58 protein-coding genes (1 of these 58 running past the window's edge) are annotated in these 54,155 nt (G+C 72.5%); 41 read left to right on the top strand and 17 right to left on the bottom strand.

Features of this window, described 5'->3' with window-relative positions; translation table 11 throughout:
• The 3 genes in view from ACK8OX_RS20520 to ACK8OX_RS20510 are tightly spaced (each overlapping or abutting the next) and all read left to right on the top strand, a layout consistent with a single transcriptional unit that may run on beyond the window.
• A protein-coding gene (locus tag ACK8OX_RS20520) for a type IV secretory system conjugative DNA transfer family protein (protein ID WP_430666106.1) crosses the window boundary here: on the top strand, positions 1–973 show its 3' portion. 767 nt of this gene lie to the left of the window's left edge; the window shows 973 of its 1,740 coding nt (coding positions 768–1,740); the start codon falls outside the window, past its left edge; it ends in the stop codon at positions 971–973.
• Positions 970–1,242: a hypothetical protein gene (locus ACK8OX_RS20515; protein ID WP_430666105.1), complete on the top strand. Its 273-nt coding sequence runs from the start codon at positions 970–972 to the stop codon at positions 1,240–1,242. Before ACK8OX_RS20520 ends, ACK8OX_RS20515 begins: the two co-directional genes overlap by 4 nt.
• Positions 1,239–1,724: a CRISPR-associated protein Cas4 gene (locus ACK8OX_RS20510; RefSeq protein ID WP_430666104.1), complete on the top strand. Its 486-nt coding sequence runs from the start codon at positions 1,239–1,241 to the stop codon at positions 1,722–1,724. The genes ACK8OX_RS20515 and ACK8OX_RS20510 overlap by 4 nt, the downstream gene beginning before the upstream one ends.
• Before the next feature lie 29 nt (positions 1,725–1,753).
• Here the strand turns inward: ACK8OX_RS20510 and mobF are convergent, their stop codons facing one another.
• Both mobF and ACK8OX_RS20500 read right to left on the bottom strand, forming a co-directional pair.
• Positions 1,754–5,092 carry a MobF family relaxase gene (mobF, locus tag ACK8OX_RS20505; RefSeq protein WP_430666103.1) on the bottom strand — a complete coding sequence of 1,113 codons (3,339 nt, stop codon included), beginning with the start codon at positions 5,090–5,092 and terminating at the stop codon, positions 1,754–1,756.
• A gap of 6 nt (positions 5,093–5,098) precedes the next feature.
• Positions 5,099–5,392: a hypothetical protein gene (locus ACK8OX_RS20500; RefSeq protein ID WP_430666102.1), complete on the bottom strand. Its 294-nt coding sequence runs from the start codon at positions 5,390–5,392 to the stop codon at positions 5,099–5,101.
• Positions 5,393–5,575: 183 nt separating this feature from the next.
• Here ACK8OX_RS20500 and ACK8OX_RS20495 point away from each other — a divergent pair, with 183 nt between their 5' ends.
• From ACK8OX_RS20495 to ACK8OX_RS20475, 5 genes are all read left to right on the top strand, one after another.
• Positions 5,576–6,016: a hypothetical protein gene (locus ACK8OX_RS20495; protein ID WP_430666101.1), complete on the top strand. Its 441-nt coding sequence runs from the start codon at positions 5,576–5,578 to the stop codon at positions 6,014–6,016.
• Positions 6,009–6,794 carry a hypothetical protein gene (locus ACK8OX_RS20490; RefSeq protein WP_430666100.1) on the top strand — a complete coding sequence of 262 codons (786 nt, stop codon included), beginning with the start codon at positions 6,009–6,011 and terminating at the stop codon, positions 6,792–6,794. The genes ACK8OX_RS20495 and ACK8OX_RS20490 overlap by 8 nt, the downstream gene beginning before the upstream one ends.
• Entirely contained in the window at positions 6,791–7,303 is a 513-nt protein-coding gene (locus ACK8OX_RS20485) for a hypothetical protein (protein WP_430666099.1), read from the top strand. Before ACK8OX_RS20490 ends, ACK8OX_RS20485 begins: the two co-directional genes overlap by 4 nt.
• A gap of 809 nt (positions 7,304–8,112) precedes the next feature.
• Entirely contained in the window at positions 8,113–8,637 is a 525-nt protein-coding gene (locus ACK8OX_RS20480) for an N-acetyltransferase family protein (RefSeq protein WP_430666098.1), read from the top strand.
• Positions 8,638–9,543 carry an EamA family transporter gene (locus ACK8OX_RS20475; RefSeq protein ID WP_430666097.1) on the top strand — a complete coding sequence of 302 codons (906 nt, stop codon included), beginning with the start codon at positions 8,638–8,640 and terminating at the stop codon, positions 9,541–9,543. It abuts the gene before it with no gap.
• Between the two features lie 130 nt (positions 9,544–9,673).
• On the opposite strand, the gene ACK8OX_RS20470 is transcribed toward ACK8OX_RS20475, so the two are convergent.
• The 4 genes from ACK8OX_RS20470 to ACK8OX_RS20455 form a co-directional block, all read right to left on the bottom strand.
• Positions 9,674–10,621: a replication initiator protein A gene (locus ACK8OX_RS20470; RefSeq protein ID WP_430666096.1), complete on the bottom strand. Its 948-nt coding sequence runs from the start codon at positions 10,619–10,621 to the stop codon at positions 9,674–9,676.
• Position 10,622: 1 nt separating this feature from the next.
• Complete coding sequence (locus ACK8OX_RS20465) at positions 10,623–10,892, bottom strand: hypothetical protein (protein WP_314216916.1); 270 nt, start codon at positions 10,890–10,892, stop codon at positions 10,623–10,625.
• A 25-nt stretch (positions 10,893–10,917) separates the two neighbouring features.
• Positions 10,918–11,553 (bottom strand): AAA family ATPase, encoded by a 636-nt coding sequence (locus ACK8OX_RS20460; RefSeq protein ID WP_430666095.1) that lies wholly within the window; start codon positions 11,551–11,553, stop codon positions 10,918–10,920.
• A 141-nt stretch (positions 11,554–11,694) separates the two neighbouring features.
• Positions 11,695–12,630: an ArdC family protein gene (locus tag ACK8OX_RS20455; RefSeq protein WP_430666094.1), complete on the bottom strand. Its 936-nt coding sequence runs from the start codon at positions 12,628–12,630 to the stop codon at positions 11,695–11,697.
• A 517-nt stretch (positions 12,631–13,147) separates the two neighbouring features.
• On the opposite strand from ACK8OX_RS20455, the gene ACK8OX_RS20450 reads away from it, so the two are divergent.
• Positions 13,148–13,357: a hypothetical protein gene (locus ACK8OX_RS20450; protein ID WP_430666093.1), complete on the top strand. Its 210-nt coding sequence runs from the start codon at positions 13,148–13,150 to the stop codon at positions 13,355–13,357.
• A 13-nt stretch (positions 13,358–13,370) separates the two neighbouring features.
• Positions 13,371–13,787 (top strand): PIN domain-containing protein, encoded by a 417-nt coding sequence (locus ACK8OX_RS20445; protein WP_430666092.1) that lies wholly within the window; start codon positions 13,371–13,373, stop codon positions 13,785–13,787.
• Positions 13,788–13,992: 205 nt separating this feature from the next.
• Here ACK8OX_RS20445 and ACK8OX_RS20440 read toward each other — a convergent pair whose 3' ends face one another.
• The 7 genes from ACK8OX_RS20440 to ACK8OX_RS20410 all read right to left on the bottom strand — a co-directional run bounded on the left by ACK8OX_RS20440 (position 13,993) and on the right by ACK8OX_RS20410 (position 20,821).
• Positions 13,993–15,951, bottom strand: coding sequence for a ParB N-terminal domain-containing protein (locus ACK8OX_RS20440; RefSeq protein WP_430666091.1), 1,959 nt, complete (start codon positions 15,949–15,951; stop codon positions 13,993–13,995).
• A 333-nt stretch (positions 15,952–16,284) separates the two neighbouring features.
• Positions 16,285–17,061 (bottom strand): SMODS domain-containing nucleotidyltransferase, encoded by a 777-nt coding sequence (locus ACK8OX_RS20435; RefSeq protein ID WP_430666090.1) that lies wholly within the window; start codon positions 17,059–17,061, stop codon positions 16,285–16,287.
• Positions 17,061–17,576, bottom strand: coding sequence for an SLATT domain-containing protein (locus tag ACK8OX_RS20430; protein ID WP_430666089.1), 516 nt, complete (start codon positions 17,574–17,576; stop codon positions 17,061–17,063). The genes ACK8OX_RS20435 and ACK8OX_RS20430 overlap by 1 nt, the downstream gene beginning before the upstream one ends.
• Positions 17,573–18,307: a PaeR7I family type II restriction endonuclease gene (locus tag ACK8OX_RS20425; RefSeq protein WP_430666113.1), complete on the bottom strand. Its 735-nt coding sequence runs from the start codon at positions 18,305–18,307 to the stop codon at positions 17,573–17,575. Before ACK8OX_RS20425 ends, ACK8OX_RS20430 begins: the two co-directional genes overlap by 4 nt.
• A gap of 23 nt (positions 18,308–18,330) precedes the next feature.
• Positions 18,331–20,088, bottom strand: a complete 1,758-nt coding sequence (locus ACK8OX_RS20420) for an HsdM family class I SAM-dependent methyltransferase (protein ID WP_430666088.1) — start codon at positions 20,086–20,088, stop codon at positions 18,331–18,333.
• A gap of 14 nt (positions 20,089–20,102) precedes the next feature.
• Entirely contained in the window at positions 20,103–20,414 is a 312-nt protein-coding gene (locus ACK8OX_RS20415) for a HigA family addiction module antitoxin (protein ID WP_430666087.1), read from the bottom strand.
• Positions 20,415–20,557: 143 nt separating this feature from the next.
• On the bottom strand, positions 20,558–20,821 hold the full coding sequence (locus ACK8OX_RS20410; RefSeq protein WP_430666086.1) for a type II toxin-antitoxin system Phd/YefM family antitoxin: 264 nt from the start codon (positions 20,819–20,821) through the stop codon (positions 20,558–20,560).
• Positions 20,822–20,974: 153 nt separating this feature from the next.
• Here ACK8OX_RS20410 and ACK8OX_RS20405 point away from each other — a divergent pair, with 153 nt between their 5' ends.
• A complete protein-coding gene (locus ACK8OX_RS20405) occupies positions 20,975–21,709 on the top strand; it encodes a recombinase family protein (RefSeq protein WP_430666085.1) in 735 nt (244 codons plus the stop codon).
• Positions 21,710–21,712: 3 nt separating this feature from the next.
• Here the strand turns inward: ACK8OX_RS20405 and ACK8OX_RS20400 are convergent, their stop codons facing one another.
• Positions 21,713–22,165, bottom strand: coding sequence for a MerR family transcriptional regulator (locus tag ACK8OX_RS20400; RefSeq protein ID WP_430666084.1), 453 nt, complete (start codon positions 22,163–22,165; stop codon positions 21,713–21,715).
• On the bottom strand, positions 22,162–22,617 hold the full coding sequence (gene mntR / locus ACK8OX_RS20395) for a manganese-binding transcriptional regulator MntR (RefSeq protein ID WP_430666083.1): 456 nt from the start codon (positions 22,615–22,617) through the stop codon (positions 22,162–22,164). Before mntR ends, ACK8OX_RS20400 begins: the two co-directional genes overlap by 4 nt.
• 83 nt (positions 22,618–22,700) lie before the next feature.
• On the opposite strand from mntR, the gene ACK8OX_RS20390 reads away from it, so the two are divergent.
• From ACK8OX_RS20390 to petA, 3 genes are all read left to right on the top strand, one after another.
• A complete protein-coding gene (locus tag ACK8OX_RS20390) occupies positions 22,701–24,041 on the top strand; it encodes an Nramp family divalent metal transporter (RefSeq protein WP_430666082.1) in 1,341 nt (446 codons plus the stop codon).
• Between the two features lie 76 nt (positions 24,042–24,117).
• Positions 24,118–24,921 (top strand): zinc transporter ZupT, encoded by an 804-nt coding sequence (zupT, locus tag ACK8OX_RS20385; RefSeq protein WP_430666081.1) that lies wholly within the window; start codon positions 24,118–24,120, stop codon positions 24,919–24,921.
• A gap of 159 nt (positions 24,922–25,080) precedes the next feature.
• Positions 25,081–25,656 (top strand): ubiquinol-cytochrome c reductase iron-sulfur subunit, encoded by a 576-nt coding sequence (gene petA, locus ACK8OX_RS20380; protein WP_430666080.1) that lies wholly within the window; start codon positions 25,081–25,083, stop codon positions 25,654–25,656.
• 9 nt (positions 25,657–25,665) lie between these two features.
• Here petA and ACK8OX_RS20375 read toward each other — a convergent pair whose 3' ends face one another.
• Positions 25,666–26,691, bottom strand: a complete 1,026-nt coding sequence (locus tag ACK8OX_RS20375; protein WP_430666079.1) for an extracellular solute-binding protein — start codon at positions 26,689–26,691, stop codon at positions 25,666–25,668.
• A 253-nt stretch (positions 26,692–26,944) separates the two neighbouring features.
• Here ACK8OX_RS20375 and ACK8OX_RS20370 point away from each other — a divergent pair, with 253 nt between their 5' ends.
• The 19 genes from ACK8OX_RS20370 (at position 26,945) to ACK8OX_RS20280 (ending at position 46,566) form a co-directional block, all read left to right on the top strand.
• A complete protein-coding gene (locus tag ACK8OX_RS20370; RefSeq protein WP_430666078.1) occupies positions 26,945–27,724 on the top strand; it encodes a methyltransferase domain-containing protein in 780 nt (259 codons plus the stop codon).
• 140 nt (positions 27,725–27,864) lie between these two features.
• Entirely contained in the window at positions 27,865–30,147 is a 2,283-nt protein-coding gene (locus ACK8OX_RS20365; protein WP_430666077.1) for a heavy metal translocating P-type ATPase, read from the top strand.
• Entirely contained in the window at positions 30,144–31,049 is a 906-nt protein-coding gene (locus tag ACK8OX_RS20360; protein WP_430666076.1) for a cation diffusion facilitator family transporter, read from the top strand. The genes ACK8OX_RS20365 and ACK8OX_RS20360 overlap by 4 nt, the downstream gene beginning before the upstream one ends.
• Positions 31,050–31,059: 10 nt before the next feature.
• Entirely contained in the window at positions 31,060–31,362 is a 303-nt protein-coding gene (locus ACK8OX_RS20355) for a zf-TFIIB domain-containing protein (protein WP_430666075.1), read from the top strand.
• Complete coding sequence (locus ACK8OX_RS20350) at positions 31,359–31,823, top strand: copper chaperone PCu(A)C (RefSeq protein WP_430666074.1); 465 nt, start codon at positions 31,359–31,361, stop codon at positions 31,821–31,823. Before ACK8OX_RS20355 ends, ACK8OX_RS20350 begins: the two co-directional genes overlap by 4 nt.
• The gene (locus tag ACK8OX_RS20345; protein WP_430666073.1) at positions 31,820–31,990 is read left to right on the top strand and encodes a hypothetical protein; all 171 of its coding nucleotides are present in this window, start codon (positions 31,820–31,822) and stop codon (positions 31,988–31,990) included. Before ACK8OX_RS20350 ends, ACK8OX_RS20345 begins: the two co-directional genes overlap by 4 nt.
• Positions 31,987–33,561, top strand: a complete 1,575-nt coding sequence (lnt, locus tag ACK8OX_RS20340) for an apolipoprotein N-acyltransferase (RefSeq protein ID WP_430666072.1) — start codon at positions 31,987–31,989, stop codon at positions 33,559–33,561. Before ACK8OX_RS20345 ends, lnt begins: the two co-directional genes overlap by 4 nt.
• Positions 33,558–34,280, top strand: coding sequence for a cytochrome c biogenesis CcdA family protein (locus ACK8OX_RS20335; RefSeq protein ID WP_430666071.1), 723 nt, complete (start codon positions 33,558–33,560; stop codon positions 34,278–34,280). The genes lnt and ACK8OX_RS20335 overlap by 4 nt, the downstream gene beginning before the upstream one ends.
• Entirely contained in the window at positions 34,280–34,852 is a 573-nt protein-coding gene (locus ACK8OX_RS20330; protein ID WP_430666070.1) for a DedA family protein, read from the top strand. Before ACK8OX_RS20335 ends, ACK8OX_RS20330 begins: the two co-directional genes overlap by 1 nt.
• The gene (gene lspA / locus ACK8OX_RS20325) at positions 34,849–35,349 is read left to right on the top strand and encodes a signal peptidase II (protein WP_430666069.1); all 501 of its coding nucleotides are present in this window, start codon (positions 34,849–34,851) and stop codon (positions 35,347–35,349) included. Before ACK8OX_RS20330 ends, lspA begins: the two co-directional genes overlap by 4 nt.
• Entirely contained in the window at positions 35,346–36,008 is a 663-nt protein-coding gene (locus ACK8OX_RS20320) for a thioredoxin domain-containing protein (protein ID WP_430666068.1), read from the top strand. The genes lspA and ACK8OX_RS20320 overlap by 4 nt, the downstream gene beginning before the upstream one ends.
• A gap of 58 nt (positions 36,009–36,066) precedes the next feature.
• A complete protein-coding gene (locus ACK8OX_RS20315; protein ID WP_430666112.1) occupies positions 36,067–37,035 on the top strand; it encodes an acyltransferase family protein in 969 nt (322 codons plus the stop codon).
• A gap of 282 nt (positions 37,036–37,317) precedes the next feature.
• Positions 37,318–37,674 (top strand): hypothetical protein, encoded by a 357-nt coding sequence (locus tag ACK8OX_RS20310; RefSeq protein WP_430666067.1) that lies wholly within the window; start codon positions 37,318–37,320, stop codon positions 37,672–37,674.
• A gap of 502 nt (positions 37,675–38,176) precedes the next feature.
• Positions 38,177–39,469 carry a TolC family protein gene (locus ACK8OX_RS20305; protein ID WP_430666066.1) on the top strand — a complete coding sequence of 431 codons (1,293 nt, stop codon included), beginning with the start codon at positions 38,177–38,179 and terminating at the stop codon, positions 39,467–39,469.
• Entirely contained in the window at positions 39,466–40,707 is a 1,242-nt protein-coding gene (locus ACK8OX_RS20300; RefSeq protein ID WP_430666065.1) for an efflux RND transporter periplasmic adaptor subunit, read from the top strand. The genes ACK8OX_RS20305 and ACK8OX_RS20300 overlap by 4 nt, the downstream gene beginning before the upstream one ends.
• A 30-nt stretch (positions 40,708–40,737) precedes the next feature.
• Entirely contained in the window at positions 40,738–44,016 is a 3,279-nt protein-coding gene (locus ACK8OX_RS20295) for an efflux RND transporter permease subunit (protein ID WP_430666064.1), read from the top strand.
• 595 nt (positions 44,017–44,611) lie between these two features.
• Entirely contained in the window at positions 44,612–45,022 is a 411-nt protein-coding gene (locus tag ACK8OX_RS20290; protein ID WP_430666063.1) for a M23 family metallopeptidase, read from the top strand.
• 438 nt (positions 45,023–45,460) lie between these two features.
• On the top strand, positions 45,461–45,937 hold the full coding sequence (locus tag ACK8OX_RS20285) for a copper chaperone PCu(A)C (protein ID WP_430666062.1): 477 nt from the start codon (positions 45,461–45,463) through the stop codon (positions 45,935–45,937).
• A gap of 2 nt (positions 45,938–45,939) precedes the next feature.
• Positions 45,940–46,566, top strand: a complete 627-nt coding sequence (locus tag ACK8OX_RS20280; RefSeq protein ID WP_430666061.1) for an SCO family protein — start codon at positions 45,940–45,942, stop codon at positions 46,564–46,566.
• A gap of 106 nt (positions 46,567–46,672) precedes the next feature.
• Here the strand turns inward: ACK8OX_RS20280 and ACK8OX_RS20275 are convergent, their stop codons facing one another.
• Entirely contained in the window at positions 46,673–47,539 is an 867-nt protein-coding gene (locus ACK8OX_RS20275) for a DUF932 domain-containing protein (protein ID WP_430666060.1), read from the bottom strand.
• Between the two features lie 348 nt (positions 47,540–47,887).
• Here ACK8OX_RS20275 and ACK8OX_RS20270 point away from each other — a divergent pair, with 348 nt between their 5' ends.
• The 8 genes from ACK8OX_RS20270 to ACK8OX_RS20235 form a co-directional block, all read left to right on the top strand.
• On the top strand, positions 47,888–48,562 hold the full coding sequence (locus tag ACK8OX_RS20270; protein ID WP_430666059.1) for a hypothetical protein: 675 nt from the start codon (positions 47,888–47,890) through the stop codon (positions 48,560–48,562).
• Between the two features lie 450 nt (positions 48,563–49,012).
• Positions 49,013–49,432: a hypothetical protein gene (locus ACK8OX_RS20265; RefSeq protein WP_430666058.1), complete on the top strand. Its 420-nt coding sequence runs from the start codon at positions 49,013–49,015 to the stop codon at positions 49,430–49,432.
• A 33-nt stretch (positions 49,433–49,465) separates the two neighbouring features.
• Entirely contained in the window at positions 49,466–50,116 is a 651-nt protein-coding gene (locus ACK8OX_RS20260; protein WP_430666057.1) for a hypothetical protein, read from the top strand.
• Complete coding sequence (locus ACK8OX_RS20255; protein ID WP_430666056.1) at positions 50,113–50,409, top strand: hypothetical protein; 297 nt, start codon at positions 50,113–50,115, stop codon at positions 50,407–50,409. The genes ACK8OX_RS20260 and ACK8OX_RS20255 overlap by 4 nt, the downstream gene beginning before the upstream one ends.
• Before the next feature lie 2 nt (positions 50,410–50,411).
• Positions 50,412–50,777, top strand: a complete 366-nt coding sequence (locus tag ACK8OX_RS20250) for a VirB3 family type IV secretion system protein (protein ID WP_430666055.1) — start codon at positions 50,412–50,414, stop codon at positions 50,775–50,777.
• Positions 50,770–53,151 (top strand): type IV secretion system protein VirB4, encoded by a 2,382-nt coding sequence (locus ACK8OX_RS20245; RefSeq protein ID WP_430666054.1) that lies wholly within the window; start codon positions 50,770–50,772, stop codon positions 53,149–53,151. The genes ACK8OX_RS20250 and ACK8OX_RS20245 overlap by 8 nt, the downstream gene beginning before the upstream one ends.
• Positions 53,148–53,849, top strand: a complete 702-nt coding sequence (locus ACK8OX_RS20240) for a type IV secretion system protein (RefSeq protein ID WP_430666053.1) — start codon at positions 53,148–53,150, stop codon at positions 53,847–53,849. The genes ACK8OX_RS20245 and ACK8OX_RS20240 overlap by 4 nt, the downstream gene beginning before the upstream one ends.
• The coding region (locus tag ACK8OX_RS20235; RefSeq protein ID WP_430666052.1) for an EexN family lipoprotein at positions 53,846–54,155 on the top strand (310 nt) is incomplete at its 3' end. The genes ACK8OX_RS20240 and ACK8OX_RS20235, both read left to right, overlap by 4 nt.

Here is a 54,155-nt window from a genome sequence, read left to right as displayed (position 1 = left end):
CCAGTCCGAGACGCCCGGCGCGCCGCTGACGGTGGCCGCCGTGGCTGGCCTCGCCCGGCGGGGCGACTGCGTCGCGCACCTTCGCACCCTGGTGGCGGACGCCAGGCGGGAGGGGCGCCCCTACCCACGCGCGGCGGTCGAGACGGCCCTTGGCTGGGCGGACGGCCTCGAGAAGGGGAGCGAGGAGGCGCGCGGGGTGCGGCAGACGATCCTCACAGCCCTTTCGCTCTGGGAGGTGCCGCGGATCGCGGCGGCGACGGCGGCGAGCGACTTCGACGTGCGCGAGCTGCGGTCGCGCCGGATGTCGGTCTACCTCTGCGCCCAGCCCTCCGACCTGCGCCGGATGCGCCCGATCTACGCGATCTTCTTCCAGCAGCTGATCGACGCCATGGCGCGGGAGGAGTTCGGGGAGCGGCGCGAGCACCGGCACCGGGTGCTGGCGCTCCTCGACGAGTTCTGGGCGCTCGGCGAGCACCGGGTGCTGGCCGACGCCACCGCCTTCATCCGCTCCTCCGGGCTGCGGATGGCGATCGTGGTGCAGTCGAAGGACCAGACCCGGCTCGCCTTCGGCGAGGACGGGTCGCGGAACATCTACGCCAACGCCGGCGCCGAGATCGCGCTCGGCGGCCTCGATCAGCGCCAGGCGGAGGAGGTGAGTCAGCGGGGCGGCGTGGACACCGTGGTGGAGACCACGCGCAGCCGGCCGCGCTTCTTCGGGTGGCTGCACCCGCAGAAGCAGAGCGAGAGCGAGACGGTGCGCCGCCGGGCGCTGATGCTGGCGCAGGAGGTGCAGCGCCTGCCGGCCGACAAGCTCCTCGTGCTGCGGCGGCGGCTCGCGCTGCTGATGCTCGACCGCCTCGTCTGGTACCGCGACCCCTGGTTCCGGCGCCGGGCTGGCGATCCACCGGCCGTGCCGACCCTGGGCGTGGACGTCGAGCGGGACGCGGCGCCCGCGACGCCGGCAGCCGCATGAACGCGCGAGAGATCCCCAAGCCCGGCCGCGGCGCCGGTTATCGAAAGGCAAGCGAGGTGGGCACCTTCCTCTTCTGTCGGCGCGCTTGGTGGTTCGAACGGCAAGGCGCACCGTCCGACCGCGAACCGGAGCGCGTGCTGGGAACGGCCTATCACCAGCGCCACGGCGAGCGCGTGGCCGCGACCCCGCGCGTCCAGGTCCTGGCCCGCTTGGTCCTGGCGCTCGCCGTCACCCTTTTCCTCCTCGGCCTTTGGCTCTCGGTGCCATGAGCAGCGTCCTGCTCGCCCTTGCCGCGCTCGCCTTCCTCCTCTGGCTGTTCCTGCGGGGCCGCGTGGAGGCGCTGCCCGGCGAGGTGGTTTATCAGGACGAGCCGGGCGCGGAGACGCTGGTCTCGCACCGCTACGGGCTTGTCGGCCGGCCGGACTACGTCACGCGCGGCAAGCGCGGTCTCGTACCGGTCGAGGTCAAGTCGCGGGCCTGCGGCGCGCATGGCCCCTACCCCGGCGAGCGCGCCCAGCTCCTGACCTACTGCCTTCTGGCGGAGGAGGCGCTCAGCGAGCGGGTAATCGCCGGGGAGCTGCGCTACCGGAACCGGGTCGTGCGCGTGTCTTTCGGAGACCGGGAGCGGCGCGAGATCACGGCGCTGCTGGAGGCGATGGACGCCGCCTGCGACGCGCACCGGAGCCACGACCAGGCGGCGCGATGCCGCCGCTGCGGGTTCCGCGAGCGCTGCGCCGAGGCGCTCGTGTAGATGAGGCCCGTTCCGTCTGACCGGGCCGCCTACAGCCGGAGGCCCTGGGACGGCCTCTCGCGCCCCTGCTCGGCCGCCGGCCCGCGCAGGCGTGCCAACCGCTCCCGGACCGCCCCCGCCAGCTCGGCGCCGAGGCGGGAGAGCCGCTCGGCGAACGCGTCACGCGCCCGCACCGCCTCGGCGAGGCGCGCGGCGATCGGCGCCGCCATCCGGCCGCGCCGGTCCCGCGCCAGCCGCTCGCCGAGCGTCGTCTCCGGCAGGCCCATCCCCGCGCGCCTCTCCGCCGGCCGCGCGCCCGCCCGCAGCGCCCGCGCGGCGCCGCGCCGCACCTCCCCGGCTCGGGCGAGGAACTCCAGCGCCCCCTCCTGCCGCGGCTGCCGGCCGAGGTTGCGCGCCGCGTTCGCCCAAGCGTCCGCCTCCGTCACCGGTCGGACGTCATTCAGCGGCCGGCGCCGCACCACCTCGGCATGCTCCGCGCCGGCCGAGACGATCAGCCAGGAGGCCCGGCGATGCCGCGTGCCCGAGGCATAGGCCGCGAAGCCCGTCACCGCCTTCGTGCCGGCCGGCAGGGCATGGACGTGCTCGGTCGCCGTCGAGCCCTGCGCGGTGTGAGTGGTCATCACCTCGCCGTAGGCGAGCCGCACCCGGCCCGTGGCGCGGTCGGCGAGGGTGGACCAGGCCACCCGCCCCTCCCGGCCGGAGGCGGCCTGCACGCGCATGCCCTTCGCGTCGGCCGAGAGCACGGTGAGCACCGAGCCGTTGCGCCCGATGCTGCCCCCCTCCCCTTCCGCGCGCGTGCTGGCAAAAAGCCGGACCCTGTCGCCGGGCGCGAGCGCCATCTCGTAGGCGTTCCCGTCGCGGTCGGCCGCGCCAACTCGGACCTGGTCCTCCCCGACCTGCCCGAGGCCACGCCGCACCTCCCGGATGGCAACGCCAAGCCGGTGCGCGTCGGCGTTCGTCGGCGCGGAGACGGTGAGCGAGTAGCCGGGGTCGCCGGCGTTCGCCCGCAGCCGCTCGCCGACGAGGGCGGCGACGCGCTCCACCGCCTCGCGGGTGCCGCCTGGGACCATCTCGGCCGTGCCGTCCTCGCGCTTCATGGCGAGGGCCTCGGCCGCGCGGCCCTCGCGCCAGTGGCCGGCGATCTCGCGCTCCCGCTCGGCGCGCTGCCGGACCGTGGTGAGGATCTCCGGCACCTGGTCGGGGCCGAGCGCGCGGCGGACGAGGTCCACGATCGGCCCGGCCTCGATCGCCTGGCACTGGCGGTCGTCGCCGAGCATCGCGAGGCGGAAGCCGCGCGCCTCCTGCAGCCGCAGCAGCTCGAGTCCCTGCCGGGTGCCGAGCAGGCCGAGCTCGTCCACCACCACCACGGCGCGTCGGTCGAGTACGAAGGCGTTCGCCTTCGCGCCGTCGAGGAAGACGCTCAGCGCGCGGACGTTCTCGCGGGCGATCCCGGCGTCGGCGAGGTCGTCAGCCTGCCGCCAGGCCAGCGCCACGCCGTGCACCGCCCTCCCCTGCTCCGTCCAGGCGGCCACCAGGGGCTGGAGCAAGGTGGTCTTGCCGCTGCCCGCCGCGCCGACCACGACGCCGAGCCGGCCGCCCTCGCCGAGCCGGTGCATGGCCCGCCGCTGTGCCTCGCCGTGCTCGCCGTCGAAGGCCAGGCCGGCGCGCTCCGCCGCGGCAGTGATCTCGCCGGCCCGCAGCGCGCCCGCGCGGTCGCCGGCGGCGGCCCGGACCAGGCGGATGAACTCCGCCTCGTCGGCCGCGTGCAGCGCCGTGGTGATGCCGACCTCGCCCCGCTCCCCGGCCCTGCCCCAGACAAGCGCGGTCGTCTCGCCGTACTGGCGCACGCCCTCGCTCCGGAAGAGCGCGGTCACCCGGCCGACGTCGGCCGTCTCCTCGATGCCGGCGGCGATGAGGCCGCGCAGCGCGGCGGTGCGCGCGTCGGCACCGCTCACCACCGCGCGGCGGTCCAGCTCCCGCTCCAGCCAGGGCAGCGCCGCCTCGTAGGCCCGCGCGATCCGCTCCTCCCGCGTCGGCCCCGGCAAGGCCCGCCGGGGCCCCTCGATGCCCTCGTAGCGCCAGCCGAGCTCGCGCGCCTGGCGACGCCAGTCGGCGAAGTCGGCCACGTCGTCCTTCCTGAGCTTCTCCCGCGCCTCCGCGTCGAGCCCGGCCGGCGTGCCCTGCACGCCGGCCTTCAGCAGGCCGGAGCGGCGCTCGGGCGGCAGCGCGTCCCAGTCGAGGCCGAGCGTCCGGGCATAGGCCCGCGCCGCCTCCTCGCCCCCGAGGGTGCGCTTCGAGAAGTGGTCGCGGACGTGGTCCGGGATCGCCGCCAGGCGCGCCATCCCCGTGCGGTCGTCGAGCACCACCTCCGCGCCGAGCTGGCGGAGGTTCGCGGCGAGGTGCGCCTGGTAGAGCGCGCCGGCCTCCTTGATCAGGCCGTCAAGGCGGTCGAGGTCGAGCGAGCCGACGCGGCCATTCTCGCAGAACACCGCGTTCGGCACGGTGAAGTGGGTGTGCAGGTCGGGGTCGCCGGCGACCTGGACGGGGACGCTCTCGGTGACGGTGCGCCCGCCCTCCTGCCGTGCCGTCCAGAGGGTCGGGCGCGAGGTGTAGTGGTCGAAGGCGATCCAGGCGACGTGGCCGGGGTCGGCACCGTCCCGCCCGCCCTTGCCGTAGCGGGCCTGCCCGATGCGGCCCTCCACGTAGGCCATCGCCTCGGCCGCGGCGTCGCGGTGCGCGACGTAGATGGAGGCCCCCTCCGCCGGGCGGGCGAAGGCCCAGGCGACGGAGACCGACTTGTCCGGGGTGAAGCAGAAGTCCACCGAGCCGATCGGGGTCAGGTCCTTCACCTCGCCCGTCCGCCGGTCCGTGACCTGGCGGGCGACGGCGTACTGCTTGCCCTCGATCTTCGCGCCATCGGCCCGGCGCCCGGCGAGCAGCGCGTTGATCTCGTCGCGCGTCACCCCGCGGTCCGGGTCGAGCCCGAGGCCGCGCGCGACGAGCGCGTGCATGTCCCGGCGTGGCTCCGCCACGGGCGGGCCGTAGGCGGCCTCGAAGTCGCGCCGCTCCAGGGTCTGCGCCAGCCGCTCGCCGAGGCGCGCCTCCTCCTCGTCGGGGTCGGCGCCGCGGTCGGCGTGCCGGAGCATCAACTCCGATATCGCTTCGCTGTACGAGAGATTGCCCTTGTCCATCTCCCCGGCGAGCTCGGCGACGCTCCGGTCCTCGGCCGAGCCGGCGGCGTCCATCCCCCCCGTGTAGTAGCGGGCGAGGTCAGCCACCTCCCGCGGCAGGGTCCGCGTCAGCAGGTGGTCCGTCATCGCCCCTGCCGAGGCCGGCTCCCCCGCGGCGATGGTCGAGTAGGTCAGCACGGCCGGTCAGGCCCCGGGCACCAGCGCCTCGGCGATCTCGCCGGGCAGCGCCGCGAGGCGGGCCTCCAGCCGCGCCATGACGGCCTCCTGGGCGGTGATGGCGTTCGCCATGTCGCGGATCGCCTCGGCCAGGTCGCCGCCAGCCGGGGGCTCCTCGGCCGCCGCGAGGAGGATCCGCTCCAGCATCGCCGTGTGCGCCGCGAGCGTCTCGTTCATCTGGGCCACGCCGCGGATGAGCGCGTCCTGGCGCTCCTCGATCCGGGCGAGGCGGTCGTCGTCGCGCGCCGCCGCAGGTGCCATCGTCCCGCTCCTTTAGCAGCCGTACCGGAGGTACGGGCCGCACTGGTGGGTGCCTTGGTCTGTGCAGCTTGTTGCCTTTCACGGACGGCGACCACGTCCTTCACAACCGGGGCGGGTAAACTTCGCGCGCGGCACACGCTTGCCTTCACGCGAGCGGACGCCGCCTCGGGCAGAATCCCTCCCATGAAGCCCGACGCCGAGCTGCGCAGGATCGCCGAGGTCGCCCGCGGGGGATCGGGGCGCTCGCCCCTCTACCGCTGGCTCCGGGCCCGCCACGACGCCTTCGCCGAGCTGGTCGAGGAGAACCGCCCCAACTGGCAGGCCCTCGCCGAGGGCTTCGCCGGGCTCGGCCTGACGGGCGCCGACGGCCGCCCCCTCACCGCCCACACCGTGCGGCGGACCTGGTGGAGCGTGCGGCGCGACGTGGCCGCCGCCCGGGCGCGGCGCGCGAGACCTCCCCATCCGCCCGCGGCCGTGCCGGCGCCCCCGCCGGCGGCGACGCGGGCCCCTCCCCCACCCGCCCCGGCCGCGGCGCCGGCGTCCCCCGTCCCCGACGGCGCGGACGCCCTCGCGCGGCTGCGGGCCGAGATCGACGAGCGCAGCGGAAGGAAGCGGCATGGCTAGGGGCAACGGGCAGGCGGCGACCCTCGGGGCGGAGGCCGCCCCCACCGCGACGGGCGAGGTGGTGCTGGCAGTCGGGCTCGGGCGTGGCTTCGGCGGCAAGTCCACCGGCCTTGCCGAGCTCGTCTGGCGGGCGCGCAATCAGGGCCGCGAGGTGATCGTGGCCGACGGCGACCCGCGGAGCCGCACGCTGGCGGGCATCTTCCCGGAGGCGATGCAGCCGCCGACCGAGGAGCTGCCCGACGTGAAGGCGTGGCTGACGGGCGTGCTGAACCGGATGGTGAAGGAGCGCCGCTCGGCGGTCCTCGACCTCGGCGGCGGCGACCGGGTGCTGCAGGAGTACGGGCGCGACCTCCGCCTCGTGGAGTTCTGCGCCCGGCGCAGCATCGAGCCGCTCGCGCTCTACTTCCTCGGCCCGGAGGACGAGGACCTGCGGCACGTGCTGTCGATCTGGGAGGCGGGCTACTTCCGGCCGAGGCGCACGCTGCTCGTGCTGAACGAGGGGGTGATCCGCGAGGGTCGCACCGTGGCCGGCGCCTTCGAGCGCACGCTGGCCGATCCGGGCTTCGAGCGGATGGTGCGGGAGGGCGCGGCGCCGGTCTTCATGACCCGCCTTGCCTGCATGGACCTGGTGCGCCGGCGGGGCCTCGGCCTCTACGCCGCGGCGGCCGGCGACGGCGAGGCCCCGCTCGACCCGGTCGAGCAGTTCATGGTCGAGGACTGGCTCGCCGACCTGGAGGGCAAGCGCGTGGGGGCCGGCGCCGCGGCCTGGCTTCCATGACAGGCGCGGTCCCCTCCCCTGCCCCGCCCGCGGCGCCGACGCCGGAGGACGTGCGGGGCTGGTGCGAGCGGGCGGGCATGCGCCCGGACAGCCCGCTGCGCGCCGCCCTGCTGGCGACCTTCGAGGCCGCCAGGGCGGCGCGCGAGGCGGCGGGCGGCGCGCGCGGTCTGACGCCCGAGGGCGAGCGCGACCTGGTGCGGCGGGCCGCCGAGGCGGCGGCGGCCGGGGCCGAGCGGGAGGTGGCCTCCCTGGCCCGGCGGGTCGACCTGCGGACCTCCGCCCTTCTCGCCGCCGCCGGCCTGCTGCTGCTCGGCGGGGGCTACGCGCTGGGCCGCTGGGACAGCGGCGCGCGGGCAGCCGCGCCGGGCGGCGCCTCCTTCTTCGCCGCGATGGCCGAGCTGAACGACGCCGCGGCCCTCCGCCGCCACTGCGAGCGCACCGCCTACGACTACGGCGGCCGTCGTGCCTGCACCCTGCCGCCCGTCTGGGTGGGTCCTGGGAACCGGTAGCCGTGCCCCTCTCCCGTATCCCGACTCCCGCCGCCCAGGGCTGCCCTCCCAGCTGGCTCCTCTTCATGAGCTTCTTCTTCTCGCGCCCTGGGGAGGCGGCGCGGCTTATCCACAGGCGGTTTCCCTTAAGGAGAGTCTACGTAAGTAGGGTTAAGGATATTACGGACTCTCGACGCCGCTGTTTCGGCTCGATTTTTTGGCAAGACTCGGGGCGTGAAAGCCCGGGTTCGGCGGGCGCGATAGCCCGTGGTCGCGGGGGCGTGATCGCCCGACAGGATCCACAGGGGCGCCGGCGGCTGTCCACAACCGGCCCGGACCCGCCCGCATCCCGTTCCGGGGCGTGATCGCCCGATGCACGAGTGCCCGTCGTCGTCCGGGCGGCCCATGATGCGGCCCGAACCCGGCGTCAGGGCGTGATCGCCCGATACTGGGGCGCTTTCGGGCGCCGCGTGCACCGGCAGCGGACCTCTGGGGGCCGTTTTATCGGGCGATCGCGCCCCGGCGGGTGTCCCCTCGCGCGGAGGCGTCGCCGCCTGCCCGGCTTATCGGGCTATCGCGCCCTGCACGGGGTCCCGACATAGGGCGCAGAGCGGCCGATGGTCGTAGATGGGCGGAGTGCGGACATTCCGACCGCGATCGGGAATGCTTTGGTCCCGACACGCGTGCCGATGCGGTGCTTCGGTCGGCTACGCGGAGCGCGGCAACCGCGATCGTCGGCTCGCGCCCCCCTTCTCCGCAGCGTCCCGCGACGGCGCGAACGCGGCGGTTTCCCCTCGCCAACGACCTCCAGGCCGCGCATGGTCGCCACCATGGATAAACTCCCGACGACCGCGCCTCCGGGTTCGAACCAGGCGGCAGAGATCCGGCCCCTTGTCGCGGGCGACCTGCCGGGCGCCAAGCGCGTGATCGACGGCACGGGTCTGTTCCCGTCCGAGATGCTCGACGAGATGGTGTCCGCCTACCTCGCCGGCACCGCGGGCGAGGAGTTCTGGCTCACCGCGGCCGATGCGGACGGGCCGGTCGGCCTCGCCTACTGCGCCCCGGAGCGCATGACCGAGGGCACCTGGAACACCCTCCTCATCGCCGTGCACCCCGAGCGGCAGGGCCAAGGCGCCGGGCGCGCCCTGATGCGGCGCGTCGAGGAGGAGCTCGCCGGGCGGGGCGGCCGGCTCCTGCTCGTCGAGACCTCCGGCCTGCCCGAGTTCGACGGCACGCGGGCCTTCTACCGGGGCCTCGGCTACGAGGAGGAGGCGCGCATCCGCGGCTTTTACCGGGCGGGCGAGGACAAGGTCGTCCTGCGCAAGGCGCTGCCCGCGCCCGAAGCGGCCGGCTGAGTGCGCGCCGGCGCCGTGCGGGCGGACCGGGCGCTCGCCGCCGGCGTCGCCCTGGTGCTCGCCTCGGCCGCCGCGATCGCGGTGGTGCCGACCGCGGCGCGGCTCGCCTTCGAGGCGGGGAGCAACACACTCACCGTCGTGACGGCGCGCGGCCTGATCGGGGCGGCGCTGCTCGCGGCCTTCGTCGCGGCCTCGGGGCGCGGCTTCGCGATGCCGCGGCGGAGCCTCCGGCTCGGGCTGCTGGCCGGCCTCGCCTACAGCGCCATGTCCTACGGCTTCATCGGCGCCGTCGCCTATGTCCCGGTCGCCGTCGCCGTCCTGGTGTACTTCACGCATCCCGTGCTGCTCGCCATCCTGGCCCATGCGCGCGGCGGCGAGCAGCTCAGCCCGCGGCGCCTCGCGCTGGCGCTGGCCGCCTTGGCCGGCCTCGGGCTCGTGCTTTGGCGGGACCTCGGCGGCCTGGATCCGCGCGGCGTGGCCCTCGCGGCACTCGCCTCGGTCGCGGTCTGCGCGATGATCCTGCTGAGCGCGGCGGCGCAGCGGGAGGCGACGAGCGCCCAGGTCAACCTCGTCATGACCGGGGTCACGGTCGGCGTCTTCGGCGTCGTGACCACCGCGGCCGGGGCCTGGGCCTTCCCCGCTGGCGCGCTCGGCTGGCTCGGCCTGGCCGGCGCAGGCGCTGCCCTCGCGGTCGGGCTGCTCGCCTTCTTCGCGGCCTTCCCGCTCATCGGGCCGGTGCGCGCGACGATGCTGAGCAACGTCGAGCCGTTGCTCGGCATCCTCTTCGCCGCGGCGGTCCTCGGCGAGCGGCTCGATGTCGTCCAGTGGGCCGGTGTGCTGCTGGTGGTGGCGTCGCTGGTGCTGTTCGAGATGCCGGAGAGACGGGGATCCGCGGAGACGGGCTAGCCGGCAGACCGCAGTGTCCGCTACGGGCCGGACTTTGCTGTAGAGAGCCGTTCGCGGCGTTCCTGGTCCGTCGCGCTTAAAGTGCTTCCAGCCTCCACCCCATGTCGGGACCCCTGCACCGGCGGCGCCGTCACTCCGGCACCGCGGCTCCCGGCTCTCGCCGCGCCGCCACGCGCAGCCGCGGCAGGCGCTTCGCCGCGTAGCCGGGGTGGTCGGTCGGCAGCATCGCGCGGGCCGAGAAGCGCAGGGCCTCCTCCCCGCCCTCGGTGCGGTAAAGCTCCAGCCAGTAGCCCGGGAGGCGCTGCCGCTCGACCACCTTGCGCACGTCCTTCGCGAAGTCGGCGAGCCGGCGCGTCGAGCCCGACTTGTGGTGGAGCTGCGCCATGGTGAAGCCCCAGCCGCCGCCCTGGTGGCCGCCGTGCTTGCGCACGACGCGGTAGAGCCACCGCTCGATGCCGCCGGTGAGCGCGAAGTACTCGCGGTCGATGGACAGCACGAGCTTGTCCTCGAGCACGCCCTGGTAGAGCCAGTCGGCGATGGTGAACTCGATGCCGAGTGACCGCCCCTCCTCGTCGGTCGGGGCGGACCACTCCTCGATCCAGCCGAAGCCCTGGGGCCGCGTGCCCTTCTGGCGGATCGTCGTCTCGATGACGGTGCCCTTGAGGCGCCTCAGCGCCTCGACGATGCGGCCGTACTCGGCCCCGCCGGTCGGCCGGCCGATGGCGCGGAGCAACTCGTAGAGGCTGACGCGGAAGCGCCGCGAGGTCGGCACGCCGCGGGTCATCGCCTCCCGGATCTGGCTCGCCGCCCAGATGAGGATGTCGGCGTCCCAGATGGTGGCCATGCCCGTCTCGGAGTTGGCCGTGACCCGGACGCGGACCTCCGTGGTGCCGTTGCGGACGCGGTAGTCGATCGGCTCCGTGCGCTTGCCCTTGGAGAGGCTGAAGAAGGGCCGCTCCATCATCTCCATCTGGTCGTGGGTCGGCAGGTCGCCGGGCAGCGCCGCGAAGAGGTCGAACTGGCCCTCGCCGCGCGGGGCGCGGGCGGCCTTCGCGGGAGCCTTCCCCGGCGTCGCCACGCTATGCCTCCTCGGCGTCGAGCGCCTCGCTCACCTTGAAGGCGATCCAGGCGCTGCGGCTGATGCCGCGGCGCCGGGCCGCGCTGTCGACGCGGCGCAGCAGCGCGGCGTCGAAGCGGAGCATGATGGGCGTCTTGCGCCCGCCGCCCGCCTCGGGCTCGGCCACGGCGGCGGCCTTCGCGGCGCCCTGGATGAACGCCTCGGCGGCGCGCTCCTGCGCCGCGGGCGGGCTGGTGGTGCGATTGCCGTTCGGCCTACGTGCGATGGCCATCCGATGTCGCTCCGCTCTCGATGCGCTATACAAACACTGCCTTGACCATCGCCGCAAGCTCCTGCGCGGCCTTCGGGTCGCGCGGCGTCAGCTCGAGGACCGAGCGGCCGGTGGCGGCGGCGTTCGGGAAGGCCTTGCGCCGGCCGATCGGCGTCGGGAGGTATTCGAGCCCCTCCGCCTCGCCGAGCGCCTCGGCCGCGGCGTCGTTGTCCGCCCCCTGCGCGTCGGCGGCGTTGAGCACGACGACGGCGCGGAGCCGGTCGTTGATCTCCCGGGCCTCGCGCACGAGGGCGGCGATGTTGTCGATCGCCCAGAGGTCGAAGCTCCGCGGCTGCACCGGGATCAGCACCGTGTCGGCGACGGTGAGGGCGGCGCGCAGGCTGCCGGTGTCCCGGCCCCCGACGTCGATCACCACGTCGGCGTATTTCGGGGCGAGCTGGCGGGTCTGGGTGCGGATGGCCGCGCCGTGCAGCGAGACGGCGGTGTAGCCCGGCGCGCCGAGCTGCTCGGTGCGGAGCTCGGTGAAGCCGATGGCGGTGGCCTGCTCGTCGCCGTCCACCAGCAGCACGTCGCGGCCGTCGAGGGCGCGCGCGATCGCCAGGTTGACCGCGAGGGTGGTCTTTCCGACCCCGCCCTTGGTGTTCCCGACCACGAGGATCATGATCCCGCTCCGATGCCGCCCCGAACGCACTATAGGGGCGATTCGCCATCGGGGCGATATACATCGCAAAGCGCCGGCCGGGACGGCCGGCGCGAATTTTCGGGCCGGGCAGGGGGCAGCGCCCCCTGCCCTGCTCCGCCGCTACGCCGCGGCGTCCGCCGATGCCCGGCGCGCGTGCATCCAGTCGGTCGCTGCCTGGGCCTTGGCAGCCGCCGCGAAGATCGCCCGCTTGTCCGACCGCAGCACCTTCAGCCAGGATGCCAGGTAGGCGGCGTGGTCCGGCCGGGGCTCGGGGGCGAGGCGCAGGTCGGCGCAGAGGAAGGCCGCGCCGAGCTCCGCCACCAGCTCCTCCACCGCGTAGGCCTCCTCGCCGAAGCGGCCCCGCAGGTCGCGGGCGAGGCGGGAGGCGTGCCCGGTCCAGTGCGTCGCCTCGTGGGCGAGCGTGGCGTAGTAGGCGACGGCGTCCCGGAAGGCTTGGAAGGGTGGCATCCGGACCTCGTCGACCGCGGGCGCGTAGCAGGCCCGGGCGCCGCCGTGCCGGACCGCCACCCCGAGCCCGGCGAAGAAGGCGTCGGCGTGGGCGATCCGCTCGGCTTCGGGCAGCACGGGGAGGGCAGGGGGGTCGCAGCCGTCCACCTGGGCGGCGTTGAACACGCTGTAGCCGCGCGCGAGGAGGCGGGGCCGGCCGCGCCCCTCCGCCTCCTCGCCGGCCTCGTCATCATCGCTGCGGCTGTCCAGCGCCTTCCAGAACACCACGGGGCAGGCGCGCTCGCCCTGGCGCACCTGCGCGCCGAGTTCGCGCCACTGTCGGTAGGTCGCCCAGGTGCCGCCCGCGTAGCCCTCGGCCTGCGCCGCCGCCCAGAGCACCAGCACGTTCACGCCCCGGTAGGGCCGCCCGGTCGCGGCGTTCGCCGGCAGGGCCGAGGCGCGCCCGTCCGCCCCGCCGTGCCACGGCATGCGCCAGTCGCCCGCGCCCGCCTCGACCGCCGCCGCGATGCGCTCCGTGACGCGCGCGTAGATGTCGCCCCGCGCCTCCGCGTCCTCGCCGCCGGCCCCGCGCCCCGTCCGATCCGCCATGTTCCGCTTCCTTCTTCCTGCGCAGCGGGAAGCAGCCCCGCTGCTTCCCTGCCCGTCGGCGAGACCGGGGAAGGAGGGGTGGCATGCGGGCGGGCGCGGCCGGGCCCCCGGAGGGAGCGTGGCCGCTCGGCCATGCGAGCGAGGGGTCCTGCCGCGCGGTAGGCCGCGTGCCGGGGGAACCTCGGGGCGGCGCCCCGTGGTGCCCCGCGCCGGCGCCGCCGGAGGCGACGATCAACGGGGAAGGCACCGCGCAGCCGCCCGCGAACCGCGGGGCAGGAGCACAGCGCAACGATTAAATGTGTAAAGCGGTGCGCTATCGGACCGCTTGCGTTATGCCACTACTGCGCAGCGCCGTGGCTGCCCTGGTGCCGGCCTGCCGACGCCACGCTCCCGGTGGGCACCGGACGCCTGGAGGCTGGCGTGACGCATGCGGACCGATATACAAGTGCAGGCGTCCGGGCCCGCGCCGCGTTGAACCGCCGCGCGCCGCCCATCATGTCAGGGGCCGGAGGTCTCGATGCCCACGAAGCCGCACGCCACGGGGAAGACGGGGGCCGCGCGCCCGCGCGCGGCGGCGCCGGCACGCGCGGGCCTGCCGCGCGGCTACGGCGCGATGCGGGACGTGCCGCTGGAGCTCGACCCGCGCATCGACCTGACGAAGCCGATCTACGAGCAGGCCGCGGCGCTCCGGAAGGCGGCGCCGAAGCGTCCGGGGAAGCCGCGCTAGCCGCCGGCGCCTGGTGCTGCTCGACACCCGCGCGCTGCTCTGGCTGGTGCGTGGCGAGTTCCGGACGGAGGCGGCGATCGCCGCGGTGCGCGCGGCGCAGGACGAGGGGCGGCTCCACGTCTCCGCGGTCTCGGCCTGGGAGCTCGGGGTGGCGGAGCTGAAGCGGCGCGACCGGCCGGAGCTCGGCATGCCGGCGGTGCGGTGGTTCCGGCAGGCCCTGGCGCTGACCGGGGCCCGGCTCGCGACGGTGAGCGTCGCGGTGGCGGCGGAGGCCTCCGCGGTGCCCGCCGTCTACGGCAGCGGCGACCCCGGCGACTGCTTCATCATCGCGACGGCGCGGGTGCGCCGGCTGCCCGTCGTCACGCGGGACGGCCGCATGCTGGCGCTGGCCGCGTCGGCGCCCGACTACCTCGAAGCGGTGGAGTGCTGAGGATGCACCGCGCAGCCGCTTCGCTGGCGTAGCGGCATCGGTTGGCATTCGGGACGATATACAAGCGCATGCGAGATGGCGGCGGCCGGTGGCGGTGGGGTCGCGCCGCCGGGGAAGCGGAGCCGCGCGGGCCGGCGGTGCCGGCCCGCGCGCACGGGTGCGGGGGAGGGGAGGGCCGCCCGCTCGGGGCGGCCCGGTCGTGCCCCTACTCGGCGGCGAGGGCCGGGGGCGCGGCGTCGTCGTTCGCGGCCACCGCGCCGGGCACGCGCAGTGCGGCGGGCAGCCAGCCCCGGCCGTCCAGGGCGGCGGCGGCCGCCTCCGCCATCGGCTCCTTCTTCATGCCGGCGAGGCGGCGCGCGGCGTCCTCGCCGGCGCCCTCGCGCACCGCGGCGAGGATCGCGGCCTTCGGCACCCGGGCGAGGTAGCTCGCCGGCGTCGCCGACCACCACCGCCGCATGTCCAGCCCCGCGGCGGAGGCGACCCCGGCCGCCACAGTGTCCCCGGGCGCCGTCCAATCCCCGGCGCCGGCGTCGGCCACGCGGGCCACGAGGACGGCCAGCAGCCGCAGCAGCGACGCCTCGTCCTGCCCAGCCAGCCATGCCCAGAGGCCGCGCCGGTCGGCGGGCAGGCGCCCGCGCTGCTCGGCCTCGGCCTCCTCCACGCGCCGCCGGGCCGGGCTGTCGGCAAGGCCGGCCATGCCGGCGAAGGCCGGCGGGTGGGCCGGGAAGCTCGCCACCGCGTCGCCGTAGCGGCCGTAGAAGGCGTCGCCCGCCAGGGCGTGCAGCAGCACCCGCAGCGCCAGGTCGGGCCGGCCCGCGAGCTCGGCCTGGAGCCCGAGGGTGCGGTGCGCCCGGAGCTCGGCGACGAGCGCGGCGGAGAGGGCAGGGGCCTTGTCCCCCGCGTCCTCCTCGGCGGCCGGGGCCTCGGCCTCCCCTGTGCCGGGAGAGTCCAGGCCTTCGCCGTCCTCGTCGTCCCGCCCGTCGGCATGCGGGGCCGCCGGCTTCGGCTCGTCCTCCGGACGCACGAGGCCGCGCGTCACGGCCAGCCGGCCGTCGCCGGCGAGGGTGACGAGCGCCCCCGCGAGGGCGAGGTCCTCCGGCCGCCACGCCGCCTCCCGGGTCTCAAGCGCGTCGAGCTCCGCCTCGATGGCGTCGAGCTCGGCGGCGACCGCCTCCGGCAGGTCGTCGTCGGTGCCGCTGTGCCCCTCCGCGAGCTCGTCGTAGCGGGCCGAGAGCGCGTCGCGGCGCGCCTCCTCCGCCTCGGTCAGCGGCGCCCTGGCCGGCCAGATGCGGCGGCAGCGCCAGAGGGCGTCCGACGCCTCCGCCCCGACCGCCACCCACCGCCAGCCCTCCGCGCGCACCGCCTCGGCCTCGGCCTCCATCCGCCGGCCGACGAGCTCCTCGAGGAGGGCGGGGTCGGCGATCCAGCCGCCGCCGTCCTCCGAGAACAGGTCGCGCTGCACGCGCCCGCCGGCCGCCTCGTAGGCGTCCAGCCCGACGAGCGCCACGCGCCGGTCGGTGGTGGGCAGCAGCGCGTCGGTCAGCAGCCGGCGGATGGTCGCCGGCGTGCGCTGCCATTCCGCGAGGCCGGCGAAGACGCGCTCCTGCGCCTCCCGGTCGTCGGTCACGGCGAAGGCGGTGACGTGGTCCAGGGTGAGGGCGCCCTCGCGGTAGGCCGCGACGATGGCGGGCGAGACGGCGGCGAGGCGGAGCCGCTGGCGCACGGTGTGGGCGGAGACCCCGAAGCGCGCGGCGATCTCCTCCACACCCAGGCCCTCGCCGCCCCGGTGCAGCGCGGCGAAGGCCTCGAACTGGTCGGCCGGGTGCATGTCCTGCCGGACCACGTTCTCCGCGAGGCTCACCTCCGCCGCGTCCTCGCCGGCGTCGCCGTCGAGCACATGGCAGGGCACGGCGGCGCCCTTCGGCAGCCGCTTCGCCTTCGCCAGCAGCCGGAGCGCCGCGAGCCGCCGCCCGCCGGCGACCACCTCGTAGCGGCCCCCGCCCTTCGGGCGCACCACGAGGGACTGCAGCAGCCCGTGGGCGGCGATGGAGGCGGCGAGGGCCTCGACGCCCTGCCCGGCGCCGGTGCGGCGCACGTTGGCGGGGGAGGGGTCGAGCCTGCCGAGCGCGATCTCGGCCGTGGCGCGGACGATGGTGTCGGTCATGTGGTGATCCTCCTTCGTGGCAGCGGGAAGCAGCCCCGCTGCTTCCCTGCCCGTCGGCGAGACCGGGGAAGGAGGGGTGGCATGCGGGCGGGCGCGGCCGGGCCCCAGAGGGAGCGTGGCCCCTGGGCCATGCGAGCGAGGGGTCCTGCCGCGCGGTAGGCCGCGTGCCGAGGGGAACCTCGGGGCGGCGCCCCGTGGTGCCCCGCGCCGGCGGCGCCGGAGGCGACGATCAACGGGGAAGGCACCGCGCAGCCGCATAAATCTGCCGGAAGCGGAGTAATATTGAACAGCGCTGTCTGTTATCTACGCGACCACTGTCCCGGCATTGCACACCTAGTTCGGAATTAGCTTCTTAATCTCCGCCTCGGCGCTGTGTGGCATGTCGTCGCGTTCAAGCTCCCGAACTTTGGCGACGATCTTTTTTGCGCGCTCAATTCTATCGCGCCGCCACTGCTCATTGACGCTGTACAAGTTCAGGTTATCGAACACGGCAAACAGATAGTCTCGCTGGTTGATTGATGACCAGTAGCTCTGATTCATGATCCATCTTTCGAAAGAAAATGAATCGAAAACATATCCGTTTTCCGCGTTCCAGAATTTCGCTAGGCGGATCGTGGGCTTTATTAGATATGAGTTGTTCTTGTTGGCGTTCTCCAAGCTCTGATTGAAGTCGTTCGGGTCGGTGTCCTGCCAACTGCCGGGGCCGTTCGGGATCTGATAACCGGAGGACCATTGGCGCTTCAGCGCTGGCACCAGTTCGAATTTGATGTGGTTTAGTTCCAGGACGATGGTTGGATTGGACTGATAGACTTCAGAGGTGGTGTAGTACGTGCTGACGAAACGCTTCAGCCGGTCGAGATAGGTTTGCGGTGTGTAGCCGCCTTCCTTGAAAACAATCATGTAGTCGATGTCAGAGTGCTCATCCATCTTGCGCGGCAGGATGGTGTCTCGCGTGAAAGAGCCGAAGCGGAAATGCTCGGACAGCTCGCCAGGGAAATGTCGCAAGAGCTTGCCCTGCAAGGTTGACGTCGACGTTGCGATCGAGCTGCGCTCGTCACTGGACAGGACGGCGTTGCTGGCGCGGTTTTGCAGGTAGCTGAGCACAGACATCAGGGTTCGTCCTTGTCCACCAGATGCGTCGCCTCGCCGGCGTCGATTCCTTTCTTCGCCTTCTGGTAATCCCGATTGGCAAACTGCGGGCTGGCTTGGTTCAGCTCGTTGCGGCGTTTGGTGAAGGTGGCGAGCGTGGCAATGGCGGCGGGCACGTCGCAGGCCTGGTCGATTTCGATCTCCCGGAATATGCGGGCGTCGTTCCGCAGCGTCAGATACTGGTCGCCGGCGCTCTTGTGGGCCGCGCCCCGCTCTGACGGCTTGAGGAACGTCATCAGCGACGTGAGGATGGCGACGACGGCCGACATGCCACCAGCAACTGCCGCGTAATCCTTGAAAAAGGCGGTGCCGGCGAGGGCGCTCAAGATGACGGACGGCACACCGAGCCAGGAGTTGAGGGCCGTCCAGCGCTCGCCTGCGTTGAAGTGCGCCTTGCCCGAATGGATGCAGTCTTCCTCGATCCGCTGGATTTCGGTCTTGATTTTCTCGAGCGTGCTGTCGGCCATATCGCTCATCGGCCTGACCTCCGGGCCGCCTCGGCGGCGATGTGCCCGGCAAAGGCGCTGACAAAGGTGGTCAGGCTGGTGAGGTTCGACATTTCGCCGTAAGCGCCGCCGGTCACGGCCCTGCGCTCGGACGTCAGGGCGCAGGCGGCGGTGTAGAGATTTTCCCGCACCAGCTTCTGGCAGAGAATGTCATACCTCTTCAGGTAGGAAGCGTTTTTGAACTCCGGGAAGACCGGATAGTGGCGCGAGGCGTCGCGGGTGCCGGGCCGGCGGGACTTCGGTTCGTCCTCCACCATAACCAGCCAGCCGACGAAGGGCCGGGAGTCCGGGCCGAACGCTCCTTCCCTGTTCGCTGTCCAGAAGTCGTGCGCGGTGCCGATGGCTTCCTCGGCGCGGTTGTTGGCATTGTTGCCGAAGGACGGGCCGACGTGGCTCTTCATCTCGACAGCGGCGATCAGACGGCCGTCGAGAATCACCAGGATGTCCCACAGCTTGGTCGGCCGGAAATAGCCGGGCAGGGTCAGCACCGGCCGGTGCCGGTAGATCGAGGCATGGCGCAGGCCGTTGGCCTCCACCAGGTCGATCATGAGCGCGGTGAAGCCGTCCATGGTGTTGCCGGCGGTAACGGCGCCGCGCTCGCCCTGGTCGGTCTTCCCGGCCTCCTTCTTGGCCTGCAGCGCCTTCTGCCGGTTGCCCCAGAAGGCCATCGTCGCGTCGCGCGCCTTCCGCTCGTAGTCCACCAAGTCAAGCGCCATGCCGCCCCCTACTCGCCGTTGCCGCCGAGGGCGGCGCGCTCGGGGGGCGTGAGGCCGTAGAGCTGGAACACGGCCTCGTTGCAGGCGGTGCGGTCGCCCCGCTCGGCCGCCTCGATCAGTGCGCGCTTCGTGCCGTCCGGGACCTGGTGCCAGTGGGGGACGCGGATGCGGCGCAGGTATTGCGCCTGGAAGCGCAGGAAGCCGCCGTGCATGCGGGTCGAGTAGACGGCGACGAACAGGCGGGCGATGCCGGACAGCAGCACCGCCTGCAGCGCCTTCAGGTCCCAGGTGTCCGAGGTGATGAAGTACAGGTTGTGGTGCGGGTAGAGCCGCCCGTCCTCGTGGACGATGTGCGCCTCGCCCTTGATGTCGGGGATCAGCAGCTTCGGCGTCGCGGCGAGGGCCGGATAGATGCGGTCGATGGTGCGGTACCAGTTGGCCGGGGCCTTCTGCGCGACGTGCCGGCGCGCGATCTCGGCCTTGCGCCCCTCCAGGTAGCGTCTCAGGCGGGGATAGCGGTCGAGATCGACAAGGCCGCCGCCGTCGGCGAACGGGTTCACGACGCCGAGTCCACGCCATTCCACCGTGCCGGCGAGGATGTCGCGGGTCATGACCAGGGGCAGCTTGCGGCAGGGCTCCACGTCGAGCGCGTCGAACGGGCCGATGAAGGCCTGGTCGGCCCCGGTCGCTACGCCGATCCCCACTTTGCAGCCGGCCGCCTCCAGGGCGGGGAATTCCGCCTCGAGGCGGCGGACCAGGGCCAGCTGGTTGGAGGATTCGAGGATCCACGGCTCCGAGCCGGCCGCGACGCCCTCGACCTCGCGCACCGCGGCGCCGCTCTTGGGCAGCGTCGCGCCGGTCAGCTCGGCTGCGAGCCGTGACAGGGAAGGCGCGCTGATCTCCGGGCGGTGGGCGACACGGGTCGCCTTCTTCGCCTGCTCCTTCCCTCTACCCTCGCCCTTCGACCGCGCGATGACGGTGATGGCGGGATAGGCGATCACCTCCGCCTGGAAGGCCGGGGTGCCGAACATGTCCACGTAGGTCTTGAGGTGGAAGCGCTCGGCCACGAGCTGGCGCAGCGGGCCGCCGTAGCGGTTCTTCATCCAGCGGTCGGCGCAGATGAACCCGAGCTGCCCGCCTTCCTCCAGCTGGGACAGCGAGCGCTCGATGAACGGGATGTAGAGGTCGGCGCGGTCGTAGACCGTCGCGTAGCGCGCCCGGTACTCGGCCATGAGCGCGTCGGGGATCAGCTCCTGCCGGACGTAGGGCGGGTTGCCGACGACGAAGTGGAAGCGGCCGGGCAGGTCGATCAGCAGGAAGTCGCCCTGGATCAGCCAGGCCTCGACAAGGATCGTCGCGGCGGCGGCGCCGATGCCATGGCGGGCCAGCCGGTCGATGACGGAAGCGCGGGTGCGGGCGAAGGTGGCGCGGTGCAGCTCGACGGCGCGGATGCAGCCGGAGAGGCTGGAAACGGGGTCTCCGTCGCGCTCGGGCGAGGCCTGCCAGGCGGTCAGAAGCCGGTCGATGACCGGCAGCAGGAAATCGCCGTCGCCGCAGGACGGCTCGAGCAGGCGCATGCGGTGCAGCGGCTGGCCGGCGGTGTAGCCGGCCAGGTCGAGGATGAACTCCACCACTTCGCGGCGGGTGAAGATCGCGCCGCGCTCCTCGATTCCCGCCCCGGCCAGCCGCTCCGAGGCGGAGGCGACCGGGCACAGCGACGGCAGCGAAGGCTGAAAGGGGGGACGGGCGGCGGTCTGGACGGGCATGCGTTCCCCTGCCTTCACAGCAGCCGCGGCTGACGGCTGTTGCGCACGTCGGTCACGGTGCGGACGCGGATGGTGTCCTCGCGCCGGCGGGCCTGGGCCAGGTCGTAGGCCATCTGAAGGTGCAGCCAGGTCTCGGGCGCGCCGCCGAACGCCTTGCTGAGCCGGATCGCCATCTCGGCGGAGATGCCGGCCTGCCCATTGACCAGGTTGTTGAGGGTCTGGCGGCTGACGCCGAGCACCTTCGCGCCCTCGGTGACGGTGAGGCCGAGCGGTTCAAGGCAGTCGTGCCGGACAGCCTGTCCGGGATGGGGGCGATCAACGCTCATGTGGGCGGCTCGAAAGGACTGACTGGTGAAGATGATACCCGACAACAGTCGCTAGTCACACAGCCCCGTGCAGATTATTCCAGGTCTTTCACAAAGGACGCGCGTCGCTCGTTCTCTTGCCTACTTTTCGGGGGTGCGGCGGCTCAGCCAACCTCGCCGTCAAGGCGGCGCGCCTCCTGTGGCGGCTCGCTCGCCGCGATCGCGTCCACCAGCTCGTCGGACAGGTCCTCGACCCGGAGCGCCTGGCGGTCGCGGCGGCGAAGGCGCTCGTACTCCTCGACGGAGAGCATCACGATGCGCGGGCGGCCGCGGCTGGTGACCGCGACGGGGCGGGTGAGCGCCCGGTCCTGCCAGAGGGCAAAGTGCCGCTGCACTTCGCCCGCGGGCACGGGAATGGGGTCTTCCATGCGAAACACCTGAAAGCTGCTTTAGCCAAGATAGCTTATTTCGTCATGAAATACGAGTTTTGCAGCAAAGCCTGAAATAAGGCTTATTTCACATTCCCTCAAACGCTCCTTTCAGATTGTGAAATCGCACCGGTTGGGGCAGCTTGACAGCCGATGGACCCCACCCCCGCCCCCGCTGGACCGCGCTTCGTCGCCTACTACCGGGTGAGCACCGACAAGCAGGGTCGCTCCGGCCTCGGCCTCGACGCCCAGCGCGAGGCGGTCGCCCGGCACGCCGCCGGCCGCGGCGGGACGGTGGCCGCCGCCTTCGAGGAGGTGGAGAGCGGCCGCCGGGGCGACCGACCGCAGCTCGCCCTCGCCATGGCCGAGTGCCGCGCCCGCCGCGCCACCCTGCTCATCGCCAAGCTCGACCGCTTGGCGCGCGACGCCCACTTCCTCCTCGGCCTCGAGAAGGCCGGCGTCGAGTTCGTCGCCGCCGACATGCCGCACGCCAACCGCCTCACCGTCGGCATCATGGCCCTCGTCGCCGAGGAGGAGGCGCGCATGACGAGCGCGCGCACCAAGGCCGCGCTCGCCGCGGCGAAGGCGCGCGGCGTGCGGCTCGGCAACCCGCGGCTGAAGCCCGGCGACAGCACGACAGCGGCCAGCGCGCGTGCAGCCTGGTCAGCGGGAGCAGCGCAGCGCGCAGCCGAGGTCGTACCCTACCTCGACGCGGCGCGCCGCGCCGGCGCAGCCACACTCCAACAACTCGCCGACGCGCTCAGTGCGCGCGGCGTGCGGGCGCCGCGCGGCGGCGAGCGGTGGCAGCCACAGCAGGTGCGGCGCGTGCTTGACCGGACAGCCGCGCGGGAGCGATCGCAACAAGTATCCGACAGGTCGAAAACTTGACCTTCAATCCTTGACGCCGGCTCCCCCATGCGTCGGATCGGCGCAGTGCCCGTGCGCCGCATCGGCCAGCACCTCGATGACGCGGCACTCCGCCACACGGCCGTTGTGGCAGGCCGTCATGCGCTCCAGCTCCGCCTCCAGCGAGCGCAGCCGGGCCAGCCGTTCACGCACGCCGGCGAGGTGGCGGCGGGCGATGGCGTCGGCGCCCTCGCACGGCGCGTCCGGCGCGGCGTCGGCCAAGCGCAGCAGTTCGCGGATGTCCTCCATCGCGAAGCCGAGCTCGCGGGCGTGGCGGATGAAGCCAAGGCGGTCGAGATGCGCGCGGGCATAGACGCGGTGGCCGCCCTCGGTGCGGCCCGGCGGCGGCAGCAGTCCCTCGGCCTCGTAGAAGCGGATCGTCGTCGCCTTCACGCCCGTGGCGCGGGAGAGGTCGCCGATGGTGAAGGCATCACTCATCTGCTCGACGCCTCCCGATCGGCGAGGAAGCGGGCGAAGGCCTCCAGCGCCTTCTCGCTGACATGGTGCTCCAGCCCCTCGGCGTCCGCCTCGGCCGTCTCGGGGTCGAGGCCGAGCGCGAGGAGGAAGCGGACCACGAGGTCGTGCCGGGCCTTGGCTGCCTTGGCGAGCCGCTCACCCTCCTCCGTCAGGAACAGGCCGCGATAGGGCTTCGTCTCCACCAGCCCGTCGCGCTGCAGCCGGCCGATCGTCGCGGTGACCGTCGGCTGAGACACGCCCATCCGGCGCGCGAGGTCCACGGCACGGGCCTCGCCCTCCTCGCGCAGGAGGTCGGCGATCAGCTCCACGTAGTCCTCCGCCGTCGCCGTGCGGTCGGCCTCCCGCTGGCGCGCGAAGCGGGCGGCATGGTCGTCGGCGGATGGCAGGGGGCGGTCGGCGAGGGCGCGTCGCATGGGGTGGATATGGGGTTCCAGCAGCCAGGGCTTGATAGCGGAAGAGATAATACTTAGCCTAGGCTAAGAATTGGAGGCGTCACATGACCCCGCCCTCGGAGGCTGCCGCCCCCACGCCTGCCGTCGCCGGCCCGCCCAGCCTGCCGGAGGTCTACCGCAGCGTGCGCGTGCCGAACGCCGGCGGGTTCCTCCGCAAGCTCTTCGCCTTCATGGGGCCGGGCTACCTGGTGGCCGTCGGCTACATGGACCCCGGCAACTGGGCGACCTCGCTCGCCGGCGGCTCGGCCTTCGGCTACACGCTGCTCGCGGTCGCGCTGACGTCTTCACTGATGGCGATCCTGCTCCAGGCGCTCTGCGCGCGGATCGGCATCGTGACGGGCCGCGACCTCGCCCAGCTCTGCCGCGACCGCTTCCCGAAGCCGGTCGCCTACCCGCTCTGGTTCTTCGCCGAGGTCGCAATCTGCGCGACCGACCTCGCCGAGCTGATCGGCACGGCGATCGCGCTCGAGCTGCTGTTCGGCATCCCCCTCCTCTACGGCGTGATCCTGACCGCCTTCGACGCCTTCCTCATTCTCTGGCTGCAGAACAAGGGCGTGCGCTGGCTGGAGGCGCTGATCTTCGGCTTCATCGTGCTGATCTTCGGCTGCTTCGCCGTGCAGATCGCGCTCTCCGACCCCGAATGGGGCGCGGTGCTGCGCGGCTACGTCCCGGCGGTCTCCATCGTGACGAACGAGACGCAGCTCTACATCGCCATGGGCATCCTGGGTGCCACGGTGATGCCGCACAACCTGTACCTGCATACCGCCGTGGTGCAGTCCCGCGCCTGGCAACCCGACGACACAGGCAAGCGGGAGGCGATCAAATTCGCCACGCTCGACAGCACGATCGCGCTGACGCTCGCCCTGTTCATCAACTCGGCGATCCTGATCACCGCCGCGGCGACGTTCCACACCTCCGGGAACACCGAGGTCGCGGAGATCGGCGAGGCTTACCAGCTCATGGCGCCGCTCCTCGGCAGCGCGCTGGCGGCCAAGCTCTTCGCGGTGGCACTGCTGCTCTGCGGGCTGAACGCAACGGTGACGGCGACGCTGGCGGGCCAGGTGGTGATGGAGGGTTTCCTGCGCTTCCGCCTGCCGCCGGTACTGCGGCGGCTGGTGACGCGGCTGATCGCGATCATCCCGGCCATCATCGTCACCTGGTACTACGGCGCGTCGGGCACCGCACAGCTGCTCATTCTCAGCCAGGTGATCCTGTCCGTCCAACTGCCCTTCGCGGTGATCCCGCTGATGATGTTCGCCTCCGACAAGAAGCGCTTCGGCGCGCTGGCGGCGCCGACCTGGCAGCTCGCCTTGGGGTGGCTCATCGCCGCGGTGATCGTCGGGCTGAACGTCAAGCTGCTGAGCGACGCCGCGCTCGGCGGCTGACCGGCGAGGGAGCTCGCGCCTCATCCCTCCGCTGCAAGGCTTGTCCGACCGGGCCCGGCAAGATTACGTGCAATCCATGTCCAGTGCTCTCTCCCCTGTCGTCGTTGCCTTCGGCGTCACCCTCGCGGCCGGGCTCGCGACCGTGCTCGGTGCCCTGTTCGTCGCCCGGGCAGAGCGCGCCAGCCCACGCCTCCTTCCCTTCGCGCTCGCCTTCGCCGGCGGGGCGATGGTCTACGTCTCCCTCGTCGAGATCCTCCCGAAGGGGCATGCGGCGCTGGCGGAGGCCCATGGCGACCGGGGCGGCTACGCGCTCGCGACCCTCGGCTTCTTCGTCGGCGTCGCCCTACTCGTCCTGCTGGACCGGCTGGTGCCGAACCCGCACGCGGATGCCCGCGGGCACGGGCATGCGCATGACGAGGCCGAGCGGGCGCGGCTGACCCGGCTCAGCCTCCTCACCGCCGCGGCCATCACCGCGCACAACCTGCCGGAGGGGCTCGCCACCTTCTTCGCGACGCTCGAGAGTCCGGGCGTGGGCGCGCCGCTGGCCGTGGCGATCGCCCTGCACAACATCCCCGAGGGCATCTCCATCGCCGTGCCCGTCTTCTACGCCACCGGCAGCCGGGGGAAGGCGGCGCTGGCGGCGCTGCTGTCCGGGCTCGCCGAGCCGGTCGGGGCGCTTGTCGGCTGGGTCGTGCTCGGCGCCGTCCTGCCGCCCTCGCTCTTCGGTCTCGTCTTCGCGGTCATCGCCGGGGCGATGGTGTTCCTCGCGCTCGACGAGTTGCTGCCCTCCGCCCAGCGGCATGCGCGCGGGCACGACACGGCCTACGCGATGGTGGGTGGGATGGCGGTCCTGGCCGTCAGCCTCGTCCTGTTCCGCTAGGCTTAGCAGGGGGCTCGGTCGCGACACCGGCGTCTGACACCACAAAAAGTGCTCGGAGGCGAAAGGAAGGGGCTTGAACCTCCAGCTGCTGGAGGTCCTACCTCCCTGGCCCGTGAGGGGGCCGGCGGAACGCCGGTCCCGCCGGGAGACGCACTCGCCATGGACCAGACGCCCACCCAGCAGCAGGCCGGCATCACCCGCCCGGAGGCGCCCGAGGCACCGGCCGAGACGCGGCGCGACTTCCTCAAGCTTACCACCGGCGCCTTCGCGGCGGTGGGCGTCGGCGTTGTCGCCTGGCCCTTCATCCACTCCATGAATCCAGCCCGCGACACGCTGGCCATGGCGACGATCGAAATCGACCTCTCCCCCATTGCTGAGGGCCAGGCGGTCACGGCGATGCTCCGCGGAAAGCCGATCTTCGTGCGCCACCGCACGGCCGCCGAGATCCAGGCCGCGCGGGCCACGCCCATGTCGGAGCTGAAGGACCCTGCTCCCGACCAGGGCCGGGTGCAGCGGGACGCCTGGCTGGTCCTCGTCGGGGTCTGCACGCATCTCGGCTGCGTGCCGCTCGGACAACGCGCGATGGACAACCGGGGCGACTACGGCGGCTGGTTCTGTCCGTGCCACGGAAGCCACTACGACACGTCCGGGCGCGTCCGGAAGGGTCCGGCGCCGACCAACCTGCCGGTGCCGACCTACACCTTCATCTCGCCGACGCAGATCCGGGTCGGGTAGGACGCGCCGTCACCGCCATCCGGCGCGCTGCATCAGGCGCAGCGCCTCGGCCGCGTGGGCCTGGAGTTGGCCGGCATTCACCGGGTCCTCGCGGTATTCGCCGAGGGAGAGCAGCAGCGGGTGCACAGGCGTGCCAGGCACGACCGGGTACTCCATGTTGCCCTCCGCGAAGAGGCCCTGGGCCGCAGGCTCGGTCATGTATTCGAGGAAGCGGACCGCCGCGTCCCGGTTCGGCGCGCCGGCGACGACCCCGGCGCCGGAGACGTTCGCATGGGCCCCGCGGTCGGACTGGTTCGGCCAGAGGACCCCCGTGCGCTCCGCGATCGCGCGATCCTCCGCGCTGCCGGAGCGGGCGAGCAGGCCCCAGTAGTAGGTGTTGGCGACGGCGATCGCGCCCTGCCCAGCCGCCATCGCCCGGATCTGGTCGGTGTCGCCGCCCGAGGGCGTGCGCGCCAGGTTGGCGACGACGCCACGCGCCCAGGCTTCGGTCGCCTCGTGGCCGTTGGCCGCGATCATCGAGGCGGTCCAGCCGATCGAATAGATGTTGGAGGAGGAGCGGGTGAGGACGGTGCCTCGGAACTCCGGTCGGGCCAGGTCCTCGTAGCGCGCCAGGCCGGGCGGCAGCGGCCGGGCGCGGTCGTGGAACATCACGCGGATGCGCTTCGAGATGCCGAACCAGTGCCCGGCCGGATCGCGCAGCGACGCCGGCACGCGCTCAGCCAGGGCGGCGCTGCCCACGGGCTGCAGGACGCCCGCCTGTCGTGCGCGTTCGAGACGGCCAGCATCCACGGTGATGAGCACGTCGGCCGGGCTGTTGCGGCCCTCCGCACGGATGCGCTCAATGAGCTGGTCGGCTGGCGCCTCGATGAGCCGGGTGCGGATGCCGGTGGCGGCCGTGTAGCCGTCGTAGAGCGTCCGGTCCGTGTCGTAGTGTCGGGCCGAGTAGATGTTCAGCACCCTTTCCTGCGACCGACCGACGCTTGGCAGGGCGGGCAGGGCGGCCAGCCCGAACAGGAGGGTGCGGCGGGACGGCATGGTTTCTCTCCGGCGTAATTGCGAATGCTTCGCACTCGCGTCTTACGCTTGAACATGGACGAATGTCAATCAAGGCGAGGCCTTGAACCTCCAGCCGCTGGAAGTGCCAAAGCAGAGCCCCAGGGCTCGGGGACACATGGCACGAGGATCACCACGCGGCGGGACCTCCGCCGCACGACCGCAGGCGACCCTTGATCAAGGAGCACTCCGGACGGCCGATCCCTGGGGACACACCCGGCGCGCGGACCGGCGGATGCTGACCGCCGCTGCCGCAGGGCTCGAAGCGCGGGGCAGGCATCCCTTCTTCCAGGGCGTCGTCGAGGACTACCTCGCGCGGCTCGGCCTGGGCGGCGCCGAGAGGGTGCTTGACCTCGGGTGTGGCACGGCGCTCGCGGCCCGCGCGATCGCGCGCCGTTTCCCTTCGGGTCCGCCGGTCGCCGCGGTGGATATCAGCGAGCACCTGCTCGGCATCGCCCGCCGCATGGCCGCGGAAGAGGGTTGCGCCGACCGCATCGCCTTCCACGCCGGCGATGCCCACCGGCTGGCCTTTCCGGACGGCAGCTTCGACGTGGTGCTGATGCACACCCTGCTCAGCCATGTCGCGAGCCCGGCCGCGGTCCTGGTGGAGGCGCACCGGCTGCTCCGCCCTGGCGGAGGCCGGCTGGTCGTGTTCGACGGGGACCAGGCGTCGCTGACCTTCGCCACGGATGCCCCCGACGGCGGCGAGGCATCCGACCGCGTCCTGCAACGGGCGGGCGCGGCGCATCCGCGGGTGATGCGGGCCATGCCCCGTCTCCTGGCGGATGCCGGCTACCGGCTGCTCGGCATGCGCAGCTACCCGGTGACCGATATTGGCCGGGCCGATTTCTTCCGCTCCGCCCTCTCCTCCCTCGCGGGGCAGCTGCCGACAACAGGTGCGATGTCGGCCCGCCAAGCCGCAGACCTCGCCGAACGGCTCCGGCGCGCCTCGGAGGGGAACCGCTTCTTCGGCGCCATGACCTTCTACACCTACATCGCTGTCCGCGGAGGGTGAGGGGTGATGCCCGGAGGCGGATACCTGCGCTGGACGCATCGCGGCCTTTCGCCACCGAAGGCCAAGAGTTCGCGCAAACCCTCTTGAACCTCCAGTGGCTGGAAGTCCCATAACCCTCGCCGACGCGACGGGTGATGGTCATGAACGAGACGACGCGGGTGGCCTGGCGGGTGGAGGGCATGGACTGCGCCTCCTGCGTGGCAAAGGTGTCGAGGGCGGTCGAGCGCCTGCCCGGCGTCTCCGACGTCGAGGTGAACCTCATGGCCGAGCGGCTGTCGCTGTCGCTCGCGCCGGGCGCGAGCACGCCGGACGCGGTGGCGAGGCAGGTCGAGGCGCTCGGCTACAAGGCGCACCCGCTGGCCGCGGCGCTGCCCGGCCCGGGACACGCCGATGCGCATGGACCCGATCACGGGCATGACCACAAGCATGACCACGCCGCGCCCGCGGCGGCGGGCCACGACCACGCCGCCGGCGGTCCCGGCGGCCGCGCGGGGGAGGGCGTCGCCCTCGGCCACGCGCACGCCGACCACGACGACCCGGCCGACGCCGAGAAGCCCTGGTATGCCACCGGCAAGGCGAGGCTCGTCTGGATCCTCGGCGCGCTCGTCGGTGCCGCCTGGGGGCTCTCCTTCTTCCTGCCGGAGCGGCTGACCTACCCGCTCTTCCTCGCGGCCACCCTCGTCGCGCTCGTGCCCTTCGGGCGCCGCGCGATCGCGCTGGCCCGCGCCGGCAGCCCGTTCTCGATCGAGACGCTCATGTGCACCGCGGCGCTCGGCGCCGCCGTGATCGGCGCGGCCGAGGAGGCGGCGCTCGTCGTGTTCCTGTTCGCGGTCGGCGAGCTGCTGGAGAACGTCGCCGCCGGCCGCGCCCGCGCCGGCATCCGCGCGCTCGCGCAGCTGATGCCCCGCGTCGCGCTCCGCCTGCGCCCGGACGGCTCGACCGAACAGGTGATGTCCGAGCGACTGGCGGTGGGCGACCTCGTGCTCGTCCGCCCCGGCGACCGCGTGCCCTGCGATGGCGTCATCGAGGACGGCCACTCCGCGCTCGACGAAAGCCCGGTGACCGGGGAGAGCGTGCCGGTGGCGCGCGGCCCCGGCGATCACGTCGTCGCCGGCTCCATCAACGCCGACGGCACGCTGCGCGTCCGCGTCAGCCGCGCTGCGGCCGACAACACCATCTCGCGCATCATCCGCATGGTCGAGGAGGCGACCGCCTCCCGCGCCCCGACGCAGCGCTTCATCGAGCGCTTCTCGGCCTGGTGGACGCCGGGCGCGATGATCGTCTCGCTCCTCGTCATCTTGATCCCGCCCTTCGCGCTCGGCTGGGACTGGTGGACGAGCATCTACCGCGGCCTCGCCGTGCTGCTGATCGCCTGCCCCTGCGCGCTGGTGATCTCGGTGCCGGCGGCGATGGCGTCGGGCCTGTCCGCCGGAGCGCGGCGCGGGCTGCTGATCAAGGGTGGCGCGGCGCTGGAGCGGATCGGCGCCGCCCGCACCGTCGCCTTCGACAAGACCGGCACGCTGACCGAAGGCCGCCCCCGCGTCACCGATCTCCTCCCGGCCGAAGGCCGGTCGGAAGACGAACTCCTGTCCTACGCCGCCGCCGTGGAGGCGGGGTCCGCGCACCCCCTCGCCAAGGCTGTCCTCGCCGCGGCCGAGGCGCGTGGCGTCACGCCGCTGGAGGCGCGGGGCCAGGCGGCGATCCCCGGCAAGGCGGTGCTCGCCACTGTCGGCGAGCGACGCATCAGCGTCGGCAGCCCCCGTCACGCCGCCGAGGCCGGCGTGGCTCTGGGGGGCCTCGCCGCCGAGCTCGCGCGCCTGGAAGGCGAGGGCAAGACCGTCGCCGTGGTGCTGATCGAAGTCGCCCCCCTCGGCCTGATCGCCTTCCGTGACGAGCCGCGCGCCGACGCCGCCGCAGGCATCGCCGCCCTCGGCCGGCTCGGCGTGCGCCCCGTCATGCTCACCGGCGACAACCGCCGCACCGGCGAGGCGATCGCCGTCTCGCTCGGCCTCGACGCCAAGGCGGAGCTGTTGCCGGAGGACAAGCTGCGCGAGATCGCGCGGCTGAAGGAGCGCGGTCCCGTGGTGATGGTCGGCGACGGCATCAACGACGCGCCGGCGCTGGCCGCTGCCTCGGTCGGCGTCGCCATGGGCGGCGGGACCGACGTGGCGCTGGAGACGGCCGATGCCGCCGTGCTGAAGGACCGCGTCGGCGGCGTCTCCGAGCTCGTCGGCCTGTCGCGCGCGACCATGGCGAACGTGAAGACCAACGTCGCCATCGCCATCGGCCTCAAGGCGGTGTTCCTGGTCACCACCCTGCTCGGCATCACCGGCCTCTGGCCCGCCATCCTGGCCGACACCGGCGCGACCGTGCTCGTGACGCTGAACGCGCTGCGCCTGCTCGCCTGGAAGCCGGCCGCGTGACGGCGGGCGGTCACGAGGGGCACGACCACGGCCCGGCCGTCACCGGGGAGAGCGAGCGGCGCATCCGCCTCGTCTTTCTCATGACCGCCGGCTACGCGGCGGTCCAGGCGGCGGGCGGCTGGTTCTCCGGCTCGCTCGCACTGATCGCCGATGCCGGGCACATGGTCTCCGACGCGGCCGCGCTGCTGCTGGCGCTCATCGCCTACCGCGTTGCGGCCCGGGCCGCCGATGCCGCGCGCACCTATGGCTGGCACCGCGTGCGCGTGCTGGCGGCGCTCGCCAACGGCGCAACGCTGCTGCTGCTCGTCGCATGGATCGCGGTGGAGGCGCTCGGCCGCCTGCGCGAGCCGGTGGAGGTATTGGCCGGGCCGATGCTGGCCGTCGCCGTGGTCGGCCTCGCCGTGAACATCGGGGGAGTGCTCATCCTGCGCCGGGGCGATGCCGGCGATTCCAACCTCCGCGGCGCGCTGCTGCATGTGATGGGCGACCTGCTCGGCTCGGTGGGAGCCATCGCCGCTTCGATCGGCATCATGCTGACGGGCTGGACGCCGCTCGATCCGCTGCTGTCGGTGCTGGTCGCAGGCCTCGTGATCCGCTCCGCCTGGGGCCTCGTCGCGGAGTCGCTCCGCGTGCTGCTCCAGGCCGCCCCGCGCGGCCTCGACGCGCGGGCGGTGGAGGCCGACCTCGCGGCCGTTCCCGGCGTTGCGGAGGTCGGCCACTTCCACGCCTGGACCCTGACGGACCGGAGCGACGTCGCGACCGTCCATGTCACCCCCGCGCCCGGTGCCGATCCCCTGGCCCTGCCCGCGCTGGTCGCGGCGCGCCTGCGGGAGCGGCACGGCATCGACCACGCGACGGTGCAGGTGGACCCGCCCGGTGCCATCGCGCCCGCGGCACATTGAGGAGGCCTTGTTGACCGTTCCCTTCGACTGCCCGCGCTGCGGCACCGTCCTGACGATGAGCGAGCGCGCCGGGGTGGAGATCGACTACTGCCCGCAGTGCCGGGGCGTGTGGCTCGACCGCGGCGAGCTCGACAAGATCCTCGAGCGCGCCGACGCGGCGCCCCAGGGGCCTCCCGCCGCGCCGTCGGCGTGGAGCGCGCCGGCAGCCGGCGGCTGGGCGCCAGGTGCCACGCCCGGAAGCAGCTCCTATGGCGGCGGGCACCACGGCGGCCATGGGCGCCGCAAGTCCTGGCTGAAGGAGATCTTCGATTGAGCGGCGGATTGCATCCTGCCCGTCCCTGGCTCGTCGCGGCCATCCTCCTCGCGTGGCAGGTGGTATCGGGCGTCGCGGCCGCGCAGGACATTCGGGCAGGAACCCTGGTGATCAACGGAGCCTGGGCGCGCGCCGTGCCGGCGGATGCCCAGGCGACGGAAGGCTTCGTCGTCGTGCGCAACACCGGCCCGCTGCCGGATCGCCTGATCGGCGCCTGGTCGCGGCAGGCCGAGACGGTGCAGCTGCGCGAGCGCGATCCCGCGTCCGCCACGGCCTTCCGCAGGTCCGAGGAAGGCCTGCCGATCCCTGCCGGAGGCGTGCTCACGATGGAACCCGGCGGGCCGCATCTTGCCCTGACAGGCCTGCGCGAGCCGCTCGGCCCCGGCGCCGCCGTCGGGGTCGTGCTCCGGTTCGAGCGGGCCGGCGAGGTCACCGTCCAGCTGCGCGGACACGACCATTGAGCAGCGAGGACGGAGTGCGGCGCCGCTTCCATGCGGCACGGCGGCGCCGGTCGCTGGCGATCCTGGCGGTCCTGCTCGCACTCGTCGGCCTGTTCTACACCGTCAGCATGGCGCGCGTCGGCAGGCAGCTTGAGCTGCGGCAGGCCGGGCCGGCGGCCCGCCCGTGAGCGCCCATTCCCACACGCTGCCTGCGTCGGCCGACGCGGCCACCCGGCCGCAGCGCCGGGCCATGCTGCTGCGCGGCGCCTCCGCACTCGGGCTTGGGTTGCTGACGCCGCTCGCCTTCGCGCCGCTGCACCTGCTGCCGGCCTTGTTCATCGGCCTCGGTGGGCTGTTCCTGCTGCTGGAGCGCACGCCCTCGATCCGGGGTGCCTTTCTGCTCGGCTGGCTGTTCGGCCTGGGCAGCTTCGCGGTCGGGCTGTCCTGGATCACCGAGGCCTTCTCGGTGGACGCGGAACGCTTCGGCGCGCTCGCCTGGCCCGCGCTCGCTGCGCTCGCCGGCGGCCTGGCGCTCTTCCCCGCGATCGCGCTCGCGGCGGCGCGCGGAGTGGCGGGGCAGACGGGAGGAGGACGGCTGCTGGCGGCCCTCGCCGCCTGCTGGAGCACGGGCGAGTGGCTGCGCGGCACCGTGCTGACTGGCTTCCCGTGGAACCTCGCCGGCCATGCCTGGGGCTTCGCAGACGCACCGCTGCAACTCGCCGCGCTGGTCGGAATCCACGGGCTCGGCCTCGCGACGGTCCTCATCGCCACCCTGCCGGCCCTCGCCGTTTCCGCACGGCGCCTCTGGCCCTTGCTCGCCGCCGTCCTCGGCGTGGCGAGCCTCTGGGGCTTCGGCGCGCTCCGGCTGGGCCAGCCGCTGCCGTCCGACCTTCCGGATGTGCGGCTCCGCCTCGTGCAGCCGGATGTGGCGCAGTCGCTCAAATGGGCGCCGGAGGAACGCGCGCGAATCCTCGGCGAGCTCCTCGCGCTCAGCCGCGCTCCGGGCAGGGCGGGCGCACCGACGCATGTGATCTGGCCGGAGACCGCGGTGCCTTACCTCGTCGCCGAGGAGGCGTCCGTGCGCGCGGCTATGGCGACGGCCGTGCCCTCGGGTGGCGCGCTCGTCACCGGCGCCGTGCGGCGCGCGCCGGACTTCCAGGCCCGGGCTGCCATGCGCAACAGCGTCCTCGTGCTCGACGAGACCGGCGCGATCACCAGCGACGGCTATGACAAAATCCGGCTCGTACCCTTCGGCGAGTATGTGCCGCTCCGCGAATGGCTGCCGGGCGTGCCGAAGCTCACCGACGGCGCCGTGGACTTTTCGCCCGGACCGCCGCCCCTCGCGCTGCCGGTGCCGGGATTGCCGCCCGCCCTGGTGCTGATCTGCTACGAGGCGATCTTTCCTGGACGCCTCCCGGCCGCCGGTCCTGGGCCCGCGTGGCTTCTGACGGTGACCAACGATGCCTGGTTCGGCACCTCGGCCGGGCCGCACCAGCACGCGCTCGCGGCCCGGCTGCGAAGCGTGGAGCTCGGCCTGCCCATGATCCGCGTCGCCAATGGCGGCATCTCCTTTGTCACCGACGCCTTCGGGCGCGAGCGGGCTAGGCTGCCGCTCGGCGCGCGCGGCGTTCTGGACTCTCCCCTACCGGCGGCCTTGCCGGACGGGACGCCCTATGGCCGGTTCGGCGACACGCCGCTCCTCGCCACGCTCGCCCTCCTGCTTGCCGGGGTCGTCCTGACGCGCGGGCGGACGGCATGACGCTCGAGCTCTCCCTCTTCGGCCTGGTCCTCGCCTTCGCCGGCGGCATGGTCTCCTTCCTCTCGCCCTGCGTGCTGCCGCTGGTGCCGGGCTACGTCGCCTGGGTGGCGGGCACCGACCTGGCGACCGCGCGGGTGGAGCGCTGGCGGGCGCTCCGGCTCTCGGCCTTCTTCGTGCTCGGCTTCGGGCTCGTCTTCGTGGGCCTCGGGCTCGGCGCCACCGCTGTCGGCGGGCTGCTGCGGCGCTGGTCCTACGAGCTGACGGTCGCCGCCGGGCTGCTGATCGCGGCCATGGGCCTCCTCCAGATGGGCCTGCTGCGCCTCGCGCCCCTGATGCGCGACCTGCGGTTCCGCCCACCGGCAGAGGGCGGCGGGCCGGCATCGGCGACGCTGATCGGGGTCGCCTTCGGCTTCGGCTGGACGCCCTGCATCGGGCCGGTGCTGGCCGGCGTGCTGGCCGCCGCCGCGCTCACCCCCGGCGCCGGTGCGGGACTGCTCGCCGCCTATGCCCTCGGCCTCGGCGTGCCGTTCCTGCTGGCCGCCTTCTACCTGCCGGCGGCGATGGCCCGGGCGCGGCGCCTCGGGCGGCTCGGCCGAGCGCTGCAACTCGGCAGCGGGGCGGTCATGGTGGCCTTCGGAATCGCGATCGCGACCGGCGAGATCACGCGCCTCGCCATCTGGTTCCTCGAAACCTTCCCCTGGCTCGCGAGGCTCGGCTGATGGAGATGGCGCTTGGCTTCGTGGAGCGCTGGGGCGCCTGGGTCTATCCGGCGCTGGCGCTCTATGCGGCGGTGAAGTCAGGGTTGCTTCCGGTCTTCGCAGCCGGCGCCGCGGCGGCCGGCGTGCTCGACCTCGGACTCGTCGCCGTCGCGCTGTTCGGCGGCACCGTCCTCGGCGAGGAGGCGAAGTTCCACGCCGGCCGATGGCTGGGGCCGCGCCTCTCCGCGGGACGCCCTCGCCTGTCCCGCGCGGTCGAGCGCACGCGTCGCGCGGCGGAACGCTGGGGGGCGGCCTGGGTCCTGCTCTACCGCTGGCCGAAAGGTGGCCGCACGCTCGGGGCGCTGCCACTCGGCGCAGCCGGCTGGTCCTGGCGGCGCTTCGCCCCGCTCAACCTTGCGGGCGCCGCGATCTGGAGCGGCGGAATGCTCGGCTTGGGCTGGCTTGGCGGGGCCGCGATGCTCGGGGCGCTCGACCGGTGGGGAGGTGCCGTCACCGCCCTCCTGTTGGTGGCGATGCTGGTCATGCTCGGCCTTGCCTGGCGCGGTGCCCGAACCCGCGAGGGCATCGCATGAGGCGCTGGGGCCTGCTCGCCGCGCTTGTCGCGATCCTCCTCGATCAGGCGAGCAAGGCCTGGGCGTTGGCCGCGCTGTGGCCGCCCTACAGCGAGGGGATCACGCTGCTGCCCGTGCTGAACCTGCGGCTCGGGTTCAACACCGGAGTCACCTTCGGGATGTTCCGCGAGAGCGCGGCCGAGGCCGTGTGGCTGCTCGTCGCGATCAAGCTCGCGATCGTCGGCTTCCTCGGCTGGTGGCTGTGGCGCACGCGGTTGCGTGCGGAGGCTATCGGCCTCGGCCTCGTCATCGGGGGTGCGCTGGGGAACGTGCTCGACCGGGTGCGACAGGGCGCGGTCACCGACTTCGTGGACGCCCATTACGGCGGCTGGCACTGGCCGACCTTCAACCTCGCCGACGTCGCGATCGTCTGCGGCGTCGCGCTGCTGATGCTTGCGGGGCTGCGCGCGCCCGCCCCCACCTCCTCCGATCCGATCAAGCCGGGAGAAAGCCTATGAAGACCACCCGCCGCACCGCGACCTTCGCCCTTTTCGCTGGCGCCATGGCCCCCGCCGCCCGCGCCCAGCAGGCGCAGCCGCCCTTCGTGGTGACGCCGCCAACCGACGCCACGCCCCGGCCGCTGCCGGGCGAGCGCACCATCGGGCGGGAGGATGCGCCGGTTACGGTGATCGAGTACCACTCGCTCACCTGCGGCAACTGCGCCCGCTTCCACACCGAGATCTTCCCCAAGGTGAAGCGCGCCTTCGTCGAACCGGGGCTCGTGCGCTTCGTCCTGCGCGACTTCCCCCTCGACCGCGTGGCGCTCGACGCCGCTGCGGCGGCGCATTGCGCCGGCCCGGAGCGGTTCGAGGCGCTGATCTCCACCTTCTACGCCAACAAGGAGAGCTGGGCGCACAGCCCCGACGCGCGCGCCTGGCTGCGGCGCACCGTCTCGCTCGCCGGCGTGCCGGCGGAGCGGCTGGAGGCCTGCTGGTCGGACCGCGGCTTCACCGACCCGATCATCCAGTCGCGGCTCGAGGGGACGCGCCAGTTCGGCGTGGACGCGACGCCGTCCTTCGTCATCGGCGGGCGGCTGCACCGCGGCGTGCTCTCCTTCGAGCGCTTCTCCGAGCTCGTCCGGCCCCTGCTGCCAGCCGGCGCGGTGCCGCGTGGCTGAGCGGCCGTTGTCCGGATCGCCAGCCAGGCCAGCCGCCCGCCTGGACGACGTGGACCGCATGAAGGGGATGGTGATCCTCCTCGTCGCGCTCGGCCACGTCGTCGCGCGGGAGCCGCCGGCCGGGCACGCCTGGTGGGACACGCTGCGGGCAGCGATCTACGCCTTCCACATGCCGGCCTTCCTCTACCTCGGCGGGCTCGTGATGGCGCATACGGGCGGGCTGCGGGTCGGTCCGGGCGAGGCGTACCGCGACTACCTTGGCCGACGCGCCGTCCGGCTGCTCGTCCCCTTCTTTGCCCTGGGGCTGCTCGTCGTCGCGGGAAAGCTCGCGCTCGCCCCGTTCCTGCACGTGGACAACGCGCCCGAGGATGCCGGCACGGCCCTGCTCGGGCTGCTTTGGGACACATCGCGCAGCCCGTCGCTCACCGTCTGGTACGTCTTCGTGGCCTTCGTCTACGCGGCCGCCCTGCCGCCTCTGGTACGCCTCTCCGGCGGGAGCGTCGCGCCGGCGGTGGCGCTCGCGCTGCTGCTCTTCGCCCTGCCGGTGCCGCCGATCGCCTATCTCGACCGCGTCGCGGGCTACGCGGTGTTCTTCGCCGCCGGGCTGGTGGCCGGCACCTGCCTGCCAGCCTGGCTCGCCGTCGTGGACCGGCACCGCGGCGCCTTCCTGCTGGCGTTCCTCGCCTCGCTCGGCCTCGTACTGATGCCGGGCGTCCCGCCGGATCTCCGGATGCTGGTGGCGGGCCTCCTCTCGATGCCGGCGCTGCACGCGCTGGCGCGCCATCCCGCCGTCGCACGTCAACGGATCTGGGCGTGGCTCGGGGCGTATGCCTTCGTGATCTACCTGCTGAACACGGTCACCATCGGCTTCACCAAGGCGGTCATGTTCGAGGTGTTCGGAACGTGGGACGGGGCGAACTTCTTCTTCTTCGCACCGACCCTCTTCGCCGCAGGTCTGCTCGGGCCCGTTCTGGCGAAGGTGGTTTTGTTCCGCCGCATTCCGGTTCTGGACCGCCTCACCAATTGACAGAGCACCATCTTATGCATAGGGGCGCAGAGATAGCATCCATCTCGGAAAGCGGTGCTCTTGGCTTACGCCTAAATCTGCTTCGGAGACGGACTAACCAATCGCTGGCGCCTCGGCGATACATGTATTTCAATTTTGTAATAAAAGGGTACGAGGTTTTGCGTTAGAGGCGTGTACGCGGTGCGAGATGCTTGCTGAACCTCTCAAGCCTTTGAACCTTCTTCTGATGGAGGCTTTCGCGTGATTTCTCGTCGGCTGCTGTGGAGTCTGCTTTTGACGTCCATGAGCGCAGGGTCTGCGCTGGCGCAGGGGGCGCACGCGCATGCCAGCCATGGCGGTCAGGTCCAGAAGATCGGCGCATACGAGGTCGAGTTCGTGGCCCGTGGTGGTCAGATCCAGCTCTATATCCTCGACGATCAGGACCGTCCGGTCGATGCGGGGCAGTTCCGTGCGACGGCTGTCGTGCTCGCGCGCGGGAACGATCAGCGGAGTGTTGACATGGCGCCGGCCGGTGAGAACCGCCTCGCGGCGCGGCTGGACTTTCCCGTGGACGGCCGTGTCCGCGCTACGGTGACGCTGCGCGGCACTGGGGGTGCCGAGGTAGGCCGGGCTCGCTTCTCAGTCGATCAGGCACGCTGAAACGCCGGTTCAGCAACGAGACGCTGGTGACGGCAGTGGGCCATGGCAGGAGGGGCAGGACGGGGTGGGCACGGCGTGTCCTGCTCCGCCTGTGCATGCTTGCCATCCTGCTCCCGGCGCTGGTCGCCACATGGCCCTCGACCGCAACAACAGGCAATCCTGATTTCGGTGTGGCTGCCTGGATGGCGGATGACCCGGCCGATAGCAGACCGGAGGTGCCGGGCCTGCGCGCGCATGACCTCTCCTGCGCCCACCATTGCCAAGCGCCTGCTCCGCAGGCCACGCGCGTCCTCGCATCGATCCGGCCGTCCCCCCCGCTCTCCGGATGGCACGAGAATGCCGGGCCATCGTCTCCCCCTTCACCCCTGAAGCGCCCACCCAGGGCCTGACCGACACAGGACCGTACTGCCCGGGCTCCGCTTCTCGCGGACGCCCATGATGCAACCTGTTTGCCGGTTTTGGGCTCATGCGCTCCCCTTGTCTGCCAATCCTGGCGGCCCTCTTGCAGGCCGCCACCATAACCCCTGCTCTCGCCCAGGATGGGGCGCCGGCCCGGCGTCGTGCGGCCGCGCTGCCGCAAGCTGGTGCCGAAGCGCTGCGTCCAGGCGCGGCCCTGAACGCGCTTCTCGAGGCCGCACAATCCAGGTCACCGACGATCCGTGCCGCCGAGCTCCGGATTGCGGCAGCACAGGGTGAGTTGCGGCAAGCCGGCGTCTATCCCAACCCGGAGCTCTCGGTGGACGCCGAGAACATCGGAGGCTCCGGTCCCTACCGAGGCACTCGCTCCCTCGAAACGACCGTTGGCGTCGCGCAGCTGCTGGAGGTGAATGGGGCGCGCACCGCCCGGATCGGCTCCGCGCAGGCGGGCTTGGAGGTCGCCCGCCGGGAACTCGAGGTAGCCCGTCTTGAGCTGAAGCGCGACATCACCATCGGCTATGCCGCCTTTGTCACCGCCACCCGCAACGCAGAGGTCGAGCGTGAGCGGCTGCGGCTGGCGGGTGAAGTGGTGCGCGCCACCCAGGCTCGCATGACAGCAGGACGCGACCCTCTGGTGGAGCTTCGACGAGCCGAAGTTGCCCAGGCGAGCGCCCGCATCGCTATCGAGCGTGCAGAGCGCGAGATTGATTCTGCACGCCGCGCCCTCGCTACGCTGCTCGGTGTCCCCACGATCGACGTCGCCGCCGACAACGCCTGGTTCGAGACCATCGGACCGGCGCCGGGAGCCATCGCTCCGCCTGCAGCCGGAAGCAGCCCCGACCTCGCTCGGCAACAGGCCGAGGTCGCGCGCGTCCGGGCGGCGCTCTCCGCCGAGCGCGCCAATGCTTTACCGAACCCCACGCTACGCGCGGGCGTGCGGCAGTTTCAGGATAGCCGCGACACGGCGGCGGTGGTCGGCCTTTCACTGCCGATCCCCGTCTTCGACCGCAACCGTGGTGCTATCGAGCGTGCGGGCTCGGATCTGGCTCGGGCGGAGGCTGAGGCGCAGCAGGCGGCGCTCGCGCTGACGGCATCGCTGACCGATGCGGTGCGCCGCCTGGATCTTGCCTGGCGAGAGGTCGAATCCACCCGGCGGGTGGTGCTGCCGGCAGCCCGCGAGGCGCAGGCGCTTGCGCGCGAGGGTTATGCCGCTGGCCGCTTCAGCCTTCTGGAAGCACTCGACGCCCAGCGCACCTTCACCGAGGCCCGGCTCCAGCTCAACGCAGCCCTCAACGACGTCCACGCCCGCCGGGCGGAAGTCGAACGGCTCGCTGGCCGGCTGCCGCCCCGGGATCAGCGACAGGGAGACCCTCGATGAAACGTATCCTCCTCCTGTCGACCGGGCTTGCGGCAGGCCTCGCGGTCGGCGTCGTATCGCCTGAGGTCACCGGCGCCATCCGCACCTTCGTGGCCCCACAGGCGGCCCAGGGGCAGGCTGCTCCCGCTGGTGCAGGCCATGGCGGCGAGGAGCATCAGGAGGAGGGCGGACTCATCGAGCTCTCCTCCGACCAAATCGAGGCGGCCGCAATCCGGACCGCTGCTGTCGGACCCGGCGCCATCGATCGCCTCGTCACCGTGCCAGCCACCCTCGGGGCCGATCAGGATCGGCTAGTGCGCGTTCCAGCGCGCGTCACCGGCACTGTCGCTGAGCTTCGCCGGCGCCTGGGCGACCAAGTCGCGGCCGGTGACGTGCTGGCCGTGATCGAGAGTCGTGAGATGGCGGAGGCAAAAGCCGACCTCCTCGCGGCGGCACGCCAGGAGGCCCTGACCCGGACGACCCTTGAGCGCGAGCGACGGCTCTGGGAGCGGCGGGTTTCGGCTGAGCAGGACTACCTGAAAGCCCGGGCCGAGGCTGATGAGGCGCGTGTTCGGCTCGACTTGGCACGCCAGCGGCTGGTGGCGCTCGGACTTGGTGAGGCTGAGGTTTCGGCCCTCTTGGCGGCAGGCAACGGCGCCGCCGCATTCCTGCGGAGACACGAGGTTCGTGCGCCGATTGCCGGACGGGTGATCGCGCGTCGCGCCGAAACAGGCGCCGCGGTCGGCGCCGAGGCGGAGCTGTTCACCATTGCCGACCTCTCGCAGGTCTGGGTCGAGCTCCCTGTACGGCCCGATGACCTGATCTATGTCCGGGAAGGTCAGGAGGTGACGGTGACGCCGCCAACTGGCGGCGACGTTTCCGGCAGGGGGCGTATCGCCTTCGTCAGCCCCGTCGTCGACCAAGAAACCGGCGCGGCGCGGGTGGTGGCGACGCTGCCGAATGCCGAAGGGCATTGGCGGCCAGGCACCTTTGCCGTGGCGGTGATCGCTGCCAGCGGCGGAGAGGCTGAGATCGTCGTGCCGCGCGAGGCGATCCAGACGATCAAGGGCGAGAACGTCGTGTTCGTTCGGACCGAGCGCGGCTTCGAGCGCCGCGAGGTGGTGCTTGGGCGTGGCAACGAGAGGGTCTCGGAGGTGGTCTTCGGCCTCGATCCCGGCGACGTTGTGGCGACCGCAAACTCCTTCGTCCTAAAGGCCCAGCTCGCACGCGGCGAGGCAGCCCACTCCCATGCGCACTGACGCCCGAGCCGGCCAGGGGACGCACTGAGCATGATCGATCGCATCCTGACCTTGTCGGTGCAGCACCGCTGGGTCGTTGTCCTGTTGACTGCCTTGGCCGTCGTGGTGGGTGCGATGGCACTGACACGACTGCCCATCGACGCCGTACCTGACATCACCAACAATCAGGTGCAGATCAACACCGTCGCACCCTCCCTGTCGCCGGTGGAGGTCGAGCGCCAGGTCACCTTTCCAATCGAGAACGCGATGGCGGGGATCGCCGGACTGAGGTCGACCCGATCGCTCTCGCGGAACGGCTTCAGCCAGGTGACGGCAGTCTTCGATGACGGCGTCGACATCTATTTCGCCCGCCAGCAGGTGCTGGAGCGGCTCGCCACGGCGCGCGAGAGCATGCCTGCAGGCGTCGAGCCGAAGATGGGAGCGATCTCCACCGGGCTCGGCGAGATCTACATGTGGTCCGTCGAGTTCGCCCCCGAGGGCGATCCGGCAAGGCCAGCACCGCGGGACGGACAGCCCGGGTGGCAAACAGATGGCAGCTATCTCACGCCCGAGGGCGAGCGCCTCACGGATGACTTCCGACGCGCAGCATACCTTCGGACCCTCCAGGACTGGGTGATCCGCCCGCAGCTGCGCACGGTGCGCGGTGTGGCCGGCGTCGACAGCATTGGCGGCTACGAGAAGCAATATCACGTGCAGCCGCACCCGGCCCGCCTTGTCGCACTCGGCCTCACCTTCCAGGACGTCGTGAACGCGCTGGAGCGCAACAACGCCAGCGTCGGCGCGGGCTATTTGGAGCGCGGCGGCGAAGCCTATGCGGTCCGCGCTGATGGACGGGTCGGCAGCATGGAGGAGATCGAGGCCATCCCCGTCGCCTCCCGAGAAGGCGTCCCCATCCGGATCCGCGACGTTGCCACCGTGGCAGTAGGGCGGGAGCTCAGAACCGGCAGCGCCAGCCTGAACGGCGAGGAGGTGGTGATCGGCACGGCGCTGATGCTGATCGGCGAGAACAGCCGCACCGTCGCGGCCGCCGTCGCGGCCCGCGTTGCGGAGGTGAACCGCGCCATGCCGCCCGGTGTGCGTATCCGCCCCGTGCTCGACCGCACGGTGCTGGTGGATGCCACCATCGCGACGGTGTCGAAGAACCTCGCCGAGGGTGCGCTTCTCGTCATTGCCGTGCTCTTCCTCCTGCTCGGGAACATCCGGGCCGCTCTGGTCACGGCCGCGGTCATCCCGATCACGATGCTGCTTACCGCCACCGGCATGCTTCGCGGGCACATCAGCGCGAACCTCATGAGCCTCGGCGCGCTCGACTTCGGCCTGATCGTGGACGGTGCGGTGATCATCACCGAGAACGCCTTGCGGAGGCTTGCTGAGCGCCAGCACGAGGAGGGGCGAACGCTCAGCTTAGCCGAACGGCTGGAGACGGTCGCGGCAGCCGCCAAGCAGATGGTGAAGCCGAGCCTATACGGTCAGGCGATTATCATCCTGGTCTACTTCCCGATGCTGACCTTCAGCGGCGTCGAGGGGAAGATGTTCACGCCGATGGCGCTGACGGTGATCATCGCGCTCGTCGCCGCTTTCGTGCTCTCGCTGACCTTCGTCCCGGCGGCGATCGCCATTTTCGTCGGCGGGCGGGTGACGGAGAAGGAGAACCGGGCGGTCCTGGCCCTTAAAGCTGGCTACCGCCCGGCGTTGCGGGGAGCAACGGCGGCGCCGATTCCGGTCATCCTCGCCACGGCCCTTCTTTTTGGCGCATCGCTGGCTCTCTTCGCGCGCCTGGGCCAGGAGTTCATCCCGACCCTCGACGAGAAGAACCTCGCCGTCCAGGCGCTGCGGGTGCCGAGCACCTCGTTGACCCAATCCCAGGCGATGCAGTCGGTCGTGGAGCGGACCATCAGCCGCTTTCCCGAGGTGGCTTTCGTCTTCAGCAAAACGGGCACGGCGGAGATTGCGACAGACCCGATGCCGCCGAACATCTCCGACACCTTCATCATGTTGCGCCCGCAGGAGCAGTGGCCGAACCCGAGCATGTCGAAAGCGGAGCTCGTGACACGGATCGAGGAGGCCGTCTCCCGGCTCCCGGGAAACGCATATGAGTTCACGCAGCCGATCCAGATGCGCTTCAACGAGCTCATCGCCGGCGTTCGCGGCGATATCGCGGTCAAGATATTTGGCGACGAGTTCGAACCGATGCTCGAGGCCGCCGAACGCGCGGCGGCGATCCTCCGGGCGACACCTGGTGCGGTGGATGTGCGCGTGGAGCAGGTTTCCGGCCTGCCCTTCCTTGACATCCGGGTGAACCGGGCCGCGGCGGCGCGGCGGGGGCTGTCGGTGGCGGACGTGCAGGATGCAGTGGCGATCGCCATTGGTGGTCGCGAGGCCGGATTGGTGTTCGAGGGCGATCGCCGCTTCGACATCGTCGTTCGGCTCCCGGATGCCCAGCGATCGGACTTGGATGCTCTGCGGAACCTTCCCGTGCCGCTGCCGGCTGGGGCCCGCGGGGTCCAGATGGTGCCGCTGCGGGAGGTGGCCAGCTTCCGGGTTACGGAGGGGCCAAACCAGGTCAGCCGGGAGAATGGGAAACGCCGCGTCGTAGTACAGGCCAATGTCCGTGGGCGCGACATTGGGTCGGTGGTCGCAGAGGCTCAGGCGCGTATCGCTCAGGAGGTCCGGCTGCCGCCAGGATACTGGACCGAGTGGGGCGGGCAGTTCGAGAACCTCGTCGCAGCGCGGCAACGGCTTGCGATCGTCGTTCCGGCCTGCTTTGCCCTGATCCTGCTGCTGCTCTTCTCGGCGCTTGGATCCTGGCGAGATGCCGTGGTCGTCTTCAGTGGTGTGCCGCTGGCGCTGACCGGCGGCATCTTCGCTCTCTGGCTGCGTGATATGCCGTTTTCGATCTCTGCAGCGGTGGGCTTCATTGCCCTTTCAGGCGTGGCCGTCCTGAACGGCTTGGTGATGGTGAGTTACATCCGCGAGCTTGCGGGAGAGGGGCGACCCTGGCGCGAGGCCATCATCGAAGGGGCGCTGACCAGGTTGCGGCCAGTCGTCATGACCGCGCTCGTCGCTGCTCTCGGCTTCGTGCCAATGGCGCTCGCAACCGGGACAGGTGCCGAGGTGCAGCGTCCCCTTGCCACGGTTGTCATCGGAGGCCTGATCAGCGCGACGGTGCTGACCTTGGTGGTGCTGCCCGCGCTGCTGGTCCGCTTCGGCAAACCACCGAGCGCTTCACCCACATCCTTTTCGACGTTGTCCGACACCCGCCAGCACCGTCCGCCGACGCCTGCGCGGGAGCCGGCGATGGCAAAGTGAGGCATGGTCATGAGAAGGATCATCTTGGTTACGCTCGCCGGGGCTGGCCTCCTGGGCTGCGCCGGTGTGGGGCAGAGCCGTCTCGATGCCTTGCGGACGGAGCAACCAGCGGCAGTGATGGAGGCAGGAGGCACGTATCAGGATGTTGCCGCTTGCCTTACCGACCACGTGCTGCGAGCCAATTTGCAGGCTGTGCCGAACATATGGCCAGCCGAGCGCCGCGCCACGGTCACAGCGTACTCGACGAGCGGCATCCGGCGGGCCGTGACGTCTCTGCGCCTCGAGTACGAAGTCATCGGCACGGGACCTTCCGCATCCCGCGTGGTTCTCCGCCGGCCCAGCATGCTCATCAAGTCAGGCGATGCGACGCCTGACCTGCGGGCGGCCTTGGGCGCTTGCGGCTTCCAAACGGCGAGCATCGAACGTCAGAGCGTCGGATGACACGCGATCATTCACGGGATCAGAGGTTGCCCCCGGCTGCTCCGGCTGGCATCAAGCCTGCATGCGTGGGCAGGTTGCAATTTGCGCGGCGGGACTGAGCGCAGCCCTGATGCTCACTCCAGGGCGCACGTTGGCCGCGCCCTGCCCGATCGGCATGCCGGTGGCTGGCGAGAAATCCTCGGCCTTCGGCGCGGCGCGAGGCGGGCGGGGCCACAGCGGCGCCGACATCCGGGCGCCGATCGGCTCGCCGGTCCGCGCCGCCTCGGGCGGGGTTGCCACCTTCGTCGGCCGGTTCTTCGACTATGGCCTGATGGTGGAGATCGAGCACCCTGACGGCAGCCGTGCCCGCTACGCCCATCTGGCCCGGTTCGCGCCGGGCCTCTCGGCCGGCGATCGCATCCGCGCCGGGCAGGACATCGGCATCCTCGGCCGCACCGGCCGCACGACGGGGCCGAACCTGCATGTCGAGCTGCGCCGGCACGGCCGGCCCGTGGATCCCTGGCCGTGGCTGACCCGCACCGCCTGCGCGGAATACCTCGAAGTCGCGGAGGCGCCGGAGCGGTGAGGCGCCTCCTCGCCGAGCTGCGAGGGCCGGTCGCGGCCCTCCTCGCGCTGGCGATCCTCGCCCGGCTGGTCACGCCGCTGGCGGCGATGGCAGCGGCAGAGCGCGCGGCGTTCGACGCCACGGTTCGGGCGAGCCTCTGCCTCCCCTCCGGCCTGCCGGCACCGGATGCGCCGGACGCCCCTGCCGCGGAGGCTGCCGGCCATTGCCCCTTGTGCCGCCTGCCGGACGCGGACCCCCTCGCGACGCCCGCCGCGGCGCCAGCCCTGGCAGCGCCGGCCCCCTGGCCGTTGGCTGCCCCGCCCGCATCGCACCTCGCGGATGCAAGCTTGCCACCGCCGCGCGGCCCGCCGCCGGCCCGCGCGCCGCCTCCCTCCCCGACGATCGGCTGAACCCGCCGGCGATCCCGCCGGCCGCCACCTTCGTCCCGGAGTTCTCCTCATGCGTCGTTCCCTCCTGCGCGCGGCCGTGGCCGGCGCGCTGCTGCCCGCGCTCCCCGCCGCCGCACACGACTACCGCGCCGGCGACATCGCCATCGGCCATCCCTGGACGCGCGCCATCGGCGCCGCCGCGCCGACCGCCGCGGGCTACATGTCGCTCCGCAACGGCGGTACCGAACCTGACCGGCTGGTCGCCGCGAGCTCGCCGCGGGCGCGGAGCGTCGAGATCCACGAGATGACGATGACCGACGGCGTGATGCGCATGCGCCCTCTCGCCGGCGGCATCGCGATCCCGCCCGGCGGCACGGCCTGGCTGCGGCCGGGCGGCACCCACCTCATGCTGATCGGCCCGGCCGGCCCCTTCGCGCAGGGCGAGAACGTGCCCGTCACGCTGCGCTTCGAGCGGGCCGGCGAGGTGACCGTGGACCTCGAAGTCGCCGCCGCCGGCGCGCGTGACGCCGCGCCACACGGGCACTGAGGATGCTGCGCGCGATACGATGGGCGGCCTGGGGCGGCGTTGCCGTCCTGGGCTTCCTGCTGCTGGCGACCGCCGGTGGCTGGCTCGTCACCGACGGCCCGCTCGGCGACCGCCGCGTGGCGAGCGGGCCGGCGAGCCTGCCGATCGGCGGCCCCTTCGCGCTGACCGATCACCGCGGCCGCGCGGTGACGGAAGCGGACTTCCGCGGCAAGCCGGTCGCGATCTTCTTCGGCTTCACACACTGCCCGGATGTCTGCCCGACGACGCTCGCCGAGATGACGAGCCTCATCGAGGCGCTCGGCCCCGCCGCGGACCGCATCCACTGGCTCTTCGTCAGCGTGGATGCCAGCCGCGACACGCCGGAGACGATGGCCGCCTACCTGGAGGCCTTTGATCGCCGCATCCTCGGCCTCTCCGGCACCGAGGCGCAGGTCGAGCAGGCGGCGCGATCCTTCCGCGTCTACTACCGCCGTGTGGCGCTGGAGGGCGGCGGCTACACCATGGACCACTCGGCGAGCATCTTCCTGCTCGACGCCGCCGGACGCTTCGCGGGAACGGTGGACTACAAGGAGAGCGAAGCAACGGCGCTGGAAAAGCTGCGCATGCTTGCCGGCGCTGGTCCGGCGTAGGGTAATGCGGTGTCGGACGGCTCGATGATCCCGTGCGATCCGCTCCCCCAGATGGGTCCGAAGTTGCCGAGGGGGCGGGGCCGGAGCCCCGCCCGCCCGGTAGAGTTCAGGCCGTGCCCTTCAGCTCAGCCATGCGCTCGGTGAGGGTCCAGAGCGCCCGGTTCAGCCGCACGTCGCCGTCAACGCCCGTCACCTCGCGCGAGGTCACCCGCCGCGGCCGGTTCTGCGCGTCGCGGCCCCACGCGGTCAGCCCGCCGCGGACGGCGTTCTCCTGCACCCGGTTGAAGGTGCGCCAGAGGTCGTCACCGGCGTCCTCCGCCCGCCGCGGCGCGAGCAGCTGCTCGGCCGTGATCGGCGTCTCGGTCCGCCCCTCGGCGTCGCCGAAGCGCAAGGTCCGCGCCGCCTCGCCGAAGGCGCGCTGCTCGTCACGCGTCAGCGTCACCCCCTGCCACGCCTCCGCCGCCTCCAGCGCGCGGCGCGCGTCGTCGAGCACGGCGAGGCTGCCCTCGACCACCTGCCGCACGACATCTCCCTTGTGCGGCACGCGCACCTCCGCGCCCTCCCGGTCGGCCACGATCATGCCGTTGAGGCACACCAGCCGGAACACGCCGGACATGACGCGGTAAGCGCTCGTGCCGTCGTGCGAGTTGAGCAGCACGATCTCGGGGAAGGTCTGCCCCACGCGCCGTTCCGCCAGCGGCTGTGCGTCGGCGTGACGGAAGCGGAGCAGGTGCTTCGTGTGCCCGCGCCGCCCCGCGTCGCGGGTGCGGGCCTGACCTGCCGCCATCGGCAGGAAGCCGGCGTCGCGGAGGCCGCGGATGACGTCGGCGGTCGGGATGTAGGCGTAGCGCGCGCTGCGGCTCTCGTGCGCCTCCCCAGCAAAGGCGGAGGGCGCCACGCGGCGGATGTCCTCGTCGGTAAGGGGGGTGATGCCGTCGGGGCGGAGGATGGTGGTGCGGCCGATGAACGACATGGTGTCTAGCCCTTTCTCTTGCCTCTCGCAGCGGGAAGCAGCCCCGCTGCTTCCCTGCCCGTCGGCGAGACCGGGGAAGGAGGGGTGGCATGCGGGCGGGCGCGGCCGGGCCCCGGAGGGAGCGTGGCCCCTGGGCCATGCGAGCGAGGGGTCCTGCCGCGCCGTAGGCCGCGTGCCGAGGGGAACCTCGGGGCGGCGCCCCGTGGTGCCCCGCACGACGCCGCGTCCGCGGCGAGAGTGCCGTTTCAGTGCGCCGGCTCAGCGGGAGGAGCCATGCCGCGCATGGCTCCAGCGAGACAGCGGGAAGGCCTTGGAGGCTGCCGCGGCGACGGCGATACTGCGCCTTGCATGAACGAGGGCAGGAACGATGTGGCGAGTGGTGTGGCAACGGGTGCCAGCCGCTTGCCTTGGGACCTGCACCCCGCACTGACCGCGGAGCGCTTGTCGGCCTGCGCGCGATTGCTCGCGCGCGGCCGCGCCGATGCGGTCGCCATGGCCGACCCGTGGGCCGGCGACGACGCCTGGTCCATCGGTTGCCGCGCCTACTCCTTCTCCCGCAACCGGCTACGCCAGGCGGCTGAGGGTGGGCGCTACCGCTGGCTCGGCGTGCTCGATCACACGCACCATTTCGTTTTTCTCATTGATGGCGTGCCGGTGCGCTTCTTCCGCGGCGACGCAGAGGATCCCTCGAAGCGCACGCTCCGCCAGCAGGAGAGCGAGGCGCAGCAGCTCGCGCTGGCCCTTGGCGACGCGGGCGGGTCGGAGGGGCTGATGTTCCGCCTCGCCGTCGAGACCGGCGAGGGCGGCGAAGTGGCGCGCGTCGTCTTCCTCGCGCTCCGAGGTGAGGAGGGCGCGGTGGAGTGCTTCTGGCCGGTACCGATCGAGGTCGAGCCGGTGTCGGTTGGCGGAAGAAGCAACTCCGGTCCGGCAATGCCGCTGCCACTTGCCCGGGAGGATTCGGGGCGTGCCGGGCCGGCCCGGACCAGCCGCCGCGGAGCTTCGACGCGGAAGGCAGCGGAATGACGGCTTTCACAGGCCTGTCATTTTCGCTTCGGTCGCGGGCCTACCCGCAACACCACTGTTGAGACAGTCTACACAGTTGGTCGGCCTGCGGTCGGGCCTGAAGCCGCGTTGCGGACGCTGGCAACTCCGTGCTCCGGATCAACGAATCCAGGCAAAACCCAACTCCATTCCGCTTTAGCGACCGATTTTGCCTGTATTTTCGACCCTCCCTCACGACATCGTATACAACTCAGGCTTGCGGCGGACGGAATCCTGCACGTAGCCTTGCGAGGCGTCACCCGGCGCCGGCAGGCTCGACATGAGAGCGATTTGCGGATTTCGCCTTTCTGTTCTGGACGCTAGGCAGGCCGGCCAGATAGCGGGGCGTGCCCCTCGGCGGGCGCCGTGGCCCGTTTCGCAGCCCAGCAAAGCCGGCGTAACCTCCGGTCCCGCGCGGGGCGCGGGGGAAGCGTGGGAGAGATCGGAGAGGGCGAGCTGCGCGCGAAGCTGCGCGGCGGCGAGCGCATCACGGGGGTCATCGTCGTCGTGCGGACGGCCGACGACACCCTCGAATACACCCCGTTCCTGCTCCTCTCCTGGCGCCGCGGGTACTACCGGATCTCACGCTGGCGCGGCGGCGAGCGGCGCTACCGCGAGTTCGGCCGCCTCCTTCGTCTGCTTCGCGATCTCGGCTGGGTGGACGGCGTCACCGTCTTCGACGCCGCCGACCCGAAGCTCCGCCGCGTGCGCGCCGTGGCGCACGCCCTCGGCGTTCCGCCGGCACCCCGGGGCAAGAACGGGGGTGGCGTTGACCCGGCGCCTGCCGAAGTCCTCGGAAGCGCGCCGCCAGCCGACGGCGACCACGACGACGAGGCCGAGCCGGCCATCTGACGGAAGCACCGGCCTCCTTCGCGAGGCCGTCCGATGACCGGCTGCGAAGCACTGGCCGGGCTTGCCCTCTTCGCCTGCATCGCACGCGACCCGCGTTGCCTGCCGCCGGAGCACGCGCCGCTCCTGCCCTATCTGGCCGCCGTCGCCGAGCAGGAGAGCGGCTTCCGGCCACTGGCCATCCGTGACGAGGCGACGGGGGAGAGCCTCTTCCCGGCCACCCGCGAGGAGGCACTGCGGATCGCCACGGAGCGCGACGCGCGCGGCCACACCCTCGGCATCGGCTGGTTCCAGATCACCCACCGTGCGAACTGGCGCCGCCACGGCCTGACGATCGCCACCGCGCTCGAGCCCTGCGCCAACATGCGCGCCGGCGCGGCGCACTACGCCGCCGACCTGCACGACGCCGCCGCGCGGCGGTTCAACAGCGGCCGCGTCGCCGACGCCCCTCCCCGCACGGTCGTCTATGCGCGCCGCGTGACCGCCGGCGCCGAGCGGATGCGCGGCGCGCTCGCGGCGGAGGCGCCGCCTTCGGCCCCGCCCGCCCCGCCGGAGAGCTGGGACGTCTGGGCCGTGCCCGCGCCGCCGCAGCCGGCGCCCTCCCCTCCTCCCCCCGATGAACCCGAGGCCGCATCGGCGGGCGGTCCACTCGAACCCTCGCGCCTCGTCGTGGAGATCATCCGGTGAAGACCAAGCTCCCGAACCTCCGCCTGCTCCAGCTCGACCCCCAGCAGCGCCAGGTGCTGGCGATCGCCCTCGCGCTCGCCCTCGTGCCGGCGATGGCGCACGCGCAGACGGCGGACACCATCGTCCAGTGGTTCGTCACGACCTATGCGCGCGGCCTCATCAACGCCGGCATCATCGCGCTCGCCATCCTGTTCCTGCTGATGCGCTTCAGCGTCGGCATCGTCTGCGCCGTCGCCGGCGGCGGCCTGCTCTTCGCCAACCGCGATGTCGTCGCCGGCATGTTCGGCGTCTGACCATGGCGGCGCGGACCGAGGCGGAGCGGCGGGAGATGGAGGACACGCTGCATGTCGGCGCAACCAGGCCCGCCATGCTGCTCGGCCTCCCCGTGCTGCTCGCCGTTGCCCTCCTGCTGCTCGGCTACCTCGTCTGGATCAACGTCACCGGCTGGAGCGGGCTGGTCTGGGCGGTGACCGTCACCGGCCCCGCCTGGGTCTTCGCCCGCTTCACGGTCGCCCACGACCTCTACGGCATCGACGTGCTGCTGGGCTGGTTTCGCACCGGCGGCCTCGCCCTCGACCGCGGCGCCTGGGAGGGAGCCTCGACCCGCAGCCCCCTCCCCCTCCGGCTGCCCGCGCGTGCCAGGGGGATGCGCCGTGCTTGACGAGATCCGCGAGCGGCTGACCTTCCGCGACAAGCCGGCCGACGAGTACCTGACGATCGACCGGCACGTGGCCGACGAGGTCTGCATTCTCGAGGACGGCACGCATCTCGCCGTCGTCCGCTTCGACGGCAAGGCGCTCGGCCTCCTCGACGAGGACGGCCGCTACGCGGAGCGGCGCCGGCGCCACGCCGTCTACCGCTCGCTCGCCGGCGCAGGCGTGATGATCTACGAGCACCTGGTCTGCCACGACCGCGTCGAACCCTTCCCGCTCGGCCGCTTCCGCAGCGCCTATGCCGAGGCGCTGGCGCGCGACTACCACGCTGCTATCTCCCCCGGCCTGCTGGCCCGCGAGTGGTTCGTCACGGTCCTGGTGCGCCCAGGCCGGGTCACGGGCCTCCTGCGCCGTGCCCTGGGCAAGACGGCCGAGCGCGACGAGGCGGTCGTGGCGGAGGTCGAGGACCGCTGCGCCACCCTCCTCCGCGCCCTGCCGGACTACGGCCCGCGCCGCCTCGGCATCCGGCTGGAGCGCGGCATCGCCTTCTCCGAGATCGCGGAGGCCATGCGCCTCGTGCTGTACGCGCGCTGGGCGCCCGTGCCGGTGCCCGACGGGAAGCTCGCCGGCGCGATCTACACCGACCGCGCCCTCTGCGACCGGGGCGGAGTGGAGATCCAGGCGTCGGGCGGCCCGGCCTTCGCCCGCAGCTTCGGTTACCGGGACTACCCCGAGAAGGTGCCGCCCTGGGCGCTCGACGGCCTCGCCGCCTTCGGCGGGCGCATGGTGATGACGAACAGTTTCGGCTTCCTCACCCGCGCCTCGGTCACCGACCGGTTCGGGCTGCGCGAGACGCAGATGGAGAACGCCGGTGACCGCGCCGCCTCGCTGATCGAGGGGCTCGGCGACATGATGGACGACGTCGCCAGCGGGCGGACCGTGTCCGGCGACCACCACTGGTGCGTGACCGTCCACGCCGACAGCTATCCCGCGCTGGCCGCCGCCACGGGGGAGATGCGCTCCCTCCTGGTGAATGCCGGCCTCGCCGTCGTGCCGGAGAGTTGGGGGAGCGAGCCGGCCTTCTGGGGCCAGCTCCCAGGTGCGCCGTCCTGGCTGCGCTGCCGGCACGGCGTCATATCCGGCTACAACTTCGCTTCCCTCTCGCCGCTGCTCGGCTTCCCGCGCGGCGGCGGCCGGGGTCACTGGGGCCCGCCCCTCCTCCGGCTCCGCACGGCCGGCTCGACGGCACACGACTACCAGCCGCATGTGGACGGGGTGGGCCACACCCTGCTCTTCGGGCCGACGGGCATCGGCAAGACCGTGATCCTCGCGCTCTGCGCGGTCCTGATGGAGGCCCAGCTTGCGCCCGAGGGTGGTGTCGTGGTCGTCCTCGACGCCGACGGCTCCAACGAGCTGACAGTGCGCGCCTGCGGGGGCGCCTACACCCGGATCCTGCGCGGCCAGCCCTCCGGCATGGCGCCCATCAAGGCGCTGCCCGACACGCCGGAGGCGCGCGCCTGGCTGCTGGAGTTCACGCTCGGCCTGATCCAGAGCGACGGCGGGCCGATGCCCTCCCCCGGCCAGGTCGAGCGGCTGGCCCGCGGCATCACCTTCCTGCTCCGCCGCCGGCCGGAGATCCGCAGCTTCGCCGCGCTCCGCCAGTTCGCCGACCATGCCGAGGGCGGCTGCGGCGAGCGCCTCGCGCGCTGGTGCCGCGGCGGGGCACTCGGATGGGCTTTCGACGGCGAGGAGGACCGCATCCGTCTCGATGCCGGCATCGTTGGCATCGACAACTCCGAGCTGCTGGCCGAGGACGCGGCGACGGTGCGCGCCCCGATGGCCGCCTACCAGCTCTTCCGCATCGGCGAGCGCGTGGGCACCGGCGTGCCCGGCGCCGTGCTGGCGGACGAGGCGCAGGCCTACCTGCCGGACGCCCGCTTCGCAGCGGGGTTCGAGCGCTTCGTCACCCGCCTCCGCAAGGGCAACGGGATGCTGTGGCTGGCCATGCAGCAGCCCCAGGCGGTCCTGCGACACCCGATCGGCCAGGCGCTCGTCTCCAACAGCCCGACCAAGCTCCTTTTCCCGAACCCGGCGGCCGAGGCCGAGGCCTACCGCGAGGGGCTGCACTGCACCGAGGGCGAACTCGAAGCGGTGCGGGAGGGCATGCTCGCCGCGGGCAAGGGCACGTTCCTCGTCAAGCGCGAGGGCGGCAGCTTCGTCGCCCGCGCCGACCTCTCCTCCCTCCCCGACCACCTCGCGGTGCTCTCCGGCAACCCGCGCCGGCGCGCGCTCGCGCACCGGATCATGGCCGAGGTCGGGGAGGATCCCGCCGCCTGGATCGCCGAGTACCGCCGCCGCCACAGGGAGGCCGACCAGCCATGACGCCCATCCGACCCGCGGCCCTGGCCGCCGCCCTCGCCCTGCTGGCCGCCGGCGCCCCGCCGGCGGCTGCCCAGGGCATCCCCGTCTACGACAACGCCAGCAACCTGGCGCGCATCGCGGAGGCCGCGCGGGCGCTCCAGCAGGCGCTGGCCCAGTACCGGATGCTCGAGGCCACCTACAACTCGCTCGCCCACGCTACCGACGTGAGCAGCGTGGCCGCGGCGCTGGGCGGGGCGACGCGCACCTACATGCCGGAGGCGGGCCAAGTCGTCGGCCTCCTGTCGGGGGCGGGGAGCGTCTATGGCGCGGCGAACGGCCTGCTGGCCCTCGGCCGCTACGCGGACGTCGGCGTCGACAGCCCCTGGGCGCAGGAGATGCAGCGCCGCGAGCTGGCGACGGCGAACTTCCGGGCCATCGGGCAGGCGGGGCTGGAGGCCTCGCAGCGGAGCGTCCTCAGCCTCTCCTCCCTGCTCGACCGCATCACGGCCTCGCAGGACGTGACGGAGGTGAGCGCCGTAAACGGCGCGCTCGCCGTCGAGCAGCAGAACATCGAGCACCACAAGGCGCAGATCGCGCAGGTGCAGCTGATGCTGGCGACCGAGGAGAGGGTCGAGCGGCAGCGGGCCGAGCAGCAGCGCTGGGAGAGCGCGCGGACGCTCTACGAGAACACCAGCCCGGTCACGGACACGCTGCGATGAGCCGCCGCCTCCTGGCTGCCGCCATGATCCTCGGGGGCCTCACCGGCGCGCCGCCCGCCCAGGCGGAGCCCTACGACATCCCCTGGTTCAGGGCGCACCCCGAGGCGCGCCGCGCGTGGCTGCAGCGGTGCCACGATGACGTGGCCCTGGCCAAGACGAGGGAGTGCCAAAACGCCGAGCTGGCCGGCACGCGGGAGGAGCTGGGCGCGCCGGCACGCCGAGGCCCGAACGGCCAGCCCGTCTTCCCGCCGGTCCCGCTGCGGCCGGAGTTCCAGCCGTGGCCGCGCACGCGGAACGCCGACCGTG

The organism is Falsiroseomonas sp. CW058 (assembly GCF_050563535.1).
Lineage (GTDB): Bacteria > Pseudomonadota > Alphaproteobacteria > Acetobacterales > Acetobacteraceae > Falsiroseomonas.
The sequence above is the reverse complement of the archived record's forward strand: the minus strand, read 5'-3'. Positions and strand labels throughout refer to the sequence as shown.

What these genes read in the sequence shown, in the direction of transcription:
- ACK8OX_RS20515 (WP_430666105.1), top strand. Translation starts at nt 970, where the DNA reads ATGAACGCGCGAGAGATCCCCAAGCCCGGCCGCGGCGCCGGTTATCGA.
- ACK8OX_RS20510 (WP_430666104.1), top strand. Translation starts at nt 1,239, where the DNA reads ATGAGCAGCGTCCTGCTCGCCCTTGCCGCGCTCGCCTTCCTCCTCTGG.
- ACK8OX_RS20500 (WP_430666102.1), bottom strand. Translation starts at nt 5,392, where the DNA reads ATGGCACCTGCGGCGGCGCGCGACGACGACCGCCTCGCCCGGATCGAG.
- ACK8OX_RS20495 (WP_430666101.1), top strand. Translation starts at nt 5,576, where the DNA reads ATGAAGCCCGACGCCGAGCTGCGCAGGATCGCCGAGGTCGCCCGCGGG.
- ACK8OX_RS20490 (WP_430666100.1), top strand. Translation starts at nt 6,009, where the DNA reads ATGGCTAGGGGCAACGGGCAGGCGGCGACCCTCGGGGCGGAGGCCGCC.
- ACK8OX_RS20485 (WP_430666099.1), top strand. Translation starts at nt 6,791, where the DNA reads ATGACAGGCGCGGTCCCCTCCCCTGCCCCGCCCGCGGCGCCGACGCCG.
- ACK8OX_RS20480 (WP_430666098.1), top strand. Translation starts at nt 8,113, where the DNA reads ATGGATAAACTCCCGACGACCGCGCCTCCGGGTTCGAACCAGGCGGCA.
- ACK8OX_RS20465 (WP_314216916.1), bottom strand. Translation starts at nt 10,892, where the DNA reads ATGGCCATCGCACGTAGGCCGAACGGCAATCGCACCACCAGCCCGCCC.
- ACK8OX_RS20460 (WP_430666095.1), bottom strand. Translation starts at nt 11,553, where the DNA reads ATGATCCTCGTGGTCGGGAACACCAAGGGCGGGGTCGGAAAGACCACC.
- ACK8OX_RS20455 (WP_430666094.1), bottom strand. Translation starts at nt 12,630, where the DNA reads ATGGCGGATCGGACGGGGCGCGGGGCCGGCGGCGAGGACGCGGAGGCG.
- ACK8OX_RS20450 (WP_430666093.1), top strand. Translation starts at nt 13,148, where the DNA reads ATGCCCACGAAGCCGCACGCCACGGGGAAGACGGGGGCCGCGCGCCCG.
- ACK8OX_RS20440 (WP_430666091.1), bottom strand. Translation starts at nt 15,951, where the DNA reads ATGACCGACACCATCGTCCGCGCCACGGCCGAGATCGCGCTCGGCAGG.
- ACK8OX_RS20435 (WP_430666090.1), bottom strand. Translation starts at nt 17,061, where the DNA reads ATGTCTGTGCTCAGCTACCTGCAAAACCGCGCCAGCAACGCCGTCCTG.
- ACK8OX_RS20430 (WP_430666089.1), bottom strand. Translation starts at nt 17,576, where the DNA reads ATGAGCGATATGGCCGACAGCACGCTCGAGAAAATCAAGACCGAAATC.
- ACK8OX_RS20420 (WP_430666088.1), bottom strand. Translation starts at nt 20,088, where the DNA reads ATGCCCGTCCAGACCGCCGCCCGTCCCCCCTTTCAGCCTTCGCTGCCG.
- ACK8OX_RS20415 (WP_430666087.1), bottom strand. Translation starts at nt 20,414, where the DNA reads ATGAGCGTTGATCGCCCCCATCCCGGACAGGCTGTCCGGCACGACTGC.
- ACK8OX_RS20410 (WP_430666086.1), bottom strand. Translation starts at nt 20,821, where the DNA reads ATGGAAGACCCCATTCCCGTGCCCGCGGGCGAAGTGCAGCGGCACTTT.
- ACK8OX_RS20405 (WP_430666085.1), top strand. Translation starts at nt 20,975, where the DNA reads ATGGACCCCACCCCCGCCCCCGCTGGACCGCGCTTCGTCGCCTACTAC.
- ACK8OX_RS20400 (WP_430666084.1), bottom strand. Translation starts at nt 22,165, where the DNA reads ATGAGTGATGCCTTCACCATCGGCGACCTCTCCCGCGCCACGGGCGTG.
- mntR (WP_430666083.1), bottom strand. Translation starts at nt 22,617, where the DNA reads ATGCGACGCGCCCTCGCCGACCGCCCCCTGCCATCCGCCGACGACCAT.
- ACK8OX_RS20390 (WP_430666082.1), top strand. Translation starts at nt 22,701, where the DNA reads ATGACCCCGCCCTCGGAGGCTGCCGCCCCCACGCCTGCCGTCGCCGGC.
- zupT (WP_430666081.1), top strand. Translation starts at nt 24,118, where the DNA reads ATGTCCAGTGCTCTCTCCCCTGTCGTCGTTGCCTTCGGCGTCACCCTC.
- petA (WP_430666080.1), top strand. Translation starts at nt 25,081, where the DNA reads ATGGACCAGACGCCCACCCAGCAGCAGGCCGGCATCACCCGCCCGGAG.
- ACK8OX_RS20375 (WP_430666079.1), bottom strand. Translation starts at nt 26,691, where the DNA reads ATGCCGTCCCGCCGCACCCTCCTGTTCGGGCTGGCCGCCCTGCCCGCC.
- ACK8OX_RS20370 (WP_430666078.1), top strand. Translation starts at nt 26,945, where the DNA reads ATGCTGACCGCCGCTGCCGCAGGGCTCGAAGCGCGGGGCAGGCATCCC.
- ACK8OX_RS20365 (WP_430666077.1), top strand. Translation starts at nt 27,865, where the DNA reads ATGAACGAGACGACGCGGGTGGCCTGGCGGGTGGAGGGCATGGACTGC.
- ACK8OX_RS20335 (WP_430666071.1), top strand. Translation starts at nt 33,558, where the DNA reads ATGACGCTCGAGCTCTCCCTCTTCGGCCTGGTCCTCGCCTTCGCCGGC.
- ACK8OX_RS20330 (WP_430666070.1), top strand. Translation starts at nt 34,280, where the DNA reads ATGGAGATGGCGCTTGGCTTCGTGGAGCGCTGGGGCGCCTGGGTCTAT.
- lspA (WP_430666069.1), top strand. Translation starts at nt 34,849, where the DNA reads ATGAGGCGCTGGGGCCTGCTCGCCGCGCTTGTCGCGATCCTCCTCGAT.
- ACK8OX_RS20320 (WP_430666068.1), top strand. Translation starts at nt 35,346, where the DNA reads ATGAAGACCACCCGCCGCACCGCGACCTTCGCCCTTTTCGCTGGCGCC.
- ACK8OX_RS20315 (WP_430666112.1), top strand. Translation starts at nt 36,067, where the DNA reads ATGAAGGGGATGGTGATCCTCCTCGTCGCGCTCGGCCACGTCGTCGCG.
- ACK8OX_RS20310 (WP_430666067.1), top strand. Translation starts at nt 37,318, where the DNA reads ATGAGCGCAGGGTCTGCGCTGGCGCAGGGGGCGCACGCGCATGCCAGC.
- ACK8OX_RS20300 (WP_430666065.1), top strand. Translation starts at nt 39,466, where the DNA reads ATGAAACGTATCCTCCTCCTGTCGACCGGGCTTGCGGCAGGCCTCGCG.
- ACK8OX_RS20295 (WP_430666064.1), top strand. Translation starts at nt 40,738, where the DNA reads ATGATCGATCGCATCCTGACCTTGTCGGTGCAGCACCGCTGGGTCGTT.
- ACK8OX_RS20290 (WP_430666063.1), top strand. Translation starts at nt 44,612, where the DNA reads ATGCCGGTGGCTGGCGAGAAATCCTCGGCCTTCGGCGCGGCGCGAGGC.
- ACK8OX_RS20285 (WP_430666062.1), top strand. Translation starts at nt 45,461, where the DNA reads ATGCGTCGTTCCCTCCTGCGCGCGGCCGTGGCCGGCGCGCTGCTGCCC.
- ACK8OX_RS20280 (WP_430666061.1), top strand. Translation starts at nt 45,940, where the DNA reads ATGCTGCGCGCGATACGATGGGCGGCCTGGGGCGGCGTTGCCGTCCTG.
- ACK8OX_RS20275 (WP_430666060.1), bottom strand. Translation starts at nt 47,539, where the DNA reads ATGTCGTTCATCGGCCGCACCACCATCCTCCGCCCCGACGGCATCACC.
- ACK8OX_RS20270 (WP_430666059.1), top strand. Translation starts at nt 47,888, where the DNA reads ATGAACGAGGGCAGGAACGATGTGGCGAGTGGTGTGGCAACGGGTGCC.
- ACK8OX_RS20260 (WP_430666057.1), top strand. Translation starts at nt 49,466, where the DNA reads ATGACCGGCTGCGAAGCACTGGCCGGGCTTGCCCTCTTCGCCTGCATC.
- ACK8OX_RS20250 (WP_430666055.1), top strand. Translation starts at nt 50,412, where the DNA reads ATGGCGGCGCGGACCGAGGCGGAGCGGCGGGAGATGGAGGACACGCTG.
- ACK8OX_RS20240 (WP_430666053.1), top strand. Translation starts at nt 53,148, where the DNA reads ATGACGCCCATCCGACCCGCGGCCCTGGCCGCCGCCCTCGCCCTGCTG.